Genomic DNA, 57671 nt, shown 5'->3' on the forward strand with positions numbered 1-57671 from the left:
CCGCCAGGCAGCCGGCGAGCCGGGATTTTTGGCCGGCGTGCTGCAGTTCATCCTCGCCCACGAGCCGACGCTCATGCGGTTTGCGGAGGAAACCGGCACGCCGCCGGCTTCCGTCGGCAAGGCGCTGCGGGCGCTGCCGCTTGGCAACGACGATCATGAGCATTCCATATGAGCGACGATCCCGAGACAGCGCGCCAGATCGAGGAACTGGCTGCCGACGACCGGCCGCTGCTGGTGCTCGATGTCGACGATGTCGTGCTCGAATTCATCCGGCCCTTTCCGCATTTTCTCCAGTCGCGCGGCTTCGGCCTGACATTTGCCTCCTTCCGCCTGACCGGCAACATTGCCGAGCAGGCGAGCGGCCGATTGGTCGAACAGGCGGAGGTGACCGCACTTCTGGACGAGTTCTTCGATGCGCAAGCCGACTGGCAAAGCATCACCGACGGCGCCGCCGACGCCCTGGCGACGCTGGGCGAGCGCGCCGAGATCGTCATGCTGACGGCCATGCCGCACAAGCATCGCGCGGTTCGCCGCACTCATCTCGACGCCCTCGGGCTGACCTATCCGCTTTTGACCACCGAGATGGCCAAGGGCCCGGCGGTGGCCAAGCTGCGTGGCAACAAGGGCCGGCCCATCGCTTTCGTCGACGACCAGCCGAACAATCTGGTATCGGCGCGCAACTCGGTTGCCGATGCCCATCTCTTCCATCTGATGGCCGACAATTCGCTGCGCGCCTTCCTGCCGCCGATGCCCGACGACATCGCGGTCGTCGAGGACTGGCGCGAAGCCACGCCGAAGATCGCGGCAGCACTCGGGCTATAACGCGTTTTCCGAGAGTGGATCGACGTCTGGTCGAGGGTCGACAGGATCGGCCGGCTTCAGCATGGCGCCGTTGACCGTCACTGAACCGTCGGCCTTGGTGTTGATGACCCACTCCAACCGGCCATCCGGCAGCGTCTTGCCAAACCCTTTGACTGCCAGCACCACCGGGAAATACTGCGCTGCTTCCGGCTCGGATTTTGCCGCAGTCTGCAGGCTTTCCACGATCTTGTCGTAGCCTGCGATATCGATCGTCACGTTTGCCTCGGGTTTCATGCCGGGGAACGTCATCTCTCCTTCCATCGCGACCTCGATGTCACTGTTCTTCATCGTGCTGTGCCCGATAACGACCTTCGGCGCTTTGGCCATGAAGTCGGCCTTGATCTGATCGCCGAACTCCGCCGGCAGCGGCGGATTCTGATTGAGATCAAAGGCTTCGATCGCCTTTTTTTCGCCATGCTGTCGAGATTGATGTTGGCGCCGCCGAAATTCAGATCGATATCGGTGGGCAACAGCGCCGCACCCCAGGCGGGCACAACATGCTGGGGGATCGTCAATCCCGCAGCCTTGATCGAATAGTTGATCGCCCCGTTTTCAGCGATGCCGTCGGACCCGAAGCTGGTGCCCAGCTCCTTCGCACCGAAATGCCCTACCGGGCTCTCGACAGTGAAATCCTTGAATCCGTAGCTTCCGTCGATCCGCTCCCACAGCGGCAGCGCGGCGAGCAAAAGCGATTTGAGCTGCGCCTGGTTGGCCTTCAGCTTGGCCTCGTCTTCATTGGCGACGGCAAATGCCAGCAGATCGAGAAACGGCTTTGTCCGCATCCCTTTGCCAGTCGCGTTCACCGATAATTCCGGCGACTTGATCGTGAGCGGGAATTTCAGGCCGCTTTTGGGGTCGTCAAAGTCAACCGCCTCGGCAAAATCGGTGACCGTCTGCGTCGCGGTGAAATCCACGCCGCCATTCGCAGCTTTGGTTGCGTTCACGGTGGCAGTGCCTGCGCCGGTGCTCACCTCCGCGCGCTGCATGGCGTCCCGGGATTTCATCGTCATGCCGGCTATCGAGCTCGTAGCGCTGGCGAAAGCCGCCAGCTCGGGATCGTAGACCCCAGCGAACTTGCCGCCCTCGATCGAGAACTGCGTGCTCTGTGGACCCTCCGGGCCGTTAATTTCGAAGGAAGCGCTCGTCGTGAAATCCCCGGAGACATCCCATGTCGCGTCGCTGCGCGGTTTGGCCAACAGGACATAGGGCGCAAAATCGAACTTCAGGAAATTCTGCTTCGGCAGCATCCCGGCAAGCGCCTTGAAGTCGAAGGCGATCTTGTATGCGTCACCTTCCACTGAGACCTTCAGGACACCCTTGTCGATCGCTTGACTACCGACATAGCGGGACAGATTTTCGGAGAGCTGCTTCGCACCCTCGCCATCGACGGTCTGGCTGAAGGCAGGCGCGCCGAGCGCGAGAACAAACACGGCTGGCAGAACGCGGTTCACGCTGACTCTCCGTTGGCCTGAGTGGCAAAATTTGCGCCTTTTCGTAGGAAATTACCATCACAACCGCAAGGCGAGATGAAGGAGGCCAAGCAGCGAAATGGCTCAAAGCACCAATCGCATCAGCGGCCGGCCCGCCTTGCGCTCGACCAGCCTCTCGAAGCCGGCTTTCTCGAACACCCGCGACGAGCCGACGAACAGCCCGATCGAACGCGAATCTTTCGACAGGTCGATCGGACATGCCTCGACCAGCCGCGCCCCATTCTGGCGGGCAAACTCGATGCCGCCCGCGACCAGCCGGTGCGTCACGCCCCTGCCGCGTGCCTTGGTGCGGATGAAGAAGCAGGAGATCGCCCAGACCCCCGGATCCGTGGCGTCGGCGGGATCGACCGGCGCCGACCCCCTGCCCTTGTTGTTCCATTCGGGCACGTCGGCGCGCGGGCCGATCTGCATCCAGCCGACCGCCTTGCCGTCCTCGAATGCCAGCAGCCCGGGCGGCGGCCCGGCCTCGATCCGCGCCTTGATGTGGTCCTTGTTGCGCTCCCGGTTGCTGGCGCGGCGCGCTGCCGGCGACAGCCGGAAATGTGTGCACCAGCAGCCGTAGCAGGCGCCTTGCTTGCCGAAAAGATCTTCGAAATCCGCCCAAAGCTCGGGCACCAGTGGCGCTATGGTCGTATTCATGAACTCTCTCCCGGCCCGCCGCTTGTCGTGGCGTCCGTCCTGACGTACCATTGCATTTGTTCTCTTTATGTTCGCAGTGATGGCGGCTCCTGTCAACAATCCCGATCACGGTTTTTGCCGCGACTGCCTGACCTTCCAGCGCAGCGAAACACGGCGCTGCGAACGCTGCGGCAGTCCACGGCTGGCCCGCCATCCGGAGCTCTACCGGCTGCATCTTGCCCATATCGATTGCGACGCGTTTTACGCGGCAGTCGAAAAGCGCGACAATCCGGCGCTGAAGGACCGGCCGTTGATCATCGGCGGCGGCAAGCGCGGCGTTGTCTCCACCGCATGCTACATCGCCCGCATCCACGGCGTGCGCTCGGCGATGCCGATGTTCAAGGCGCTCGAAGCCTGCCCGGAAGCGGTCGTCCTCCCGCCGGACATGGAAAAATATGCGCGCGTCGGCCGCGAGGTCCGCGCCATGATGCAGGCGCTGACGCCGCTGGTCGAGCCGATCTCGATCGACGAAGCGTTTCTGGACCTTGCCGGCACCGAACGACTGCATGGCTTGCCGCCCGCGGTGGTGCTGGCACGCTTCGCGCTCGGCGTGGAGAAGGAGATCGGCATCACCGTTTCATCAGGCCTTTCCTATTGCAAGTTCCTGGCCAAGGTGGCGTCGGACTTTCGCAAGCCGCGCGGCTTTTCGGTGATCGGCGAGGCCGAAGCGGCCGGCTTCCTGGCGGAGCAGCCGGTGACGCTGATCTGGGGTGTGGGAAAAGCCTTCGCCGCCACGCTTGAACGGGACGGCATCCGCATGATCGGCCAGTTGCAGCGCATGGAGCGCGGCGACCTGATGCGCCGCTACGGCGTGATGGGCGATCGGCTCTACCATCTTTCACGCGGCGAGGACGACCGCCGCGTCCACCCCGACCAGGATGCGAAAAGCGTATCGGCGGAGACTACCTTCGACACCGACATCGCGTCCCTGGATGAATTGGTTTCGGTGCTGAGAGCACTGTCGGAAAAGGTCTCGGCGCGGCTGAAGAAAGCCGGCATTGCCGGGCGCACGGTCGTGCTGAAGCTGAAGACCCGGGACTTCAAGACTCGCACACGCAACCGCCAGCTCGGCGACCCGACCCGGCTGGCCGACCGCATTTTTTCGACCGGGCTCGAGTTGCTGCGCAAGGAGACGGACGGCACGAAATACCGGCTGCTCGGCATCGGCGTCAGCGACCTCTCGAATGACGAAAAGGCCGATCCGCCCGACCTCGTCGATATCCAGTCACGCAAGCGCGCCCTGGCCGAGGGCGCCATCGACACGCTGCGCGACAAGTTCGGCCGCAAGGCGGTGGAAACCGGCTACACTTTCGGCAAGGGCCGCAACGCCCATCCGCCCGAGCCGATCGAGGACTGAGCACGATCCCGAACCGAAGGTCCGCATAGAGCGGCCTTCAGATGCGGCTCAAATCGATTCGGCTGGTCGTCACGCTTTCGCCGGTCTTCGGGTCGACGTCGACAACGGTCAGCCGCATGCCGTCCTCACCGTTCTTCTCGACCGTCATTTGCGCCTTGCGATCGCCGTTGACGTCCTTCGCCCAACGGATGCCGAGATTGATGGCATTGCCCGAACGGCTGCCGCTGAGCTGCGCCGGTCCGGTTCGGGATCCGACATAGGTGCCGGTGTACTTCGTTCCGCTGGACTTCAGATCGGCACTGATGGCGCGCGTCACCACGACAAGGCCGCGGCAGGTGCCGTCCAGCGACAATGAACTCGATGTCGCGTCGGAATTGAAGCGACAGGAGACGTTCACCGTCGGCGCCTCGGTGGTGACCTTGACGGTCCCCTTCCCGGCGAAATTCCCCTGGAACGAGCGCAGAAAATCGGCATCGTCGGCATGAGCCGCGCCAGCCGCAGCCGTCAGGCAGCCGGCAAGTACAAATCGCGCGAATGATTTCATCAAATCTCTCCTCGTTGAGATCGGAAACACGGCACGTCCTGCAAAGTAGGCAAATACTGGGAATCAACGCCTTCCGCGGCGGCAGGTTCCGCCTTCGACATGACGGTTTTGCAACGCGCCGCTTCTGGCCCAGCCGAATGCGTCGACTAGCGGTTGCGATCACAGTCCCGGCTTGCGACATAGCGCGCATGGCACCCTCACCCTCGATCCCCAAGGCCGCGTTCTGGATGGCGCTGTCGGTCGCATCGTTTCTGGCGATGTCGGTCGCCGGCCGCGCCACGACAGCCGAGCTCAACGTCTTCCAAGTGTTGGAGCTGCGCTCGGTGATCGGCTTTTTCATCCTCCTGCCGCTGGTGATGATGTCGGGCGGCTTTGCAGCGATGCGCACCGAGCGCCCCCTGGCCCATATCGCCCGCAATGTCGTCCACTATACCGGTCAGGCGGCGTGGCTCTACGCCTTGACGCTGATCCCGCTGGCCGTGCTGATCTCCATCGAATTCACGACGCCGATCTGGACGGCCATCCTGGCGGTCGGCTTTCTTGGTGAACGACTAAGCCGGCCAAGGCTTGCCGCGATCGTGCTCGGGCTGATCGGCGTGGTGATCATCGTCCGGCCAGGCATCGGCTCCGTCGAGCCGGGACATGTTGTCGTGCTGGGGGCCGCGGTCTGCTTCGGCATATCCGTGGTTCTGGTCAAGTCGTTGACGCGGACGGACAGCGTCGTGCGCATCATCTTCTGGATGCTGGTCATCCAGTCGGTGCTCGGCCTTGCCCCGGCGCTCTACGAATGGCGCAACCCGCCGCTCGACCTGTGGCCGTGGATCCTGCTGATCGCCTTCACCGGCATGTCGTCGCACTTCTGCATGGCCCGGGCGCTCGCTTATGCCGACGCGACCGTCATCTCGCCGATGGACTTCTTGCGCGTGCCGCTGTCGGCGCTGATCGGCTGGCTGCTCTACCAGGAGCAGATCGACGCTTTCACCGCCGGCGGCGCCGTGCTGATCCTGCTCGGCAATCTGCTCAATCTGCAGAAGAAAGCGACCAAGCCTGCGGAAGTGGCAGCGTCCTAGAACATTTTGCAGCCAAGTGGAATCACTTGGCGTCGCAGAAATGCGGCTAAGACAAATAGATAAAGCGGGATGCCCGGTTTAATTTGAACGCATCCTCGCATTCAGTCGCCTTCGTCGGGTATCTCGAGGAGATGCCCGCAGGCCTTGCAGTGGACGGCGTCGGGCTCGTGCCGCTGAAGTCCGCATTGCGGGCAGGGAAAAACACCTTGGCGGGGCGGAAGAGCGCCTGCGCAAGTCTGACGAACAGCGATATGCCGATGATCATGGTGACGATCGCAGTGAGCTTGCCCGATATCCCCGGCAGGACGATGTCGCCGAACCCGGTCGTGGTCACCGTGGCGACGGTGAAATACAGCGCATCGACATAGCCTTCGAGACCGGCCCCGGTGCGGAAGAAGAAGGTGTAGACGAAACCGGTGATGACAAGGAGGAATGTCACGAGATTGATGACCGCATGGCTCGCCTCGCGCCATTTTTTGAGACCGCGCATCTCGAAATGCCGCCACAGGGAGCCGCTGCGCGACAGCGACCACAGCCGCAATATGCGAAGAAAACCCAGATTGGCGAGCGCCGAGGGCATCAGCAGCGTCAGCAGGATGAACGCATCGACCCACGACGTCGGCTGTTTCATTAGGCGCAGCATGTCGTTGGAGGCAAGCAGCCTGGCAATCATGTCGGCGGCGACAAGTGCTGCCACCGAATAGTCAAGCCAAAGGAAGGAGGGCGATTGCTGGATCACCGGTGTGGCGACGAAGAAGGCGATGATGGCAAGGTCGATGACGATTGCGGCCATCTGAAACCGGAAAGCCGCCGGCGTGCGCCCGTGATAAAGCTTGCGCAACGTATCGCGCAGCCGTGCCAAGGCTGAAGGATCCTGCACTCCCTCGCTGTCTGCCGCCTTCATGACCATTGCGATAGCGTTCGCTGCGACGGCCGTCCAGTGGGCAGAGCAGTGGAAGCCGCCGTGGGTTGAGAACAACCGGAGAGTTTCAGACCCGGAAGGCAATCAGACCGGCTTCGCCTCGATGATGCTGATGCGAGATCCGGCTTCGACAATATTCGCGACCTGAAAATCCGACGCCGCAAGCAGTAACCTAAATTCTTCCGCCGTGCGCTCCTGCCCGCCCGGCATGACCAGCATGTTCAGATCGCCGAATTTCGCGCTGGCGCCTTCGTTGGGCGCCGCCAGAATGCTCTCAAGCACCAGCAATTTGCCTTCTGGGCGCATTGCCCGGCGGCAGGTGTTCAGGATCCGGATGTTTGTGTCGTCGTCCCAGTCATGCAGGATCCATTTAAGCACAATCGCATCGGCGCCCTCGGGCGCCGAGACGAAGAAATCGCCGGCGACAATGTCGCATCGATCGGCCACGCCTGCGGCGTCAAAGACCGGGCCGGCCTTCGCCACGACCTGCGGTTGATCGAAAAGAATACCGCGCTGGCCGGGATTTCGGCGGAGGATTTCGGCAAGCAGCGCGCCCTGCCCGCCCGCGACATCCATGACGACAGAGAACGGCCGGAAGTCATAGGCCGTGATCACCGCGGCGGCAACGCCACGCGACATGGCCGTCATCGCCCGGTCGAAGATGACGGACTCTTCCGGATGCTCCGCCCGGTATTCCCAAACGCCCTTGCCATAAGCGTGGCGAAAGGCGTTTTCGCCGGTGCTGACACTGTGCAGCAGATCGCTCCATGCCTGACGGAAATAGGGTCGTCCGGCCAGAATCGCCCACGGCGCGACCGAATGCTGAACATCGGATCGCAACGCGCTGCCAACCGGAGTTAGTGAGAAGAACCGGTCTTCCGCTTCATGGAACACGCCGACAGACGCAAGGGCGCGCAGCAGCCGGTAGAGGGCCTGCGGATGGGTATTGGTCAACGCGGAAAGTTCGCCGCTGGTGCGTTTTCCGTCCTTGAGATGGTCTGCGATGCCCAGCGTGGCGGCGACGCATATCGCCTGAGATACCTGGAACCCATTGACCATCTTCTGGAGTTCGGCAGCGGCTGTCCGCTCGTCCATGACACGCTCCCCGGCCGCCGAAAGACCCAGGGCCGGCAACTGGTATGGCGGGCCGAACTCACAATACCAGCGGCATGGTCACCGGGCAATGCCGCCGGGCTGGCGGACATGGTCGAAACAAACGGACCTTGCTGATCCCGTCAGAGCATTTGCAGCCAAACGTCTTCGTTCGACGAAAATGCGTTGAAAACCAAGAGCTAGAGCGCGGTTTTGGTTCGACCAAAACCGCGCTCTAACTCACACCAGCTCCACTTCCACCACGCCCGGCACCGCGCGCATGGCCGACGCGATCTGTGGCGAGACGCGGTAGCGGTTTGGCAGTTCGATCTCGACCTCGCCCTGCGCCTCTTCCTTGATGACGATAATGCTAACCTGACTGTCACCACGCTGGGTAAGCTGCGATTGAATCGCCGTCGCCGGTTGGTCGGTTCTGACAAAGATGCGCAGGGCCTTCTGGATGCGGCTTGCCTCGTCCTCCAGCGACTGCACGGTCTGGATGCGCAGGTTGACGCCTTCGGGCCTGTCCTCGGCCGAGACGGTGATCACCACCGAACGGCCAGGCTCGAGCAGGTCGCGATACTGCGCCAGCCCCTCGGAAAACAGCACCGCCTCATACTGGCCTGACGTGTCGGAGAACTGCACGACGCCCATCTTGTTGCCGGTACGCGTCTTGCGCTCCTGCTTGGTGGTGACGGTGCCGGCAAGCCGCCCGGCGGCGGCACCGCGCTTGACGGCGGCCGAAAACTCACCCCAGTTCTGCACCCGCATCTTCTGCAGCGCCGCCTTGTATTCGTCCAGCGGATGGGCCGAGAGATAGAAGCCGACCACCTGGAATTCACGGTGCAGGCGGTCGGCGGCAAGCCAGGGGTCGGTCGCCGGCAGGTTGAGCGCCTGCGACTGCGCGCCGAGCGAGGCGCCGAAAATGTCGTGCTGGCCCGACATTGCATTCTGCTGCGCCAGCGATGCCAGTCCCATCATCCGCTCGACACCCGCCATCATCGCGGCGCGGTCATGGCCGAAACAGTCGAGCGCTCCGGCCATGATCAGGCTTTCGAAGACGCGCTTGCCGACGATCTTCGGATCGACTCTTTCGCAGAAATCGGCGAGGCTCTTGAACGGTTTTTCGCCGCGCTTGGCGACGATATGCTCGACCGCCGCGTCGCCGACGCCCTTCAGCGCGGCTAGCGAATAGAAGATCCGGTTCTCGCCGACTTCGAAGGCGCGGAAGCTTGTCATCACCGACGGCGCTACGACGTCGATGCCGAGGCGCAGCGCGTCCTGGCGGAAATCGGCGAGCTTGTCGGTGTTGCCCATGTCGAGCGTCATCGACGCAGCGAGGAATTCGACCGGGTAATGCGCCTTCAGATAGGCCGTCTGGTAGGAGACGACCGCATAGGCGGCGGCATGCGACTTGTTGAAGCCGTAGTCGGCGAACTTTGCCAGCAGGTCGAAGATGAAGTCGGCTTGCGGTTTGCCGACGCCGCGCTCGACCGCGCCCGAAACGAAGCGCTCGCGCTGCTTGTCCATCTCGGCGCGGATCTTCTTGCCCATGGCGCGACGCAGCAGGTCGGCTTCGCCCAGCGAATAGCCGGAGAGCTCCTGCGCGATCTGCATCACCTGTTCCTGGTAGACGATGACGCCTTGCGTCTCCTTCACCAGGTGGTCGATCTTCGGATGGATCGACGCCATCTCCTCCTCGCCATGCTTTCTGGCGTTGTAGGTCGGGATGTTCTCCATCGGTCCCGGCCGGTAAAGCGCGACCAGCGCGATGATGTCCTCGATGCAGTCGGGGCGCATGCCGATCAGCGCCTTGCGCATGCCGGCACTTTCCACCTGGAACACGCCGACCACCTCGCCGCGCGACAGCATGGCGTATGTGTCGGGGTCGTCGAGCGGAATATGAGCGAGATCGATCTCTATGCCGCGGCGGCGGATCAGCTTGACCGCGGTCTCCAGCACCGTCAGCGTCTTCAGGCCGAGGAAGTCGAACTTCACCAGCCCGGCCTGCTCGACATACTTCATGTTGAACTGGGTGACGGGCATGTCGGAACGCGGGTCGCGGTACATCGGCACCAGCTCCCACAGCGGCCGGTCGCCGATGACGATGCCGGCGGCGTGCGTCGAGGCGTGGCGGTAGAGCCCTTCCAGCTTCTGCGCCATGTCGAGCAGCGTCTGGACGATCGGCTCGCGCTCGGCCTCTTCGGCAAAGCGCGGCTCGTTGGCGATGGCGTCGGCGAGCTTGACCGGATTGGCCGGGTTCGACGGCACCATCTTCGAGAGCTTGTCGACCTGGCCATAGGGCATCTGCAGTACGCGGCCGACATCGCGCAGCACCGCGCGAGCCTGCAGCGTACCGAACGTGATGATCTGGCCGACCTGGTCGCGGCCGTATTTCTGCTGGACGTAGCGGATGACCTCCTCGCGCCGGTCCTGGCAGAAATCGATGTCGAAGTCGGGCATCGACACGCGGTCGGGATTGAGGAAGCGTTCGAACAGCAGCGAGAAGCGCAGCGGATCGATGTCGGTGATGGTCGTCGAATACGCGACCAGCGAGCCGGCGCCCGAGCCGCGGCCCGGCCCGACCGGAATACCTTGCGCCTTCGCCCATTTGATGAAGTCGGCGACGATCAGGAAATAGCCGGGGAACTTCATCTTCTCGATGATGCCGAGCTCGAAATCCAGCCTTTCGCGATATTGTTCGACCGTGTAGCCGGAGGTCGGGCCGTGCGCGGCGAGCCGCGCCTCCAGCCCCTCATGCGCCTGCCTTGCCAGCTCCTGCGCCTCCGCCTTCACCGCTGCATCGGCGTCGTCGACATCGCCGCCGGCAAAGCGCGGCAGGATCGGGTTGCGCGTCTTGGGATAGTAGGAACAGCGCAGCGCGATCTCGACGGTGTTGTCGATCGCTTCCGGCAGGTCGGCGAACAGCTGAGCCATATCGGCCTGGCTTCTCAGGAAATTGTCGGGCGACAGGCGGCGGCGATTGTCGGCGGCGACGACCGAACCCTCGGCGATGGCGATCAGCGCGTCATGCGCCTCATAGTCGTCGCGCGAGGAGAAAAACGCCTCGTTGGTGGCGACCAGCGGCAGGTCATGGATATAGGCGAGGTCGACGGACGATTGCTCGATGGCCCGGTCATAACCGGCGACCCGTTCCAGCTCGACATAGAGCCGGTCGCCGAACAGCGCCTTGAGCGCCAAAAGCCGTGTCTCGGCGAGATCGCGGCGGTCCTCCTTCAAGGCGTAGCCGATCGGGCCGCGCGGCCCGCCACTGAGGCAGATCAGGCCGTCGCAATGGCCTTGCAGCATCTCGGTCGTCAGATGCACGGCCTCGCCGGGCGGCGTTTCGAGATAAACCCGGCTGACCAGCCTGACCAGATTGCTGTAGCCGGCCTCGGTCGCCGCGATCAAAACCACCGGCCGCATTTCCGGACCTTGCCGCCTGCGGTCCCGCTGGCTGTCGCTTGCTTCGCCGGAAAAGGCGAGAGAGGTCTGGCAGCCGATGATCGGCTGGATGCCCTCCTTCACCGCCTTCTGCGCGAATTCGAGCGCGCCGAACAGGTTGTTGGTGTCGGTGACGGCGATAGCAGGAGACTCATCCTTGACCGCATGGCCGACAATCGTGCCGAGTTGCAATGCGCCTTCGAGCAGCGAATAGGCAGAATGCACGCGCAGATGGATGAACGGCCGCGCGGGCGCTTCCGGCCGCGATGCCTTCACAAAGGCCTCGCGTCGCAAGGGGTCGCGTGGAAGTGCCTCATTCACCATGGTTTTTAGCGCCGCTTGAAAGGACTCACTCGATGACGATGTATTGTCCAGCACCGGACGATGCGAGTCCAGCAATGGCGCTTCGAGCCCACGGGAGAAACTCAGGTTTTCGCCACCCCCTACGCTGGAATGCAGGCGGGGCAGCGCCAACGTGAAGCCGTTGGCCTCAGGCATATTTGTTCTTGCTTTGTGCCGGCAGTTATGCTAGTAATTATACCATGGTGCTGAGTTGCGCTAATGACCCGCCGCCAAGGCGGGCTTTTTGTTTTCAGCCTCACGCAAACTCCATGATCACCGCATCGACCGCGAGGCTCTCGCCCGGCTTCGCGTTGAGTTTCGACACGGTGAGATCGCGCTCGGCGCGCAGCACGTTTTCCATCTTCATCGCCTCGACGACCGCCAGCGTCTCGCCGGCCTTGACCTCCTGCCCCTCGGCAACGGCGATCGACACAACGAGGCCGGGCATCGGGCAAAGCAGCATCTTCGAGGTGTCCGGCGCCACTTTTTCCGGCATCAGCTTTTCGAGCTCGGCGATGCGTGGCAGCATGGCGCGCGCCGTCACCGACATGCCTTTCCAGGCTATGCGAAGCCCGTTCGGTACCGGCCTGATCTGCGCGGCGATCCTGTGGCCGCCGACCGTACCGCGCCAGATGAGATCGCCCGGCCGCCAGTCGGACGCCATCGTCAGGGCCTTGCCCCCGTCGATCGAAAGATCGAGCTCCATCGGGATGGAGATCATGCCTTCGAGAATTGCGGCCGAAAGGTAATCCTCGCCGATCTTCACCACCCAGTCCCGCTTCAGCACGCCCGAATGCGGCGCCAGCCGCCCACCCAGCCGGTCGAGCCGGTCGCGGCGCAGCAATTCGACAGCGGTGGCGATCGCAGCCAGCACCGCCTTTTCCCCGTCGTTGGGCACGATCGGCGCGAACCCGTCCGGATATTCTTCTGATATGAAGCCGGTCGATATCAGCCCTTCCCGCCAGCGCGGATGCTGCATCAGCGCCGCCAGGAAGGGTATGTTGTGTTCGATACCGTCGACGACGAAGCTGTCGAGCGCCACGGACATGGCGTCTATTGCCGCGAGCCTCGTCGGCGCCCAGGTGCACAACTTGGCGACCATCGGGTCGTAAAACATCGAAATTTCAGAGCCCTCGGTGACGCCGGTATCATTGCGGATGACGACGTCGCCGAACTGCCCCTCCTCCGGCGGCCGGTATCTCGTCAGCCGGCCGATCGACGGCAGGAAATTGCGATACGGGTCCTCGGCGTAGAGGCGGCTCTCTACCGCCCATCCGTTCAGCTTGACGTCACTTTGCTTGATGGCGAGCTTTTCGCCGGCAGCTATTCGGATCATCTGCTCGACCAGATCGATGCCGGTGACGAGCTCGGTCACCGGGTGCTCGACCTGCAATCGCGTATTCATTTCAAGGAAATAGAAGTTCTTTTCGCTGTCGACGATGAACTCCACCGTGCCGGCGCTCTGGTAGTCGACCGCCCTGGCCAGCGCTACCGACTGCTCACCCATGGCTTTGCGGGTCCTGGCGTCGAGGAAGGGCGAAGGCGCTTCTTCGACGACCTTCTGGTTGCGGCGCTGGATCGAGCATTCGCGCTCGCCGAGATAAAGCGCGTTGCCATGCGCGTCGGCAAGCACCTGAATTTCAATGTGGCGCGGGTCGACCACGAACTTCTCGATGAAGACGCGGTCGTCGCCGAACGAGCTCTTGGCCTCCGACCGCGCGCGGTCGAACCCGTCGCGCACCTCGGCCTTGCTCCAGGCGATGCGCATGCCCTTGCCGCCGCCACCGGCCGAGGCCTTGATCATCACGGGATAGCCGATCTCGCCGGCGATTTTTTCGGCATGGTCGGCATTCTCGATGACGCCGAGCCAGCCGGGCACCGTACTGACCTTGGCCGCGTTGGCGAATTTCTTCGATTCGATCTTGTCGCCCATCGCCTGGATGGCCTTGGGCTTCGGGCCGATGAAGACGATGCCTTCCTTCTCCAACGCCTCGCAAAAGGATGCGCGCTCCGACAGAAAACCGTAGCCGGGATGCACTGCCTGCGCGCCGGTTGCCTTGCATGCAGCGATGATCTTCTCCGGTACCAGATAGCTCTGCGCGACCGGCGAAGGCCCGATATGCACGGCCTCGTCGGCCATCTCGACATGCACGGCGTCACGATCGGCGTCCGAATAGACCGCCACGGTGGCGATGCCCATCTTGCGTGCCGTCTTGATAATGCGGCAAGCGATCTCGCCACGATTGGCGATCAGGATTTTTGTGAACATGCGGGTTTTGTTCCCTCGGCTGCCTTTCTTTTATGGGCTTCGCCCGGCCGGTCAAGGCAAGTTGGCGCGTATCCCAGGCGCAAATCGGCGGCGCCGACCAAAACCGGGCCAAAAACTGTCAATTCGTCCCATAGCCCAGAACCTGCTGGTAAGCTAAGGCTCGGCCCCGATTGCAGATTTGACCTAAGAGGAGATGCCCGATGAAAACCCGCGCCGCTGTTGCTGTTGCCGCCGGAAAACCGTTGGAGATCCTGGAGGTCGACCTCGATGGTCCGCGCGAGGGTGAGGTGCTGGTCGAGATCAAGGCGACCGGCATCTGCCACACCGACGAATTCACGCTGTCGGGTGCCGATCCCGAGGGCATCTTTCCGGCGATCCTCGGCCATGAGGGTGCGGGAATCGTCGTCGACGTCGGCAAGGGCGTCACCTCGGTCAAGAAGGGCGACCACGTCATCCCGCTCTACACGCCCGAATGCCGGCAGTGCCCGTCCTGCCTGTCCAGAAAGACCAACCTGTGCACCGCGATCCGCGCCACGCAGGGGCAAGGGCTGATGCCGGACGGCTCGTCGCGCTTCTCGATCGGCAAGGATAAGATCTTCCACTATATGGGCTGCTCGACCTTCTCCAACTTCACCGTGCTGCCCGAGATCGCGGTGGCCAAGGTCAATCCCGACGCGCCCTTCGACAAGATCTGCTACATCGGCTGCGGCGTCACCACCGGCATCGGCGCCGTGATCAACACGGCAAAGGTCGAGATCGGCGCCACGGCCGCCGTCTTCGGCCTTGGCGGCATCGGTCTCAACGTCATCCAGGGGCTGCGCCTGGCCGGCGCCGACATGATCATCGGCGTCGACCTGAACAACGACAAGAAGGAATGGGGCGAGAAATTCGGCATGACGCATTTCGTCAACCCGAAGGAGATCGACGGCGATATCGTGCCCCATCTCGTCAACATGACCAAGCGCGGCGCCGACCAGATCGGCGGCGCCGACTATACGTTCGACTGCACAGGCAACACCAAGGTGATGCGGCAGGCCCTTGAAGCATCGCACCGCGGCTGGGGCAAGTCGGTCGTCATCGGCGTGGCCGGCGCCGGCCAGGAGATCTCGACACGGCCGTTCCAGCTGGTCACCGGACGAACCTGGATGGGCACCGCCTTCGGCGGGGCACGCGGCCGCACCGACGTGCCGAAGATCGTCGACTGGTACATGGACGGAAAGATCGAGATCGACCCGATGATCACCCACACGCTGAAGCTGGAAGACATCAACAAGGGTTTTGACCTGATGCATGAGGGCAAGTCGATCAGGAGCGTCGTGGTTTACTGACGAGGCCACAAGCCGCTGATATCGTGATTTGAATCGCGAAGAAGCAAGGCAATCGCTTCAGGTCGGCGCCGCCCCTCATTGCCCTGCTGGGCATTTCTCCCAGTATAGTGACGGGGAGAAAGACGCCTTCGCAAAGGATTTCGCCAATCTCCTGCGTTGCCGAAAGCGAGCCGATGTTGCGGCCACCACCTTCTCCCCGTCACTATATGAGGGGCGGCGCCGGCGTGAAGTGATTGCCCTGCGCGAAGAGGCCCGGAGCGTTGCAGGGATAGCGACCGCTCGAATATCATCAATGGAGCCTGGCAAAATCGCCCGGCTCCATACGCATTGGAAGGAACGATGCCCGCACCCGCCATTTACGTCGATGCCGACGCCTGCCCGGTAAAGGCCGAGGTCGAGAAAGTCGCCGAGCGCCATGGCGTCGTCGTCACCTTCGTCTCCAATGGCGGCCTGAGGCCGTCGCGCGATCCGATGGTCCGCAACGTCGTCGTGTCCAAGGGCGCCGACGCGGCCGACGACTGGATCGTCGACAATGCCAAGCCCAACGACATCGTGGTGACGGCAGACATCCCGCTTGCCGCCCGCACGGTCGCGCTCGGTGCCCATGTGCTTGGGCCAACCGGACGCCCGTTCACGCCGGAAACCATCGGCATGGCGGTGGCGATGCGCGATCTCAAGCAGCATCTGCGCGAGACCGGCGAAAGCAAGGGCTACAATGCCAGTTTCGCGCCGCAGGACCGCTCGCGGTTTCTCGGCGAACTCGACCGCATCTTGCGGCGTGCGCTGAAGTCCGTCGCAACGGACTAGAATGCGACCTTGAGACCCAGCTTGCCGCTGACGGTTGAACTGTCCTCGGACCATTTGCCGCGAATTTCAGTGCTGACGGTTGTCGATGAAGACATCTTCAGATTGAAGCCGGAGGACAGCGCCACCGAGAAGTCTGCATCCTCGAAATCGCTCTTTTGACCAAAAACGCTTGCTGTGTTCGAATAGCCGAAACGCTGCTGCAGATCCGCGCGCGCATAGGGGCTGATGACCATGCCGTTTCCGAGCTGGTAATCCGCGTAAACCCCAGGGTCGAACTTGATCGCGCCAAACGATAAACGGCTCTTTCCAAATTCAGTGCCGGAGTCGTCCGTGTATGCGTCGCCGGTAAAGGTAACGCCCAACAGCCCGCCACGAAGATCGAAACGCACGCGATCGGTCAAGTTGAAGATGCGGCCGATCGACCCTGTTATCGCGTAGCCTTGCGTGTCGTAGCTGCCGTCATTTCCCTTGACGTCCGTGTTGCCCAGGAACGCCGAGGCGGCCACAAGAGCATAGCTGGTGCCTTTACGATAAAGCCCATAGCCGCCGAACATGCCGCTTTTGTTGGTCGCGTCACCGACACCGAAAACGTCGACATTGACGTCAGCCGAGGCATAACCGCCGAACAGCCCCAGATTCAATCCGTGCTCGCTGTCGAATCCGAAATGCTTTGCCGCGTTGAAGTCGACACTGGCGGCAGCGGAGAATTCATCGACCTCGAAGCTCGGTCCGTCAAAGACGTCGAAATCGTCCGAAACGGTGAAGCCGTCATGCTCCGTGTGGGCCAACTGGCCGGAAGCGAAAACGCCGAACGGTGAAGACTGGGCCGGCGGAGCTGCGTTTGCGGGGCCGACTTCCGCCTGGATGATGTCGTCGGACAATTTGAGAAGCGCATCCAAGGACGTGTCGACAATCGCGCTATTGACGGCCACGCCGACGTAGCAGTCCGTTACCAGAAAGCTGCCCTCACTGTCTTCGATACAGGCGTTTGCTTTCGAAGGCAGGAAAACCAATGCAGCACCAATCGAAATTGAGCTCGCGCACAGGCGCAAACGCCAACTCTTGCCTTTCATTGTCCCCTTCCCCTGCTACTTGTGTCGTCTGGCTTAAATATCAGGACATGCAATGCGCAGTTGAACTATGAAAAACATCACTGACTGCAGTAGATGCGAGTGCAACACTAGGCCAGCGTTGGTGGGAGCATAACAAATTATCTCTGGCGTGGATATGATTTCGTGTGGACCGCTGGCTTCCTGCGGACCGAAATGGCTGCGGCGGCTACCGTCCGGCTGGATCCACGGCATCTCCAGGAAAACCGAGCTCGGCCAGATCGAAGACGGGCCGCGCCCTTACGCTTCCTTTGACATGGGTTCTGGTGTAAAAATCGCGGTGGTCTTCGGAGGAACGAGTTCCGGCGCATGAGCGGAACGGCGCAGGCGGGCGGACACTTCGGCGACTTGAAGATGTCACGCGCCGAAACGAGCCCTTGCCATGAGCTACCGTCTCCTCCTGCGCATTGTTGCGGTCCTGCTGGTTTCACTTGTCGGATCCCTCGGCGTTCAAGCCGCGGTCGAGGAAGGCCCGTCGCCACAGCCAGGTAAGCGGCTCGCGATCGTCATCGGCAATTCCGACTACCGGAGCGCCCGCCTCCCGCATCTGGCCAATGCTGCAAACGACGCCACCAGATTTTCTGAAAGCCTGAAGAGACTGAAATTCGATGTGCTAACGGCAACCAACCTGTCGTCCGACGGGTTCACCAAGCTTTTCGAACAAGCCGAGGGCAAGTTGGCGGACGCCAGCGCTGTCCTCATCTTCTACGCTGGCCACGGCGTGCAACTCGGGGGCGAGAACTATCTTCTGCCGGTCGATACGCCCAATGCCGAGAACCTGCAGGAGTTGATCGCGGGCGCGGTCAAGCTCAACGATGTGATTTCGAGATTTGCCAGCCGTGAAAGGCAGACCTTCGTGTTTCTTGATGCCTGTCGTAACAACCCGATGGGCAAAGGCCCCAGCGCTATGGACGGTCTCGCGCAGATCGAAGTGGGTGAAAACACATTCATTGCCTTTGCAACGCAGCCCGGCAATGTTGCTGTCGACGGCTCGGGAGACAACAGCCCCTTCACCACGGCATTGTTGAAGAACGTCGAGATTCCCGGGCTCAGCATTTCGGACATGATGATCCGCGTGCGCAACGAGACCGAGGCAATCACCATCGGGCGTCAGGTTCCGTGGGATCAGTCGAACCTTCGCGAGCAGTTCTACTTCACCGAGCAGCAAGTGCTCGACCCGGCCCAGCTCAGCGCCAGCCTGTCGCGCATCCTGGCCGATCCTGCCGCCAAGGAGAAGTTGAAGGTCGAGCTCGCTTCCAACGACCTGCAGACAGCCGTGCTGATCGTTGGCCAGGCATTGCGTTCGGTCGAGATTTCGCCCTTACAAGACGCTGCGGCCAAGCCCGCCGGCACCCAGGTCGCCAGCCTCGAGGGGGCCAGGCAGAGCGTCGTCTCCGGACTTGAAACGCTGATCGTCGGTACTTCGGCGACTGAAACGGATTCCCAAAAAGCGACCGATCTCGCGCGCAGCATCCAGACCGAGTTGCGACGTTTGGGCTGCTATCGGATGACAGTGGACGGAAGGTGGGGCAAGGGCTCGGTGCGCGCGCTCACCAATTACTACAAAAAAACCGCGAGAACCGCATCCGCAACCGAGCCCACGGTTGAACTTCTGAGTGATCTGTTCCTGCGCTCCGGGCGGGTTTGCAAGGATCCGGTGGTCGTGCAGAAGATCAAGCCGGCGAAGGTGGCATCAGAGGCGGCTCCGGCGCGCAAGAAGGCGGCCAACCGAAAAGCCGCAAGGTCGCAGCAGCAATCCTCGCGCCCGGCTGCACCTCCGCCCGACATCAGCGGCGGCATTGGGATCGGCGGCGTTTTCTGATGCATGTCGCCCAAAAGTGCGCAGCGGTTTTGGGATAAGGACATGCATAGAAACAAGGACTTAAAGCGCGTCGCCTGAATCCCTTCAGACTCGACGCGCTTTAACGCACGCCGCAGAAGCGCTTCTTGCTTCATCACCTCCGGTTCGGAAAGGATCATGCGCAGATTCCAAAAGTGCTACAGTGTCCTTTCGCGTCTGAAAGGACGCTCGGCACCGTAGAAGACGGACCGCCATCAGAGGCCGGGCCATGACGACCGATACACCCCTGAAGGCCCCATTGCACCGCCACATGCAATTCGCGGTGTCGGCCTGCGTCGGTGTGGTGGCACTGGCGATCGCACTGGTCTTGCGCGCCCCCCTCGCCTATTCGATCGGCGCCAATGCGTTCTTCGCCGCCTATACTGTCCTCGTCGTCGCCCAGATGCCGCTGCTCACCGGCCGCTATCTGAGCAAGAATGCCCGCGCCACCGACCAGCCGGTGCTGGTCATCTTCGCCGTGACCCTGATTGTCGTCGCCGTTGCCATCATCTCGTTGTTCCAGTTGATCAATCGAGGGGGCAGCCCGCATCCCATCGAACTCACCTTCGCGCTGCTGTCGATCCCGCTCGGCTGGTTCACCATCCACGCCATGACGGCGCTGCACTACGCGCATGTCTACTGGATGGACGACGAAGAGACCGACCCCGGCAGCACGTCGAAGCAGAAAAAGCCCGTCGGCGGTCTCGAATTTGCCGGTAAGGAGCGGCCGGACGGCTGGGATTTCCTCTATTTCTCGACCACCGTCGGCATGACCTCACAGACCTCCGATACCGACGTCTCGACCACGCAAATGCGTCGCATCGTGCTTTTGCATTCGATCGTGTCGTTCTTTTTCAATACAGTGATCGTCGCCGCCGCGGTCAACCTCGCCGTCAGTCTTGGAAGCCAGTAGTATCGGGTAGCCTGTAATAATTCCGTGATCGGATGAAACATCGCTTTGGCTGGCAACGTATTGGGAGGAGAACGATCGCAAAGGCCGACTGAGCGGCCGGAAGGACGCAAGAAATGGAATCGGTTGCCAGGAGCCAACCCGCCGCCGGGGTGGACGCTGCCCCTCTGAAAGATGCGACGCTGATCTACCGGCAGTCGCGCTGGACGCGGCTGACGCATTGGCTCTGGGCCATCTCGCTGTTCTTCATGCTGCTTTCCGGCCTGCAGATCTTCAACGCCCGCCCCCAGCTCTACATCGGCAAGGAGTCGGGATTCGCATATAACAACACTGTCTTCGCCATCGGCGCCGAGAACACCGCAAACGGTCCGCGCGGCTACACCGAAATCTTCGGCAAGCGCTTCGACACGACCGGCGTGCTCGGCTGGTCTGGGCCGGCGGGCCAGGAAAGGTCCCGCGCCTTCCCGTCCTGGGCGACGATCCCTTCCTATTACGACCTCGGCACCGCCCGCGTCGTCCATTTCTTTTTCGCCTGGATACTGACCACGACACTGGTCGTCTGGCTCGTCGCCAGCCTGGTCAACGGCCATCTGCGTCGCGATCTTGCCCCGCGCATCGACGATCTCAGGCGCTTGCCACGAGACATCGTCGATCATGCCAAGCTCAAGTTCCATCACACGCGTGAGTACAACACGCTGCAGAAGATGGCCTATGGCGGTGTAATGTTCGTGCTGCTGCCGCTGATGATCATCACTGGCCTTGCGATGTCGCCGAGCATGAATGCGGTGCTGCCATTCCTCAACGACCTGCTCGGTGGCCGGCAGACGGCGCGGACGATCCATTTCATCGTGATGCTGCTGCTCATCGTCTTCTTCATCATCCATATGCTGATGATTTTCGCCGCCGGGCCGATCAACGAGCTGCGTTCCATCATCACCGGCTGGTACCGGACCGATCCGCCGGCGCATGACAGCAAGACACCCGAGAGGAGTGCGTGAGATGGCGAAGTTTGTGATCAGCCGCAGAAAATTCCTGACCTCGGCCAGCCTCGGCGTCTCCGGCATCATGCTGTCGGGTTGCGATGCCTTCGACAGCCAGCTTGGCGTGGGTGACGGCCTGCGCAGCTTCCTCGAAGGCGCCAACGGCCTGACCTGGCGCGCGCAACGCCTGCTCGCCGGCGATTCGCTGGCGCCTGAATTCACCGAGGCCGACATCCGCCAGCCGCAGCGGCCGAACGGCGTCACCGCGCCGGACGACGATGTCTACAAGGACCTGCTCGCCAACAATTTCGCCGACTGGCGGCTCGAGGTTTCCGGCCTTGTCGAAAAGCCGCTGTCGCTGACCCGCGAGCAGCTGATGAACATGCCGAGCCGCACCCAGATCACCCGCCACGACTGCGTCGAAGGCTGGAGCTGCATCGCCAAATGGACCGGCACGCCGCTGTCGCTGGTGCTTGATCAGGCGGTGGTCAAGCCGCAGGCGCGCTACGTGATGTTCCATTGCCTCGACACGATCGACCGCAGCCTGTCCGGCGACATCAAATATTACGGCTCGATCGACCTGATCGATGCCCGTCACCCGCAAACGATCCTTGCCTATGGCGTGAACGGCAAGCCGCTGCCGGTCGAGAACGGCGCACCGTTGCGTGTCCGCGTCGAGCGCCAGATCGGCTACAAGATGCCGAAATATCTCCACAGGATCGAACTGGTCGACGGTTTCGCCACTATCGGCGGCGGCAGGGGCGGCTATTGGGAGGACAATGGCTACGATTGGTACGGCGGCATCTGACCGCAGAGCATGATCCCTAACCGAAGGTCAGCGCAGCAAAAAGTGGGAACCGGTTTTTGCTTCGCTGACCTTCAGTTCGGAAAAGATCATGTTCAAAAGAAAATAGTCGCGACGCTCAGTAACTGTCGTCGCTGTCATCGCCATCGCTGCGCAGGGCCGGGTTCAAATCCGGATTGTCGTCCGGGGTGACAAGCTTGCCCAGCCCGTGCGGTCCCTGATAATTGCCGTGGGTATCGAAGTTGGGATTGCCCTGATTGTCGAATTGCGGCGCGGTCATCGGCGGCGACGCACAGGCGATGGTCGCCACATCGCCAACGCCGCAGATGGCCGCCAGGCTCTATGATGCGAAGTTGACGATGGTGGGCGGCCCGCTGTTGCGGACCCCGGAAGCATTTGCGATGCGGCCGGACGATGTCCGCCTGATCCAATACGTCAACAACTGGATCGGCGCGCGGACCGCCGACGGCACCATCACCGGCATACGCCGCTACTGGTTCGGCGGCTTCAAATGGACGTCGCGGTTCGACACCAGTGCCAAGCCGGAGCCTGCCAAGCAATAGCTTCGACTCTTGGCGGGTCCTGGCCGGGACAATTGTTGCAACCCTAAGCGACCTTGTCGATCAGCGGCCCGGGCGCCGGATGGATTTCCAGCGAGGTTGTTAGCGAAGACTTGTCGGTAAGACGTCGCAGGCAGGTGACAAGGTGTCGTCCACAGGCTATGGATGGCGAGTCGAGGGCTTTTGCGAGCCCTACCTGTTTGCGGGAGAGAGCAGCGAGAGCTGCCGCCGAAGGGGAAATCGCCCGAAATCTCTCAGGCAAAAGAACCGTAGACGGGAAAGACACTCTGGAAAGTCGGGGCTTGCCCCCGCGCCGAAGGTGTAAGCGCTGCCGACAGAGTTCCGGGGCGCAAGTCTCTCAGGCTTCAGACAGAGGGGCACGGACTGGCCGCCATTCGCGGCCGATTGCGTGCGACTCTGGAGATGACATGACGGGCGACGACACCAAACACCTTTCCCTCGAAGATCTGCACGTGGCCGCCGGTGCGCGCTTTGGCGCGTTCGCCGGCTGGTCGATGCCGCTGACCTATCCGGCCGGCGTGATGAAAGAGCACCTTCATACCCGCGAACACGCCGGCCTGTTCGACATCTCGCACATGAAGCTGTTCGAGATCAGTGGCCCGGGCGCTGCAGCGTTGCTCGATCGCGCCTGTCCGTTGGACGCAGGCGCGCTTGATATCTCCCAGTCCAAGTACACGTTCTTTCTGAATGAAGCCGCCGGCATCATCGACGATCTGATCGTCACCAGGCTCGGCCGCGAGCGCTTCATGGTCGTTGCCAATGCCGGCAATGCCGAAGCCGACGAGAAACACCTGCGCGGGCTTGCCCTGGATTTTGATGCAAAGGGGGATTTTGACGCAAAGGGCGGTTTCGATGCCAGGGTTGACGCGCTCGACCGCGTCTTCCTGGCGATCCAGGGCCCCGAAGCCTGGGCCGCCCTGTCCCGCGCCAGCATCGAGACCGGTTCGCTGCTGTTCATGCACGGCTTTGAGCCCCGCGAGAACTGGTTCATGAGCCGGTCGGGCTATACCGGCGAAGACGGTTTCGAGATCGGCCTGCCGGAGGCCGACGCGCGAAATCTCGTCGCCAGACTGCTCGAGGACGATCGCGTGCTGTGGGTCGGGCTGGCCGCCCGCGACAGCCTGCGGCTCGAAGCAGGGCTGTGCCTGCATGGACTGGACATCACGCCTGAGATCGATCCGGCCAGCGCCGGACTGATGTGGGCGATCCCCAAGGAGGTTCGCGCCTCTGGCGCTTTCATCGGCGCCGATGCGTTGCGTGCAATCCTGGAGCGCGGCCCGGCGCAGAAACGCGTCGGCCTGAAGCCGGAGGGCCGCCAGCCGGTGCGCGCCGATGCTGCCCTTTTCGACGCCGACGGCAATCCCGCCGGCCACGTCACCTCCGGCGGCTTCGGCCCCTCGGCCGCCCATCCGGTCGCCATGGGCTATGTCCAGACGTTGCTGGCCAAGCCTGGCACAAAACTCTTCGCCGACGTTCGCGGGACGAAAATCCCGATCAATATCAATCCCCTGCCCTTCACACCGCATCGCTACCGCAAAGGATGATTCTCTCATGGCAAAGACCTATTTCACCGAAGATCACGAATGGCTCCGCGTCGAAGGCGGCATCGCCACCGTTGGCATCACCGACTACGCGCAGGAGCAGCTCGGCGATCTCGTTTTCGTCGAATTGCCGGAGCTTGGGAGAAAGCTGGCCAAGGGCGATACGGCCGTCGTGGTCGAATCCGTCAAGGCGGCATCGGACGTCTATGCACCGGTCGACGGCGAGATCACCGAGGCCAACACCTCGCTCTCGTCGGACCCGTCTTTGGTCAATTCGGCGGCGACCGGCGACGGCTGGCTGTGGAAGATGAAGCTGGCCGACGAAAACCAACTCGAAGGCCTTCTGGATGAAGCCGCGTACAAAGCCCATATCGGTTGATAGCAGGACCAGGAAGATGACCGCAGCACCCTACCCCTTCTCGGCCCGCCATATCGGCCCGGGCCTCGACGAAACCCGTGCCATGCTGGCGACGATCGGCGTTCCCTCGGTCGAGACGCTGATCAGCCAGGCGGTGCCGAAATCGATCAGGCTCGATCGGCCGCTGGCCTTGCCGGCCCCGGCAAGCGAAGCGGAGGCGCTGGCCGAGCTTTCAGCGACAATGGCGAAAAATACGGTGCTGAAGAGCTTTATCGGCACCGGCTACCACGGCGTCCACGTGCCGCCGGTCATTCAGCGCAATCTGTTCGAGAACCCGGCCTGGTATACGGCCTACACCCCCTACCAGGCCGAGATCAGCCAGGGCCGGCTCGAAATGCTGTTCAATTTCCAGACCCTGGTCGCCGAACTGACCGGCCTGCCGGTGGCGTCCGCCTCGCTGCTCGACGAAGCGACGGCGGTGGCTGAGGCGGTCGGCATTGCGTTACGCCATCATCGCGACAAGCGGACCAAGGTGGCGCTGGCCGGCACGCCGCATCCGCAGACGCTCGACGTCGTGCGCACCCGCGCCGAGCCGCTCGGCACCGAGGTCGACGGCGAGACGATCGACGACAACACCGCCGCCTTGCTCGTCTCTTGGCCCGATACGTTTGGTGTCTACGGCGACCACAGGGCGGCAATCGAGAAAGCCCGCGCCACCGGTGCGCTCGTCGTCTTCATTGCCGATCCGCTCGGCCTGACGCTGACCGACACGCCGGCAAGGCTTGGCGCCGACATCGCCGTCGGTTCGATGCAGCGCTTCGGCGTGCCGATGGGCTTTGGCGGGCCGCACGCCGCCTACTGCGCCGTTTCCGACCGGCTGACGCGATTGATGCCCGGCCGGCTCGTCGGCCAGTCCACCGACAGCAAGGGCCGCCCCGGCTACCGCCTCGCCTTGCAGACGCGCGAGCAGCACATCCGCCGCGACAAGGCGACCTCCAACATCTGCACCGCGCAGGCGCTGCTCGCCAACATGGCGACGGCGTATGCGATCTGGCATGGCCCTGCCGGCCTGCAGGCGATTGCGGGGCGCATCCATGAATTGGCCAACCGCCTGGCTGCCGGCCTCACGGCATCAGGTGTTTCGGTGCTTGGCGCAAGCCGCTTCGACACGGTAACGGTGGAAGTGAGGGGCAAAGCCAGCGCGATCGCCGCCGCCGCCGAAAAGACCGGCCGGCTGCTGCGCCTGATCGACGCCGACCATATCGGCGTCAGCTTTGACGAGACCTCCACCGATGCCGACCTGGACGCGATCGCGGCGCTGTTCGGTGCCAAGGCGGGCGTCGCCGCCGGCACCATGCCCGGACAGCCGCGCGGCCAGGAGTTTCTGACGCAGCCTGTCTTCCACGAAAACCGCTCGGAAACCGACATGATGCGCTTCCTGCGCCGGCTGGCCGACAAGGACCTGGCGCTCGACCGCGCCATGATCCCGCTCGGCTCCTGCACCATGAAGCTCAACGCCGCCGCCGAGATGATGCCGGTAAGCTGGCCTGATGTCGCCAACCTGCACCCCTTCGCGCCGGCCAGCCATTCGGCCGGCTACCGCGCGATGACCGACGAGCTGGAAGGCTGGCTGGCGGAGATCACCGGCTTCGACGCGGTGACCCTGCAGCCCAATGCCGGCAGCCAGGGCGAATATGCCGGGCTGCTCGCCATTCGCGGCTACCACCGCTCGCGCGGCGAAAGCCACCGCACTGTCTGCCTGATCCCGTCTTCCGCGCACGGCACCAATCCGGCGAGCGCGGCGATGGCCGGCATGAGTGTCGTCGTCGTGCGCTGCACCGAAGACGGCAACATCGACATTGATGACCTGAAAGCCAAGGCGGCCCAGCATGCGCAAAATCTCGCGGCGCTGATGTTCACCTATCCCTCGACGCACGGCGTGTTCGAGGAAGGCGCGCGCGACCTCTGCGCCCTCATCCACAGCCATGGCGGCCAGGTCTATTTCGATGGCGCCAACCTCAACGCGCTGGTCGGTCTCGCCCGCCCGGGCGACATCGGCGCCGATGTCTGCCACATGAACCTGCACAAGACGTTCTGCATCCCGCATGGTGGCGGCGGTCCCGGCGTCGGCCCGATCGGCGTCAAGGCGCATCTGAAGCCCTATCTGCCCGGCCACGTCAACGAAGGCTCGGGCCATGCCGTGTCGGCCGCACCGTTCGGCAGCGCTTCGATCCTGCCGATCACCTGGATGTATATCCGCATGATGGGCGCTTCGGGCCTGAAGCAGGCGACCGAGACGGCGATCATCTCCGCCAACTACGTGGCGACACGGCTCGAAGCGCATTTCCCGGTGCTCTACAAGGGCAGGCACGGGCGTGTCGCGCATGAATGCATCCTTGACACCCGCGTGCTCAAGGACAGTGCCGGCATCAGCGTCGACGACGTCGCCAAGCGACTGATCGACTATGGTTTCCATGCGCCGACCATGTCGTTTCCGGTGGCCGGCACGCTGATGGTCGAGCCGACCGAGTCCGAGCCCAAGAGCGAACTCGATCGCTTCTGCGACGCGATGATCGCGATATCAGGCGAGGCAGCCAAGGTGGCGAAAGGCGAATGGCCGCTGGCAGACAATCCGCTGGTCAATGCGCCGCATACCGCCGCCGAGGCGCTGGCCGGCCAGTGGACCCACCCCTACTCGCGCCTGGAAGCGGCCTACCCCGCCGGCGATGCCGACACCGCAGCCAAATACTGGCCGCCGGTGTCGCGCATCGACAATGTCGCCGGCGACCGCAATCTCGTCTGCTCCTGCCCGCCGCTGTCGGAGTATCTGGGCGCTGCGGAATAGCTATCAGGTGAACGCAAGGCCGGCCCCTCGGCCTTGCGAGGCCCTTGCTGGAGTTTAGGTCAGCGGCAGTCCGTGGATTTCCGCTAACCTCCCGACACAAGTCTCCGACGAGGTTTGCAAAGCGTCGACGCTTCGTCCATGTCCATACGTCGTGCGGAACCTCTTGAAGCATCCGCCCGTGGACCCATTTCCGCCGCTTGGTTGTCGAATGGTTTTGCGGTAAGAGGGCTCTATCCTCGAACGTAACAGGAACCTCCGTCGCCTGCCCGCAAAAAGCGTGGCAGTATCGGGTGGTGATTCGCAGCATCGGAATCCAGGACCGGCATGGACGACAACAACGATCTTTTCGGCACTATGGACAAGCAGCCGCAACCGGTTCGCGCGACCGCGCGACCGGCCGACCCGCTCGTGCAGGCGGCAAAGCGCCCGGCATCCCGCGACGGCAGCGAGAGCTACAGTGCCGCCGACATCGAGGTTCTGGAAGGGCTGGAGCCGGTGCGACGCCGCCCCGGCATGTATATCGGCGGCACCGACGACAAGGCGATGCACCATCTGTTTGCCGAGGTCATCGACAATTCGATGGACGAGGCGGTCGCCGGTCACGCGACTTTCATCGATGTCGAGCTTTCCGCCGACGGGTATCTGGCCGTCACCGACAATGGCCGCGGCATTCCGGTCGATCCGCACCCGAAATTCAAGAAGCCCGCGCTCGAAGTCATCATGACGACGCTGCATTCGGGCGGCAAGTTCGACAGCAAGGTCTACGAGACCTCGGGCGGCCTGCACGGCGTCGGCGTCTCCGTGGTCAACGCGCTGTCGGACCATCTCGAGGTCGAGGTTGCGCGGGGACGGCAACTTTACCGGCAAAAATTCTCACGCGGCGTTCCGGTGACTGGCCTGGAGCCGCTCGGCGAGGTGCATAACCGCCGCGGCACCAAGATCCGCTTCCATCCTGACGAGCAGATCTTCGGCAAGGGTGCGGCTTTCGAGCCGGCGCGGCTCTATCGCATGACGCGCTCGAAGGCCTATCTGTTCGGTGGCGTCGAGATCCGCTGGACCTGCGATCCCTCGCTGATCAAGGAGAAGGACACGACGCCGGCCAAGGCCGAGTTCCATTTCCCGGGCGGCCTCAAGGACTATCTGAAAGCCTCGCTCGGCGACGAATTCCAGGTCACCCGCGAAATCTTCGCCGGCAAAAGCGACAGGCAAGGTGGCCACGGTTCGCTCGAATGGGCCGTGACCTGGTTCGGTGGCGACGGATTTCTCAATTCCTACTGCAACACCATCCCGACCGGCGAAGGCGGCACGCACGAGGCCGGCTTCCGCAACGTCTTGACGCGCGGCTTGCGCGCCTACGCCGATCTGGTCGGCAACAAGCGCGCTTCGATCGTCACGTCCGAGGACGTCATGATCTCGGCGGCGGGCATGCTGTCGGTGTTCATCCGCGAGCCGGAATTCGTCGGCCAGACCAAGGACAGGCTGGCGACGATCGAGGCGATCAGGATTGTCGAGACCGCCATCCGCGATCCCTTCGATCACTGGCTGGCCGACAATCCGCAGGAAGCCTCGAAACTGCTCGAATGGGTGATCGCGCGCGCCGACGAGCGGGTGCGGCGGCGCCAGGAAAAGGAAGTGTCGCGCAAGAGCGCGGTGCGCAAGCTGCGGCTGCCCGGCAAGCTCGCCGACTGCACGCAGAATGCCGCGGCCGGTGCCGAGCTCTTCATCGTCGAGGGCGATTCGGCCGGCGGCTCCGCGAAACAGGCGCGCGATCGTGCCAGCCAGGCGGTGCTGCCGCTGCGTGGAAAAATCCTCAACGTCGCCAGCGCCGGAAACGACAAACTTGCCGGCAACCAGCAGATATCGGACCTGATTCAAGCGCTCGGCTGTGGCACGCGATCAAAGTACCGCGACGAGGACCTGCGCTACGACCGGGTCATCATCATGACCGACGCCGATGTCGACGGCGCCCACATCGCTTCGCTGCTGATCACCTTCTTCTATCAGGAGATGCCGAGCCTGATCCACGGCGGCCATCTCTATCTGGCGGTGCCGCCGCTCTACTCGATCCGGCAAGGCGGCAAGGTCGCCTATGCCCGCGACGATGCGCACAAGGACGAACTTCTGCGCACCGAATTCACCGGACGCGGCAAGGTCGAGATCGGCCGCTTCAAGGGGCTGGGCGAAATGATGGCGGCCCAGCTCAAGGAAACGACCATGGACCAGAGGAAGCGCACGCTGCTCAGGGTCGACGTGATCGACGCCGAGGCGGCGACCAAGGATGCGGTCGACGCGCTGATGGGCACCAAGCCGGAAGCCCGCTTCCGCTTCATCCAGGAACGCGCTGAGTTTGCCGAGACAGAAGTGCTGGATATCTGAACGTCTTCTGCTCGGCGAGCCGCAGACGGCGACACTGTTGCAAGGCAGTATAAGGACAAGACCTAGGCGGCAGCGATCGCCAAGGCATGTCCGCGCGCGTTTTCGCGCAGCGCATCGAGATGGATCGATTTGACTAGTCCGGCGAGATCGCCTTCCGCCGACTGCCCGCCCAATTCCTTCAGCATCAGCCAACTGACTTCCTGGACGCCGGCGAGGCGCTTGCCATTGGCGACCTCGCGCCAGATTTTCAGGGCACGCAGGATGATCGCGTGCGTGGCCGTGGCAAGGCCGGCACTGCGGAACAGCGCCTGCAGCGCCACGTCATGCCCGCCGGCCAGCAGCGCCCTCACCCGTTGCTCGGATTGCTGGCTGAGCGCGACCAGCGCCGAGCCGAAGAAATCGACCTTGCCGTGCGCGACGGTACGGATGATGAAGCTTGCGGTCAGGTCGCCGCGCAAGCGCAGATGCTCGATCAGTGCGGCATGTTCCTCCTGGCGCGTGCCTTCGATCAACGTCACGGAAGCCTTGATGCAGGCGTCACGCATGACGCGCTCGGCTCTGGCGCGGCCCATCAGCGCCAGCACCAGCGGCGAACCTTTGAGCGTCTCACCAAGTTTTATCAGCAGCATATGCCGGCAGTCGGCGGGCAGGCGTGCGTCGGCGATCAGCGCTTCGCGCACCAGAGGCAGATGGCCATGGCGTTCGGCGATACGGCGGAAGCTGAGCGAAGCGATGACGGCACCGCTGTTGGCGAGCAGCGTGGCGCAGGCTTCCGGCTCACCGATTTCGGCGATCGCCGCGGCGACCGCCATCGAGACACGCGGACGGTCGGCGATCAATTTCTGCGTCGCCTTGTGGCCGCCGGCAACGCGGTCGATCAGATCGGCATCGGTGAGCAGCGGCGACCGCGCCAGCACCAGGCTTGCCACTTCCGGCTGGTCGGACGCCAGCGCGCTGATGATCTGCAGCGGCGCGTGATGGCTCATCGACAGCGCCTCTGCCATCGCCAGCCGCACCTTCGACGAGGCGTCGTCGAGCAGCAGCGTCAGCGCCGCCTCCGCTGCGCAGCGGTCCTCGAAAGGCAGATCGGCATTGATGTAGGCGCGGGCCAGCGCGCTTGCCGCAGCGGCGCGCTCCGAGACCCTCGCCGTGTATATCCATTTCAGGAAATGCGAAACAACCATACTGCCCGCCACGCCCCTGGCCCGAGTCCGTTCCCGCCCTAGGGAAGACCCTAGGCAGAAATGGTTTACGAACGGTTCACCATGTTTGTTAACTGGCTTGCGAGCGCGGTATGCAGCGCCTATCAACCCTTAAGCAGCGGAGGAGATCGACCATGGCCGGGCTTTATCTGGAAGAGTTCGTCGTCGGCCGCGTCTTCCGGCACACGCTGCGGAAAACCGTCACCGAAAGCGACAACATGCTGTTTTCGGTGATGACGCTGAACCCGCAGCCGCTGCACATCGATTTCGACTTCGCCGCCAAGAGCGAATGGGGCAAGCCGCTGGTCAATTCGCTGTTCACGCTGGGCCTGATGATAGGCATTTCGGTGAACGACATCACCGTCGGCACCACCATCGCCAATCTCGGCATGAAGGAGACAGTGTTTCCGCATCCGGTCTTCCACGGCGACACGATCCGCGTCGAGACCACGGTGGTGTCGGTGCGCGAGTCCAAATCGAAGCCGGATCGCGGCATCGTCGAGTTCGAGCACCGCGCCTACAATCAGAATGACGTGCTCGTCGCCAAATGCACAAGGCAGGCGATGATGAAGAAGGCAGCGTAGCTCATGCGTTCATTGCTGTTCGTTCCCGGCGATTCCCAGAAAAAGCTGGAAAAGGCGTTTGGCGCCGGCGCCGACGTGGTCATCGTCGACCTAGAGGATTCGATCGCGCCACAAAACAAGGCATTGGCGCGCGACACCGCGGCGCGCTTCATCACCGAGCAATGGCATCAAACCAAGTCCGCTATCTATGTGCGGGTCAACGATCTCTCGACCGGCCTGACGGATGACGATCTGGCGGCACTCGTTCCGGCCGGACCCGACGGCATCATGCTGCCGAAGTCGAACAGCGGCCAGGACGTCCAGCATCTCTCGGCCAAGCTCAGGGTCCACGAGGCCGAAAACGACCTGCCGGATGGTGCGATAAAAATCCTGCCGATCATCACCGAAACAGCTGCCGGCGTGCTGGCGGCTGCGACTTATGCCAACGTCGGCGCGCGGCTTGTCGGCGTCACCTGGGGCGCGGAAGACCTCTCGGCGGCGGTCGGCGCGCGTGCTGCGCGCGACGAGAACGGCCGCTATACCGATGTGTTCCGTTTCGCCCGCACCATGACCGTCCTCGCCGCGGGTGCCGCGGAAGTCGCGGCAATCGACACGATTTTCCCGAATTTTCGTGACATGGCCGCCTTCGAGGCCGAATGCGCCGAGGCTGAACGCGACGGGTTCACCGGTAAGATGGCGATCCATCCGACGCAAGTGCCGGTCATCAACACCGCCTTCACACCGTCGACCGAGGCGGTGAAACACTCCGCCGCCCTGGTTGCGGCATTCGAGGCGGCTGGAAATCCCGGCGTGGTCGGCATCGACGGCAAGATGTACGACCGGCCGCATTTGCGGCTGGCCGAGCGGCTGCTGGCCCGCGCCAGGGCGGCCGGGATTTCCACCTGATCTTTCCCCAGCCCTAGTCCTTTTCCCAACGAGGCCGGCGCATCGAAAAGATCTCGTTGACACTGGCATAGTCCATATAGCCGAGACGGCCGACGTTGCCCGCCTTGACGATATCGAACATGCCGTCCTTCAGGAACGCATCGTCGATATGCACACCAACGACTTCGCCGGCAACGACGACGGCGCTCGTCGATGTCCCGTCCAACGCCTTTGGCCGCAGGATTTCCGTCACCCGGCATTCGAGCGCCGCGGGCGCCGCCGCCACGCGCGGCGGCGCAACAAGACGCGACGGCGCCATGGTGAGATCGGCATAGACGAACTCGCTGACGCCGCGCGGCGCATCGACCGCGGTGCGGTTCATTTTCTCGGCAAGATCGCGGCTGACGAGATTGGCGACGAACTCGCCGGTCTCTTCGGCGAAGGTCGCGCTGTCCTTCTCGCCTTCGGACGAAAACCAGACGATGAAGGGTCGTGTCGAAAGGGCGTTGAAGAAGGAATAGGGGGCGAGGTTGATCTTGCCGGCCTTGTTCACTGTCGAGATCCAGCCGATCGGCCGTGGCGCCACGATCGCCTTGGAAGGGTCATGCGGCAGCCCGTGCCCCTTGGATGGCTCGTAGAACATTCAGCCTACCCACGGCCCGGCATAGTCGGCATAGAGCTTTGCCGGATCAGGGCGCGGCCGTTCCGGCGCCGGCCCCTGATAGGAGCCGATATGGACGAAGCCGACGACCCGCTCATGCGGCGCCAGCCCCAGGATCGCCCTGCCCTCCGGCACGTCGGAATACCAGTTGCTGATCATGTTGGTGCCATAGCCCAGCGCATTGGCTGATATCATCAGGTTCATCGCCGCCATGCCGCCGGACAGGAACATTTCCCATTGCGGGATCTTTGGGTTTTCCTTCGGGCTCGACACCACGCCGATCACCAGCGGCGCGCGTGAAAAGCGCGCCAGTTCCTGGTTGCGGCGGCCCTCAGGCAACGGCCCTTCGCGCTGTTCGGCAAGAGCCGCCAGCTTCTTGCCGATCTCGACGCGTGCCTCGCCCCGGTAGAGGATGAAGCGCCAGGGCTCGAGCCGGCCGTGGTCCGGTACGCGCGAGGCGGCGGCAATCATCGTCGCGATGTCAGCATCGCTGGGCGCTGGGTCCTTCAGCTCCGGGATCGGCGCGGAGTTTCGGGTCAGCAGAAAGTCGATGATTGGCGACGCCATGGGCGCAAGTCTCCTTGGAATTTGAGCTGAAGCGCGCCATTGGGGCACCGGCGGCTTGGGCATTGGCGCGGCGCGCCGGACAGAAGAGCTCATAACAGAACTGGTCCGGACTCTTAAGCCTTGAAATTGCCACCGCCTTGGGCTTCAACGCAAGGCATGTTTGAGGGGATCCCGCGTCTTTTCCCGATCTGGCTTGGCGCCGCACTGTTCATGGTGCCGGTCTCGTCCGCCGTCGCGCAGGATGCGGACGGCCTCAGTGACCTGAAACTTCCTGGGATTTCGAGCTTTGCGACTCCGAACAGCGAGACATCGCTGGCATTGGGGAGCAGCGGGGCGATCACGCTGTCGGCGCAGTTGACGGACAAGGGCGCCGACATCACGCGCGGCATCGTCTGGCGCGTCTTCAAGCCTGAACCGACCGGCGACGGCAAACTGCCGTTGGTCGCTTCCGCCCATGGCGGCAGCGCGGTGTTTCAGCTCGAGCCCGGTAGCTATCTGGTGCATGCCTCCTACGGCCGGGCGGGCGCCACCAAGCGCATCACCGTAGGCAAGGATGCCAAGCGCGAAAGTCTCGTCCTCGATGCCGGCGGCCTCAAGCTCGATGCCGTGCTGTCGGGCGGGGTGCGCATACCGCCGAAGAAACTGCGCTTTTCGATCTATGAGGGCCAAGCCGAAGCCAACCACGATCGCGCCCTGATCATACCCGACGTCGAGCCGAACAGCGTGGTGCGGCTGAACGCGGGCGTCTACCACGTCGTCTCGACCTACGGCTCGGTGAATGCGGTCATCCGCTCCGACATCCGCGTCGAGGCCGGCAAGCTGACCGAAGCGGCCGTCGAGCATCATGCGGCGGAGATGACCATGAAGCTGGTACGCGAGTCGGGCGGAGAGGCGATCGCCGACACCTCCTGGTCGTTGCTCAACGAATCCGGCGATCCCATCCAGGAAACCGTCGGCGCCTTTGCTTCGATGGTGCTTGCCGAGGGCGACTACACCATTATCGCCAAGAACCGCGACCGCATCTACCAGAAGGATTTTACGGTCGTGGCCGGGCAGAACAAGGAAATCGAGGTTCTCGCCACGGAAGCCTCGGCGATAAATCCTGAGGAAGGCGCGGACTAAACCGTCCGGACAGTGCCGTACAGGATTCGGGTCCGGCGCATGACTTGCCGATCAGGCCGCCTTGCGCATGCGTCGCGGCAGGAACTGGCCGCGGCCGCGCGGTTCGACCGGCGCCAGATCGAAAACGCCGCGATAGAGGCGGTCGAGCAAAGCCTTGCGGTCGCGCAGCGGCTCCAGTTCGTCCCACCCCAGCACGTCGCCGACGCGTACGTCGATCGATTTGCCGGACAGCCGCGCGAATTCGTGGATGAGCAGGGAAATGCGCAGCGTCAGGGAAGCCCTGCCGACGAACTTCGCCACACGACCGTCACGCTCGGCCATGTTCATCGGCCCGCTGACCAGGTGGAACAGCCGGCCGTTCTGACCGGAAAAATGCATTGGGACGACCGACGCCTTGGCATCCTGAACCAGACGGGCCGGAAACATCTTCCACGGCAGATCGCGCGCCCGGCCAAAACCTTTCGGCGCGGTGGCGACGCCGCCCGCGGGGAAGACGACGATGGTGACGCCCTCTTTCAGCAGCCGCACCGCCTCGTGGCGGATCGCCATGTTGTTCTTCAACGCGTCCTTGGTCTCTGAAAAGTCGATCGGCAGCGAATAGGGCTCCATCTCGCGGATCTTGAGCAGATCCTTGTGGATCATGACGCGAAACGGGCGCTGAAGCTGCTCGGCCAGCGAGAGCACCGCAATGCCGTCGCCGATGCCGAACGGATGGTTGGCGACGATCACCAGCGGCGTGTCAGGCAACTTTGCCGGCGGCCATTGGCCGGCGACCTGCACCTGGACATCGATCAACTCCAGCATACGGCTGAACACGCGCTCGCCGGTCGGCGCCACATGGCGACGCCAGAAATCATAGAGCGCCGCGAAACGATCGCGGCCGGACAGGCCCTCGATGGAATGGATGAACCAGCGCGTCAATGCCGGCTGATGCGGACTGGCGTAGGAAAGCTCGGGAAACGGTCTTTCGCGCATCTTCAGCTTGAGCATGAGGGCTCGTTACAAGGCTGGCGTGACAAGCATGTGAAAATGGCGGGCATGTGAAAATGGCGGGCACGTGAAAATGGCGGGCACGTGAAAATGGCGGGGCACGTGAAAATGGCGGGGCACGTAAAAACGGCGGTGGATCGCCCCACCGCCGTTCGTTGACAATCTGGCTGAACTCAGGCCGCTCGTTTGCGCTTGCGGTCGGGCGTCACCGCCTCTTCGGCAAGCATCGCCACTGCCTGGCCAAGGCCAAGCGACTCCTGGTCGCGCGAGCCGAGCCGGCGGATGTTGACAGTCTCCTCCTCCGCCTCGCGCTTGCCGCAGACGAGGATGACCGGGACCTTGGCCAGGCTGTGCTCGCGGACCTTGTAGTTGATCTTCTCGTTGCGAAGATCGGCTTCCGCCAACAGTCCGGCCGCCTTCAGCTGCGCGACGACCTTATGCGCATAATCGTCGGCATCGGAGGTGATCGTCGCCACCACCACCTGCAGCGGTGCGAACCACAGCGGGAAATGGCCGGAATAGTTTTCGATCAGAATGCCGAGGAAGCGCTCCATCGAGCCGCAGATGGCGCGATGCACCATCACCGGCTGCTTCTTTTCCGAATCGGAGCCGATGTAGAAGGCGCCAAAACGCTCGGGCAGATTGAAGTCGACCTGCGTGGTCCCGCACTGCCATTCGCGGCCGATGGCGTCCTTCAGCACATATTCGAACTTCGGCCCGTAGAAGGCGCCCTCGCCCGGATTGATCGAGGTCTTGATGCGATTGCCCGACCGCGTCCGGATCGTCTCCAGCACGTCGCCCATGATTGCTTCGGCATGATCCCACGCTTCGTCGGTGCCAACGCGCTTGTCCGGACGCGTTGACAGCTTGACGCTGATCTCGTCGAAACCGAAATCGGCATAGGTCGACAGGATCAGATCGTTGATGCGCAGGCACTCCGAGGCAAGCTGCTCCTCTGTGCAGAAGATATGCGCGTCGTCCTGCGTGAAGCCGCGAACGCGCATCAGCCCATGCAGCGCCCCGGATGGCTCGTAGCGATGCACATTGCCGAATTCCGCGAGCTTCACCGGCAGATCGCGGTAGGACTTCAGCCCGTGCTTGAATATCTGGACGTGGCCGGGGCAGTTCATCGGCTTCAGCGCAAAGACCCGGTCGTCGTCGGTATCGTCGCCGGCGACCGTGACCTTGAACATGGCGTCGCGGTACCAGCCCCAGTGGCCCGACGTCTCCCACAGGCTCTTGTCGAGCACCTGCGGCGCGTTGACCTCCTGATAGCCCTGCTCGTCGAGGCGGCGGCGCATGTAGTTGACCAGGTTCTGGAACATCCTCCAGCCCTTGGCGTGCCAGAAGACGACGCCCGGCCCCTCTTCCTGGAAATGGAACAGGTCCATCTCGCGACCGAGTTTCCTGTGGTCGCGCTTTTCGGCTTCCTCCAGCATGGTCTGGTAAGCGTCGAGTTGCGCCTGGTCGGCCCAGGCTGTGCCGTAGATGCGCGTCAGCATCGGGTTGTTGCTGTCGCCGCGCCAATAGGCGCCGGCCACCTTCATCAGCTTGAAGGCGCTGCCGATCTGCCCGGTCGAGGCCATATGCGGGCCGCGGCAGAGGTCGAACCAATCGCCCTGCGCGTAAATCTTGAGGTCCTGATCGTCGGGAATCGCATCGATCAGTTCCAGCTTGTAGCGCTCGCCCTTGTCGGCGAAGATTTTTTTCGCCTTCTCGCGCGACCAGACCTGCTTGGTGAACGGCTTGTTGCGCGCGATGATCTCGCGCATCTTCTTCTCGATCACCGGGAAATCGTCGGGCGTGAACGGCTCGTTGCGGGCGAAATCATAGTAGAACCCGTTCTCGATCACCGGCCCGATGGTCACCTGCGTTCCCGGCCACAGTTCCTGCACGGCTTCAGCCAGCACGTGCGCTGCGTCGTGGCGGATGAGTTCCAGCGCGCGCGGGTCTTCGCGGGTGATGATCTCGACCTTGCCGGACTTGCCGAGCGGGTCGGAAAGATCGCGCACGACGCCGTCGATGCTGTAGGCAACGGCCTTCTTGGCCAGCGACTTCGAGATCGATTCCGCCAGGCCGGCGCCAGTCATCGCCGCTTCGTAGTCGCGGACGGAGCCATCGGGAAATGTCAGGGAAACGGAATTCAGCATAGAGTTCTCCTATCCAGTCCCGCAAACGAGCGCGGGTGGTGAAATGCATGTCGCCCAAAAGCGCGAAGCGGTTTTTGGGTTATGACATCCATAAAGCAAAAGCCGGATGCGTCCGGCGGCGAGCGGTCTTTTATGGGCAGATGCCGGCGCCGTAAAGCCAGATGTAGTTCACCTGACGAGATTCGGCAGGTCCTTCAGGAACATCGTCCGTGCCTTGGGTCCCTTGGGCGTGTCCGACCGTTTCGTATCGACCACAAGGCGGGCAAAGACGATCTTGCGATCATCCCTTTGCGCCCAGCCGACAAACCAGCCAAGCGAGCGGTTGACCTTGTCGGCGCCGTTGCCAAGCCTGGTGGTCCCGGTCTTGCCCTGCACCGTCCAGCCTCCTGCCTGGAAAGACGGCAGGATCGCCTCGGTCATCACGTGGGCCTTGTCCGAAACCGGCAGCTGGCCGGCAAGCAGGCGGCGCAGGAAATTCACCTGCTCGACTGGGGATATCTTGAGGGAAGAATTCACCCAGGACCGGGTGAGCCCATCATCCTTGCCGGCATTGCCGGAGACATCCGCGTTGCCGTAGTCGAACTTCGAGACATAGCCGGCGAACCGCTCGCTGCCGAGCCGCCGGGTGATTTCCCGCGAAAACCACAGGACCGAATCCCTTTCCCAGATCGTCGGGTCGACGGTCTTCTGGTCCCGCTTCACCGCCTTGAACTCCGGCTTGTAGTCCCATGCCGGCGTGTGCTCATCGCTCAGGATTCCGGCGTCGTAGCCAATCAGCGACAAGGGAACCTTGAACGTCGAAGCGGGGCTGAAGCGCTGGTCGCAAACCCCGTCCCGGTACAGCGTTTCGCCGCTTGCAGCATCCAGGATCAACGTGCATTCGACGTCCTTCAGCGGCGCGGATTGAGCGCGGATCGGAAAACCCAGCATCCACGCCAGAAGGTAGAGAACCAAGGCGAAAACGAATGGACGGCGATCTATCTGGCGCATTTGGCAATCTCTCCTGAGGCAGTCAGGAGCGGCTTAGCGAGGCGTCTTGTCTCGATTTTGTCTTAAATGCGCAAGATGCGGTTAACCCTAGCAAATCGTAAAGATTTGCGCCCCCTGCCGGCATCAGCTTTCCCGGCCACTGCGCTTTTTTCCGATCCGCCAATACCGCCAAGGCGTGAACCAGACATAGCGACCGGCCAGCACCTCCGGCACGCGGTCGATGCCATGGGTTCCGAACGGTCCGCAGCGCAGCACCCGGAAAAGCCCCATCCAGCCGCCGGCCCACAGCCCGTGGCGGGCGATCGCCTCATGCGCGTATTCGGAACAGGTCGGCAGATGCCGGCAGGAATTGCCGACAAAGCCGGACAGCGTCAGCTGGTAGAAGCGCACGAGCGACGTGCCGAGTATTCGGCCGGGCGTCTTGCGCCACGGACCGGGCCAGTTGCGCCCGCGCTGGAGCGGCCTGGCGACATGCGCATGCCCATGTTGATCGCGCACCGCGTTCTCCGCATCGCGTTTTCCCGAGGGATAGATGTGGACTTCGGGCAGAGAACGCAATCCCCTTCTGCCTGCCGCCCTGTGATCCGCTTCAGGATCTTGAACGGCGAACAGGATACCGATCCTTCGAGGGCGGCCAGCGAGCGGTGCCGGCCTGCCTTTCTTCGCTGCGCCCGGCATGGGGCCTGTCACGCCATTGAAATGTCGCGATCCGCATGACGTCGCCAAAAATGCTCAGGAACTGGATCATGGCCGCATCTCCTCTAGGTGCCGATTAGACCGCTGCTGGCCTTCGTCCTCAAACGAGTATAATTTCCGCCTCGGATAACTAGAGATTATGCGAATGAAGCGCGGCCGCCTTCCCCTGACGGCATTGAGGAGTTTCGAAGCGGCCGGCAGGCACCTGAGCTTCAGCCGGGCTGCCGAAGAGCTTTTTGTCTCCCAAGCAGCAATCAGCCGCCAGGTTCGCGAGCTCGAGCTGTTCCTGCGCCAGCCTCTGTTCCACCGCCACCATCGCCGCGTCGAGCTTACCGACACCGGCCAGCGCCTGCTGGAACAACTCGTCAGAAGTTTCGACGACATTGACGGGAGGCTTTCGGAATTGGTGGCAACGCCGGCCCAGTCGGTGGTCTGCATCAGCGTCGAACCTTCGCTTGCCGCGTCCTGGCTGGTGCCGCGGCTCAATCGATTCCGCGAGCTGCGGCCAGATATCGACATTTCCCTCGATGTCGACCCGCGCCTGATCGAGTTCCGCAGCGATCAGGCCGAACTCGCTCTGCGCTTCAGCGCCCACAGCACGTCATGGCCGCGCAGCGAGGCGGAACGCCTGGCGCCGGTCATCGATTCGCCTGTGTTGTCGCCAGCGCTGTCCGCATCGGGCCTTGCCCTGGAAAGCCCGGCCGACCTGCGTCGCTACACCTTGCTGCACGAAGAAAATCGCCAGGGCTGGGCACGGTGGTTCGAGGCTGCGGGCGTGTCCGATGATGCGATACCGGAGCGTGGCCCACTGCTGGCGGACGCCTCGCTCTCGAAACAGGCGGCCATGCTGGGGCACGGCGTGGCGCTGGGCGACCTTCTGCTGGTCAAGGAGGAGCTGGCGACCGGTGCGTTGATCAAGCCATTCGATATCAACGTAGTGTGCGGGGCCTATTGGCTGGTGGCCAGGAGCCTGCGCAACCTGTCCGAACCGGCCGCGGCGTTCGCCGATTGGATCCGGACCGAATTTGCCGAAAGCAGGCGTTTTCTGGAAGGTGTTTAGGCCGCCTGTTCGGCGCGCTTCTTCTCGATCTGACCGATCGCGTCGACCACCGCGTCGAAGGTCAGCATGGTCGAGGCATGGCGTGCCTTGTAGTCGCGCACCGGTTCGAGATATCTGAGATCGGCGAAGCGGCCTTCCGGCGGCGCGCCATTTTCCTTCAGCATCTTCAGCATCGTCTCGCGAACGCTGCGCAATTCATCCGCGCTGGCGCCGATGACATGTTGCGCCATGATCGAGGACGACGCCTGGCCCAGCGCGCAGGCTTTGACGTCATGGGCGAAATCGGTGACGACGCCGTCATCCATCTTCAGATCGACGGTCACGGTCGAGCCGCAGAGCTTGGAATGCGCGCGCGCGGTTGCGTCGGGGTGGTCGAGCCGGCCGATCCGCGCGATATTCCCGGCAAATCCCAGAATTTTCGCATTGTAGACATCGTCGATCATATTTTTCCAATCCGTCGCCGCTGAGCGAACAGCGATTGCCGCTGGCGGTCTTCCTTTCGCTCGGCACGATCATATATAATGCTGGTAGTCGGGTATGGACAAGGTAACCAACGACCTCGTCTTGCTCAAATCAGTTCACGCCGCTTACGGGCTGGAAACAGGGCACGTTTCTAACACCCGAAAGGTCGTGGTCCGTTCAACTCGTTCCTCCTGAGAGGGGAACTACGGGAGACGCCTTTATGGATGCCGTCATCAAGAAATTCATGCCCCCCTCCGCCTATCTGGAAAAGCCGGTCACCGATCGGCCGAGCGAAGCCGAAGCCGAGGCCGCGGTTCGCACGCTGTTGCGCTGGGCCGGCGACAATCCGGACCGGGAGGGCCTGGTCGATACGCCAAAGCGCGTGGTCAAGGCCTATAGCGAAATGTTCGGCGGCTATGACAAGTGCCCGGCCGAGGAACTCGGCCGCACTTTCGAGGAAGTCGCCGGCTATGACGACCTCGTCCTCGTCAAGGATATAACGTTCCATTCGCATTGCGAGCACCACATGGTGCCGATCATCGGCAAGGCGCATGTCGGCTATTTGCCGGACGGCAAGGTTGTCGGCCTGTCCAAAATCGCGCGCGTCGTCGATATCTTCGCCCAGCGCCTGCAGACCCAGGAAGCCATGACCGCACAGATCGCCGGCGTCATCCAGGATGTGCTCAATCCGCGCGGCGTCGCCGTCATGCTCGAAGCCGAGCACATGTGCATGGCCATGCGCGGCATCCGCAAGGAGGGGTCCACGACGCTGACCTCGACCTTCACCGGCGTCTTCAAGGACACGCCCGAGGAACAGGTCCGTTTCGTCACCATGGTGCGCGGCGGCAGGGGCTGAACGACCCTCGCCGGTCGCCAGCCATGATCCCGAAAAGTGGGAACCGGTTTTCGGACAAGATCATGGCCAAACAAGAAGACAGAGCCTCACCCATTCCGATTCTATCGGAATGGGTGAGGCTCTGAACAAGGACCGGCGATGTCGGCACTGGAATTTCCGAAAGCTCCATCAGACAAGAAGGCACTGGAAGAAGGCGCGGTCTTTTCGCCGCGTTTCGATGCCAGCGGTCTCGTCACCGTGGTCGTCACCGACGCCGAAGACGGCATGTTGCTGATGGTCGCGCACATGAACGCCGAAGCGCTGGCGCTGACGCTCGAAACCGGCATCGCTCACTACTGGTCGCGCTCGCGCAACGCTCTGTGGAAGAAGGGCGAGACGTCCGGGAATGTCCAGAACGTCGTCGAGATGCTCACGGATTGTGACCAGGACGCCATATGGTTGCGCGTCAAAGTGATGGGCCACGACGCAACCTGCCACACCGGCCGGCGTTCTTGCTTTTATCGGACGGTGGGGCTGATCGACGGCAAGGGGACGCTTGCCAGCGACGGCAGCAAGCCACTGTTCGATGCGGAAGAAACGTATCGAAAGCCTCATGAACCATCCATATGAATGAACCACATAAACCATCCATATGAATGAACCCTTCGCCGAACTGCAGCCACGTATATTCATGATTTCGATACGGCCATCCTGTATATTGGCCGTGGGACAAGGGAGATTGTGATGCTCGAATGGGCGTCATTGCGCAACAGAGTGGATGTTCGGGAAGCCAACGGCCTCTCCTCGTCCGCCGGCGCAGCTGAAGTGAAACCGGAGAAGAAAACAGGCATTTCGCTGGCACTGGGCGGCGGCTGCGCGCGCGGCTGGGCCCATATCGGCGTGCTGCGCGCGCTCGACGAAGCCGGCATAGAAGTGTCGATGATCGCCGGCACCTCAATCGGCGCGCTGGTCGGCGGTTGCTATCTTGCCGGCAAGCTGGATGAGCTGGAAGAATTCGCCAGAAGCCTGACCAAGCGGCGCATCTTTGGTCTTCTCGACCTCAATCTGCGCGGCAGCGGCCTGTTCGGCGGCATGAAGCTGGACGCACGGCTGCGCGAACACATGGCCGGCATTCGTTTCGAGGATCTGCCCAAGCCTTTCGTCTGCGTCACTTCGGAGATCCGCACCGGCCATGAAATCTGGCTGTCCGGCGGCTCGCTGATCACCGCCATGCGCGCCTCCTATGCACTGCCCGGCGTTTTCGAACCGGTCACCTGCAACGGGCGCGTGCTGGTCGACGGCGCGCTGGTCAATCCGGTGCCGGTCTCGGTCTGCCGCGCCTACGAGCAGCCGCTCGTGGTCGCGATCAACCTCCACTATGACCTGTTCGGTCGCGCCGCCGTCATCAAGCACACTGCCGGCGAGATGATCGCCGAGAAGGACGCACCATCGGTCGGCCAGGTCGACGCCGAACGCCAGTCCCGCGAAGTGCGACTCGGCATCACCGGCGTCATGGTCGAAGCCTTCAACATCATCCAGGACCGCATTTCGCGTGCGCGGCTTGCCGGCGACCCGCCTGACATGTCGCTGCAGCCGAAGCTCGGCCATATCGGCCTGACCGAATTCCACCGCGCCGACGAGGCGATCCGCATCGGCTACCAGACAACCATGGCCCAGATCGGCGAGTTGACGCGGCTGCAGACGGTTCTGGCCTAAATGATGATCCCGGGAGCCTGTTCTCAGGCCCGTGCGGCATCGACGATGCGAAACTGCACCGTGCGGTTGCCGTTCCAGTGATTGCCCGACAGCGAGCCGGCGACATGCACCGGCTTGCCCCTGTTCTTGAACAGGAATTCGCCGAGCGCCGTATCGACGGCGCGAAAGGCGATCGCCTGGATGCGGCCACCGCTTTCCGACTGCAACTCGGCGCGGATATGGTTGGTGCCGACCGGCCTTGCGTCGGTAAGCCGATGGCGCGGCAGCGCGAAGACCGGCGCGACGTGTCCGGCGCCGAACGGGCCGGCCTTCTCCAGCGCATCGAGCAGACCGAGCGTCGCGCCCTCTGCGGCCAGCGCACCGTCGATCGCCAGGCTTTCCTCGCCTTGCAGCCGAAACACGTCGGCCGCCGCTCGTTCTTCGAAGAAAGCCCTGAGCGCGCCGAGTTTCGCCCGCTCCACCGTGATACCCGCCGCCATGCCATGACCGCCGCCCTTGACGATCAGCCCGGCATCGGCGGCCTCGCGCACCAGCCGGCCAAGGTCGAAACCCGACACCGAACGGCCTGAACCCGTACCGACGCCATTGGGATTGAAGGCGATGGCGAAGGCGGGCCGGCGCGCATGGTCCTTGAGCCGCGAGGCCAGCAGGCCGACGATGCCCGGATGCCAGTTGGAGCTGGCGGTGACGACGATGGCCGGCCCATTGCCGCCGGCAAGCTCGGCATCGGCCTCCACGCGTGCCGCGGCCAGCATTTCCAGTTCCATCTGCTGCCGCTCCTGATTGAGACGATCCAGCGTCTCGGCGATGGTGCGGGCCTCGACGGGATCGTCGGTGGCGAGCAGCCGGCTGCCGAGTGCCGCATCGCCGATCCGCCCGCCGGCATTGATGCGCGGACCGATCAGATAGGCCAGATGGAAGGTGCTGACCGGCTCGCCGATGCGCGAGACCCGCGCCAGCGCGGCCAGGCCTTCGTTCCTCTGCTGGCGCGCCATCTGCAGCCCCTTGACCACGAAGGCGCGGTTGACGCCGGTCAGCGGCACCACGTCGCAGACGGTCGCCAGAGCCACGAGGTCGAGCAAGCCAAGCAGATCCGGCGGTGCGGCATCCGGCAATCGACCGCGCAGGATCTTTGCCGTCTGCACCAGAGCCAGGAAGACGACGCCGGCAGCGCAAAGATGGCCCTGCCCCGAAAGGTCGTCCTCGCGATTGGGATTGACGACCGCTTCCGCCGCCGGCAACGGGCCGCCGACCTGGTGATGGTCGAGCACCACGACATCGGCGCCCGCCGCCTTTGCCGCATCGATGGAAGCGGCGCTGTTGGTGCCGCAGTCGACGGTGACGATCAGCGTTGCGCCGCGCGAGACGAGTTCGCGCATGGCCTCCGGATTGGGGCCGTACCCCTCGAAGATGCGGTCCGGTATGTAAATCTCCGAAGGCACCGAGAAATGCGTGAGAAACCGCTTGAGCAGTGCCGAAGAGGCCGCGCCGTCAACATCGTAGTCGCCGAAGATCGCCACCTTTTCCCTGGCAATGACTGCCCCGGCGATACGGGCGGCGGCCTTGTCCATGTCGGTCAGCGATGCCGGGTCCGGCAGCAGGTCGCGAATGGTCGGATCGAGAAACCGCTCGGTCTGCTCGGCGCTCACGCCGCGCCCGGCAAGGACGCGCGCGACGATGTCGGGCACGCCATGGCCCTGCGCGATGGCGAGTGCGGTCATGTCCTGCCGCTCGGTCAGCCGGTGTTCCCACGAAACACCGGTGGCCGATTGCCTGACATCGAGGAAAAAACGTCTTTCGCCCGTCATATGACGCGCCGTCTGCAAAATTGTCATTTCTCACAATATGCGACGGCTAGCCGAGTCGGTATCAAAACTTTTCCAGATCCTGGTGGCGCGCCTTGATCTCGCGCACGGTGCGTGACGACGAGCGCAGCACGATCGTGTGCGTGGTGATGGAGTTGCGACCGAACTTGACGCCGGCCAGCATGTTGCCGTCGGTCACGCCGGTTGCCGCAAACAGCACGTCGCCGCGCGCCATGTCCTGCGTGCGATAAACCCGCTTCGGGTCGGAAATGCCCATCTTGGCCGCGCGCTCCACTTTTTGCGGCGTGTCGAGGATCAGTCTTCCCTGCATCTGGCCGCCGGTGCAGCGCAACGCAGCCGCTGCCAGCACGCCCTCCGGCGCACCGCCGGTACCGAGATAGATGTCGATGCCGGTCTCGTCCGGATCGGTGGTGTCGATGACGCCGGCGACATCGCCGTCGCCGATCAGCCGGATCGCAGCGCCGGTAGCTCGCACGGCTTCGATCAGCTTGCCATGGCGCGGCCGGTCGAGGATGCAGGTGGTGATCTCCGACACTGGAACGCCCTTGGCCCTGGCCAGGCTGGCGATGTTTTCGGCCGGCGAGGCATCGATGTCGATGACACCGTCCGCATAGCCGGGACCGACGGCGATCTTGTCCATATAGACGTCGGGCGCGAACAGGAGGCTGCCCTTTTCCGCAATGGCGATGACCGCGAGCGCATTGGGCAGGTTCTTGGCGCAGATCGTCGTGCCTTCGAGCGGGTCGAGCGCGATATCGACCGCCGGGCCTTTGCCGGAGCCGACCTCCTCGCCGATATAGAGCATCGGCGCCTCGTCGCGCTCGCCCTCGCCGATCACCACCGTGCCCTTGATGGCGAGGCGGTTGAGCTCCTCGCGCATGGCGTCGACCGCGGCCTGGTCGGCGGCCTTCTCATCACCGCGTCCGCGCAGCCTGGCTGCCGCCACCGCGGCACGTTCGGTGACGCGCACCAGTTCCATGGCGAGTATCCGGTCGAGGCCGGCGACGATGTTCTGGGCCACGTTCATCGATGGACAATCCTCGTTGGCGCATCGCCCCCCACCGGAGGCGCGCTCCTTGTGTCAAAGCTCCATGACAACAGCAAGACCTTGGCAAGCGTTTTTTGAAAACGCAACGATATCAATCGATTGAATGGTAAAGACTACCCTCTACCCTGCCCGCTCTATGCGGATGACCTGCGGCTTGTCGGTCAAATGGCCGTCCTTGGTGATCCCCTCGACGGCCTTGCGCACCGCCGCTTCCGTCGTCTCATGGGTGACGAGGATGACCGTTTTCTGCAAAGCGGTTTCCGGCCCGGCGGCATGCTGCACGATCGATTCCAGCGAAATGTCGCTGTCGGCCATGCGCTTGGCAATGGCGGCAAAGACGCCGATCCGGTCATGCACCGTCAACCGGATGAAATAGCCGCCGGCGTGGCTGCGCATCTGCGCCTTCTTGTAGGGTCGCAATTCCTTCGCCGGCAGGCCGAAGACCGGACCGTGCTGGAAACCCGGCCGGCTCTTGGCGATGTCGGCAATGTCGCCGACCACCGCCGATGCGGTGGCGTTGCCGCCGGCGCCGGGACCGGAGAGCAAAAGCTCGCCAAGGATGTCGGTTTCGATGGCAACCGCATTGGTCACGCCGTGCACCTGTGCGATGACCGAGGCCGTCGGCACCATGGTCGGATGCACGCGCTGTTCGATGCCGCTTTCCGTGCGCTGGGCGACGCCGAGCAGTTTTATCCGGTAACCGAGATCGGCAGCCGCGCGGATGTCGGCCTGGCTGATGTTGGAAATCCCTTCCATGTAGATGTCGTTGGCGGCGATCCTCGTGCCAAAGGCAAGGCTGGTCAGGATCGACAGCTTGTGCGCGGTGTCGTGGCCCTCGATGTCGAAGGTCGGGTCGGCCTCCGCATAGCCCAGCCGCTGCGCGTCCTTCAGGCAGGCGTCGAACGACAGGCCCTCGGCCTCCATCCGGGTCAGGATATAGTTGCAGGTGCCGTTGAGGATGCCGAAGACACGGGTCACCGAATTGCCGGCCATCGCCTCGCGCATCGTCTTGATGACCGGGATGCCGCCGGCCACCGCCGCCTCGTAGTTGAGCAGCACGCCCTTCTTCTCGGCGATCTCGGCCAGCGCCACGCCGTGTTTGGCGAGCAGCGCCTTGTTGGCGGTGACGACATGGCGGCCGGCTTCAAGTGCTGCTTTCACGGATGATCGCGACGGCCCCTCGTCGCCGCCGATCAGTTCGACGAAGACATCGATGTCGGCGGTCTGCGCCATTCCCACCGGATCGTCGAACCACTTGGCCGCGCTGAGATCGACGCCGCGGTCGCGTTTGCGATCGCGGGCCGAAACGGCTGACACGACGATCTCGCGGCCGCATTGCCGCGTCAGTTCAGCCGCCTTGTCCCGCAGCACGCGCGCCACCGACGCGCCGACGGTGCCGAGACCGGCAATTCCAACACGCAACGCTTCAGCCATGTCCGGCGACGCCCCTCAAGGATTTGGTCGATGTGATATCGGGCAACTCAACGATGCGCGGCGAGCGGCACCACATTGTTGGGCTGCTTGGCGCTGGACGCCAGGAAGCGCTTGATGTTGCGCGCCGCCTGCCGGATCCGGTGCTCGTTCTCGACCAGCGCGATGCGCACATGATCGTCGCCATGCTCGCCAAAGCCGACGCCCGGCGCCACCGCCACGTCGGCGTGCTCGATCAGAAGCTTGGAGAATTCGAGCGAACCGAGATGCTTGAAGGGCTCCGGTATCGGCGCCCAGGCAAACATCGATGCCGCGGGCGCAGGAATCGCCCAGCCGGCGCGGCTGAAAGCATCGACCATGACGTCGCGGCGCTTATGATAGATGTCGCGCACTTCGGCGATATCGGCGCCGTCGCCGTTGAGTGCATGCGCGGCCGCCACCTGGATCGGTGTGAAGGCACCATAGTCGAGGTAGGATTTGACCCTAGTCAGCGCCGAGATCAGCCGCTCGTTGCCGACGGCGAACCCCATGCGCCAGCCGGGCATGGAAAAGGTCTTCGACATCGAGGTGAACTCGACCGTCACGTCGATGGCGCCCGGCACCTGCAGCACCGAGGGCGGCGGATTGCCGTCGAAATAGATCTCCGAATAGGCAAGGTCCGACAGGATGATAATGTCGTTCTTCCTGGCGAAGGCCACCACGTCCTTATAAAAGTCGAGCGAGGCAACCAGCGCCGTCGGGTTCGACGGATAGTTGAGGATCAGCGCCAGCGGCTTCGGGATCGAATGGCGGATGCCGCGCTCCAGCGCCGGAATGAAGCCGTCATCCGGCTCGACCTGCAACGAACGGATGACGCCGCCCGACATGATAAAGCCGAAGGCGTGGATCGGATAGGTCGGATTGGGGCACAGGATCACGTCGCCGGGGGCGGTGATCGCCTGCGCCATATTGGCGAAGCCTTCCTTCGAGCCCAGCGTCGCCACCACCTGCGTGTCCGGGTCGAGTTTTACGCCGAAACGGCGGGCATAGTAATTGGCCTGGGCGCGGCGCAGGCCCGGAATGCCGCGCGACGACGAATAGCGATGCGTGCGCGGATCGCGCACCACCTCGCACAATTTATCGACGATAGCCTTGGGCGTCGGCAAGTCCGGGTTGCCCATACCAAGATCGATGATGTCGGCGCCGCGCGAACGGGCACTGGCCTTCAGCCGGTTGACCTGCTCGAAGACATAAGGCGGAAGCCGGCGGACCTTGTGAAATTCTTCCATATCAATTCCAGAGGTGGTCAGTTCCAGAGGTGGTTTTCGGTCGCGCGATATAACCCTATTTGCAGGCAGGGTCGAGGGCGGGATCGCAATTGGTCTCGATCTGCTTCAGCGCATCGGCGCCGTGCTTCCTTGCCAGCGTGTTCAGCGCCGCCGTGTTCGCGACCCTGACCGCGCCGCCCCTGGAGCCCTGCGCCTGCCCGTCGGCCTTCAACTGGGCGAGCTTGGCGTTCTTCTCCTCCTCGGTGAACTGCTCCGCCGCCACTTGCGGCGGGATGTTCAGGTTCGGATAGGCGCCGGTGTCCTTTGGCCCTTCGACGAGGCTGGCGGCGGGTGCTGTACCCTCGGTGTTGGTGCTCGAACAGCCGGCGATAGCCAGCAGGACGACCGCCACGCCCATGCGGCAAAAACGACCAGGGCCGGAAAAAACAGTTTCGCCAATATTAATCGTCATATTGTTTCCTTAGGCAGCCGAGGTAGACCGCGTTGGACCCTGTCGGATGTCCCATGATAATATGTCAAGAAAACGCTTCGGGAGGAACCCCGCGAACCATGTCCAAAAGACCCGATTCGGGCAAAGCGGAAGATGACCAGCCTTCGACCGTCGAGCAATATCTGGTGAAGGACCCGGAGCGCTTCGCCTTGAACATGGCACGCATGATCGAGCAGGCCGGCAAGGCGGCTTCCGCATGGGCCGAGCCGCGCGAAAAAGGCGAGGTGCGCGATCATGTCGCCGAGCCGGTCATCGACATGGTGAAAACCTTCTCCAAGCTCAGCGAATACTGGCTTTCCGATCCGCAGCGCGCGCTGGAGGCGCAGACGCGGCTGTTTTCCGGCTACATGACCGTCTGGGCCAATGCCATCCAGCGCATCGGCGCCGGCGGCGAAGGTACCGACGACGCGGTCAAGCCTGAGGGCGGCGACAAGCGTTTCCAGGATCCGGAATGGGGCCGCAACGCTTTCTTTGATTTCCTCAAGCAGGCCTATCTCGTCACCTCGCGCTGGGCGGCCGAGCTGGTCGAGCACGCCGATGGCCTGGACGAGCACACCCGCCACAAGGCCAGCTTTTACGTCAAGCAGGTGTCCAACGCCATCTCGCCGTCAAACTTCATCCTGACCAACCCGGAGCTGTTTCGCGAGACCATCGCCTCGAATGGCGAAAACCTGGTGCGCGGCATGAAGATGCTGGCCGAGGACATCGCTGCCGGCAAGGGCGACCTGAAACTTCGGCAGGCCGATTACTCGCCCTTCGAGATCGGCAAGAACCTGGCCACGACACCCGGCAAGGTGGTGGGCCGCAGCGATGTCGCCGAGATCCTGCAGTACGAACCGTCGACCGAGACCGTGCTCAAGCGGCCGCTGCTGATCTGCCCGCCGTGGATCAACAAATTCTACATTCTCGATCTCAACCCGCAAAAATCCTTCATCCGCTGGGCCGTCGAGCAGGGCCACACCGTCTTCGTCATCTCCTGGATCAACCCGGACAAGCGGCACGGCACCAAGGGTTGGGAGGCCTATATCAGGGAGGGCCTGCAATATGGCCTGGACACGATCGAAAAGGCCACCGGCGAAAAGGAGGTCAACGCCATCGGCTATTGCGTTGGCGGCACGCTTCTGGCGGCGGCCCTGGCGTTGATGGCGCAGGAAGGCGACCACCGCATCAAATCGGCCACCTTCTTCACCACGCAGGTCGACTTCACCTATGCCGGTGACCTGAAAGTGTTCGTCGATGAGGAGCAGGTCGCGGCCGTCGAAAAGGCGATGAACGAGAAAGGCTATCTCGACGGCACCAAGATGGCGACCGCCTTCAACATGTTGCGCTCTGGCGACCTGATCTGGCCCTATGTCGTCAACAACTACATGCGCGGCAAGGACCCCCTGCCCTTCGACCTGCTCTACTGGAACGCCGATTCGACCCGCATGGGCGCGGCCAACCATTCTTTCTACCTGCGCAATTGCTATCTCGAGAACAGACTTTCGAAAGGCATGATGGAGCTGGCCGGCCGCATGGTGTCGCTCGGTGACATCACCATCCCGGTTTACAACCTCGCCTCGAAGGAAGACCATATCGCGCCGGCGCTCTCGGTTTTCCTCGGCTCGAAATATTTCGGCGGCGAGGTCGAGTACGTGATGGCCGGCTCCGGCCACATCGCCGGTGTCGTCAACCCGCCGGCGGCGCAGAAGTATCATTACTGGACCGGCGGCAAGCCAACGGGCGACTTCGATCAATGGGTCGCCAACGCCACGAACCATCCCGGTTCCTGGTGGCCGCACTGGCAACGCTGGATCGAGGCCAGGGACAATACCCGCGTGCCGGCCCGCAAACCGGGCAAGCACATGAAAACCTTGGGTGATGCGCCAGGCACCTATGTCAAGGTGCGTGTGTAACGTCCTGTAATGTGTGGTGAGTTGACGTGCCTGCCAAAGAGGGCGAAATGGTGTCGTCAACCCTTAGGTAGCCTCGATTCACCTCTAGCCATCGAATTACTTTGAGGCTTGCCTTTTTGATACAGGTCTCGTTTCCGGTTCGGGGACAAGGATTATTTCGGCGGGACGTTTCAACGCCACGCCAATGACGTACCGGCCGGACATCGAGGGGGAATTTTGTTTTGAAATCAGCGGGATCGCGCTTCGCGAAGGGAGAACGCCGCGCCATTGCGGCAGCGCTTTTCTCCGTGCTCCTGGCGTCCTGCACCTCGGCTGGCGACCCGACAATGTCCGTCGGCATGCCTGGCTACAATGCCTCGTCCATGGACAATAGCACGGCCGCGGGCACGCAACAGGTCGCCGCTGATTCGTCATCGCAGATCACGACTTCACAGATGACGATGACCGCCGAGGGCGACGCAGCCCTTCCCGAGCAGGTCGCTTATGTACCAGTGGCGAAGCCAGGAGCCCAGGGTGGAGCCAGGTCCGATGCCGGCTTCCCCGTCACGGCTCCTGCGGGCGCCGAGGCGACTGCGGGCCAGACGCCGCAGCCACAGGAACAGCCCGCGCAGACGGTGGAACAGGCCGACGCTGCCACGCAGAAGACAGAAACGGCCGATGCCGGCACGGCCGCGCCGAAGAAGGCCGAAGCCGCCGCGCCGGCGATGAACAATCCGGTCTACGTAACCGCCGGAGAGCCGCAGCCGCAAGCCTATGCGCCAAAGAAGAAGGGGTTCCTCGCCTCTTTGTTCAGCGCCACGCCCGCCTCGGCGGCACCTGCTCCGCAGGCCAACAGCAGGTCGGGCGAGCAACCGACGACCGCCCAGCCCAAGGCGGCGGCGGCAAAGCCGACCGTCACTCTGGCCTCGGCCAAATCGGCTGAAAAGCCGGTGCAACTGGCTTCGCTAGGCGATACCAGCCATTTCACCGACGACGCGCTGCCCGGCGTACGCAAGACCGCACTCTTCGAGATCAAGCGCAAATCCGGCCTCGACGACGAGAGCGACGTCGATCTCAACGAGGATGAGGGCGGCGCCTATCAGGTGGCATCCGCCGCCGGCCTTGCCCGGCTGGCGCCCAACGGTCTCCTCAGGCAGACCGAGAATGTCGACGTCGCCTGCCTCAAGCCTTCGCTGGTCCGGGTGCTGAAGACGATCGAGGGCCACTACGGCAAGAAGATGATCGTCACCTCCGGCTATCGTGACCCGGCCCGCAACCGCCGCGCCAACGGCGCCAAGAATTCGCTGCACATGTATTGCGCCGCCGCCGACATCCAGGTTCCAGGCGTCTCGAAATCGCAACTGGCAAGTTATATCCGCAGCATGCCCGGGCGCGGCGGCGTCGGCACCTACTGCCACACCGAATCCGTTCACATCGACGTCGGTCCCGAGCGCGACTGGAACTGGCGCTGCCGCCGCCGGCGGTAACGACTGGTCTTCCTCTCGTTTACGAAAACCTCCGCTGTGTGCTGTCTGGAGCGGCATGCAACGCACCGCCGAACCGTTTGAATCGCCAAAAAAGCACGGTTTTGCAGCCATTGAAAAAAGTTGTCGCAGGCAGCAGCAGACGGGTTGCCGGTTTGGCGCGACGCAACTATAAGCGCTCAATCTGAGCGCGCCCATCGTCTAGCGGTCAGGACACCGCCCTTTCACGGCGGTAACAGGGGTTCGATTCCCCTTGGGCGTACCAGACTTTTCAAGTACTTAGCTTAAATCTCCCTTTTCCTGTCCAACGTTTGGCCAATTTCCTTTTTCGGCCTTGTCGATTCGTCGTCGTTCGCCAACTTTGATTTTCCGGGGTTTCCTGCGACTATCGGCAGGTCCGGGCATGGGGGAACGGCAATGGGCGCAATCGAAAACTTGCTTGAACTTGTGGTCGCAATCGTCGCACTGATCGTTTCAGTGTTGGCCTTCGGCTTTTCCGTCTTCTTCTGGCGACGCCAGTTTCGCCCGATTGTAACAGCTTCGGTCAAAACTCACAGCGGCGGGAACAATGGGATCGCCTACAACCTCGTAGTGCCAAACTCTGGATCAATTCCGGCGAAAAATATCCGCCTAATTGTACACGACCAGGCTGGGCTCGAAGCGGCGCTCGGCGTCGGTGTCAACGAGGATGATAAAAAGCGATGGCTGGCGTGTTTCGATCAGTCGACGGTAATTTCGCTTCTCCAAAACGGCGATAAGACGTCGTGCTCTTTTGGGATGACGCATAGGAATCCGCGGCAAAGCTTTTGGAAACCGCAGGCCGTGTTTCCAATCCGCATTGAGTATGAGGGGTGGTTCGGCGACAAGTAGGATTCGGACCCACCTAACATTTTGCAGATCGCGGACTCCGACAGCTTCACTGGAGGGATGTGGGCGCCGGTGAAAAAATAGAGAAGCCCGCCACCGTGAGGCGGCGGGCAGAGTCGGCAGCCGGGCGCAGCGGGCCGACGAAAGTGGCGATATGTGCTGAGCGCTAAGAGGTTTTGAACGAGATCCCAAGGCGCGGCGAGGTCGGCGCTACTGACGCGCGCCTGTTCCCGAGCGCGTTGGCTTCAGCCAACCTAGCCAGTGCTTGCTCGACTTTCTGTGCCGAAGCGTCCGTGCGCTTGATGTGCCGCATCATTTGCTGCCTCAGCAGCGCGAGCCTTTCGGCGCGATATACGTCGCCGTATCTCGCAGTTTCAAGATGGAGGGTCGCAAGTCTCATGGGCGCGATTCCCCATTATCTAGCAGTAGAATTCGCAAATCCGTCTTTCGTTCCGACGTCCGCCTTACGCCGTCGCAAAGGGCCCGAGGGCGCCGCGAATGAGAACCGAACCACGAATATCGTGGAATCCGGTTAGGAATTCTTATCGCCGTTTGGGTTTGGCGCCGGTGCCTCTCGCACATCTCGCGGTGGCGGATCGACATGTTCAGGCTCTGGCGATGCTTCCTTGTCGGGGCGACGAACAGGTGTCTTCTTTTTCGGGTCGGGCCTCGGTGGTGGTTGTTTGATTTTGTTTGCCATATCCAGTTTCCTCCATCTTCCTGAAACCGGATCGCCTCTCTTGTTCCTATGCGCCATTAAAAGGCCCGCCACCGTGAGGCAGCGGGCTTCAACTGGAGGGGCATCTTGCGGGCGAAGTTTCAAAGTTGCATCAAGGCTGGGCGGCTGCTCGTGCCTTGGCAGGGCAGTAGGGACAGGGAACGCCATACGGTAGGGGGGTGCAATTGAAACAAGCGCTAGTACTTTGTGCGCTGGCAATTACAATGCCATTGTGCGGGTGCACAACTAGGCCCGGGCAGTTGATGGTGGGGCACAAGCCCTACTACGGATCTGATCCTGGCCCTGTTGCGCTGCGTCGGATGGGTGACGCTGGATATATTCCGCGTTCAATTTCATGCTTCATGCCTCGATCTGGCCCTGCTGCAAAATCGCCCAAAGGTTCAACCTTGAAGCTTGAGTGGGCTAAAGCTCCCAAGCCCTATCCGACTTGGACAATAATATCGGCTCCGCGTTCGGTGCTTGGGAAGGAGCGGGCAGTTGCAGCAAAAGCAGGTATGCACAAGGTGTCTGGAAGTCACTTCTTTCAGGAGATAGCCGGCGAAGAATTCTACTGCGAGATCTGGCGAGTCGGGTAGCCTGCCGGCTTCAATTTCGGCCGCCGAACGTTATTGGCCGGCCAGCCGCGGCGTAAGGGTCCTCAGCAACAAAAAAGCCCGCTACCAGAAGCAGCGGGCCATTCAATGGACGCCTGCTTCTTTGAGTGGTGCCGGGAACCGATGCAGAGAAGGCAGATCAAGAGGCTGAGAAAAAGTCGTCGCCGGAGCGCTCGTGGAGGGAACGATCCAGTCCGCCATGAGTTAGCAAATCATGATGGACACCATGGAACCCCTCGGACACGCGATGGCCAATGCCAGGGAGCGCATTAACCGGACCGAGCTCGCGCTTGAACGCACAGAAGAAATGCTGGCCGAGAATATCGCGCTGTGCAGCAGGCTACGCGCGCAACGGTGTCTGGTTGAGGCCGCATACCGCTTGGCGGAAATCGATCCCCCCAGCAATGAAGGTGTCGCCGGCAGTCATGAAGCGCCACCGGCATCGAGAACGCCGCCGATTTCTTCATAAAGCCGATAGGCGCGTCCATAGTTCGTGTCGTTGTTGTCGAGACTGGCATTCTCACCGACAAGGCCGTCAAGCCATTCATGCCATTTTCGGAGATTGGTGATTTGTGCGCCGGCTTGAACGAGCGCTCGACCATTGCCAGAAGGGCGCCGACGCTTGTCGCGTTCACCCTCCTTGCCCCTTTTCCAGGGCGCTTCCGTCGATGACGCCGTTTCTACGGGATGTATTAAAACCGTTTCACGGGATCTATTATAGGTTTCACCTAATATATTTACACCAGCATCCTCTTGAACAGAAGGCTTTCAAAGAGTCGGCCCTTTCACGGCGGTAACAGGTGTTCGATTCCCCTTGGGCGTACCAGATTTTTCGAGCACGGCCGAAAACTCCCTTCCCTATCCGATGTTTGGCCAATTTCCGCACAGAAACCGGCGAGATTGCTTGGTGGGGCTTTGGTGCACTCGGCAGGGATCGAACCTGCATCTGCCCGAGGCTTCGGTGGTGGCTCTATCCTGGTTGAGCTACGAGCGCGAACATTTTGGCAGGCTAAAAGAGCAGGTGTCGTTTTATCAACTCGGAGATTGGGGGTAACCGGCACCTGCAATGGAAGTAAGGCCGCGCAGGTCGCATCACCATTACTAAATTAGCAATCATGCATGAGTGGCCTATAGTGTTAACAGCCGGCGCCGCCCCTCCTCAAAGCCCCGCCGGTTAGGCTCGGCGGCCCCTCGATCATTCGGCTGTCGAGCCGCCCGAACTTGCTAGCCGCCTTCATGATCCGGATTAGAACCAACAACCGGCACCAGAGTCTCCGATCACCATTGGCCGATTAAGAGATCCAAAAAGCCCCGCCGCTCCATTTTGCGAAGCGGCGGGGCCCCCCACTCGCCCCCGCTGCTGACCACGCAATTGCGATGCCAGACGTGTTGACCCATTACGGAGCACCTTTAGGACGGCCTGTTCACAGTCGCGGGGGCTGTATCAAGCGGATCGATTGGATGTCGACTTTGCCGTAAAAAGTCTTTGGGCCGGAACGCTTGCTCGTCTCGAGGGTTGGGGTGCAGGAGATGCAGGCGTGGCCAAGAAGACGTCTATCGCCGAAACACTGCGACGAACCTCTAACCAACTGAAGAGGATCCGGAAACACGTCGCCAACGGCGGTCACATGGACCAGATGCAAGAGGTCGACGCCCTGGTAGGCCTCGCCAAAGAAATGGCCGACCGGCAACTGGCCGGGTTAGAAACCCCGGCAGACGAAAGCGATGGCTCTGCGCAAGACGGTGACAATGCAAAGGATTGAGCGTCGCCTCCCGGCATTCCGCGATCACGGAATTACTTTGATCGCCAAGCTCGGTACTCTCCAACGGCAGCGGACCCCAAACCGCCTGGCCGGCGCCCGTCAGGCCCCCCGCCAACTGTTGGTGCCGGCCATCCTCTGTTCAAATCTGGATAGGCGCGCCCTTCTTGCAACGCTCGAGTGCCTCCATCTGCCAGCTGGCCACCGGTACTCACTCGTTTGGGCAAGGATTCGACTCCAGGCTCATCCATTTGGCGGCCACGCGAATGGAACATGACCATTTTACTAAATTAGCGACGATACATGAAGGACCTATAGTTCGCCCCAGCCGGCGACCGCCCCCCGTACCGCCAGCCGGTCAGGCCCGGCGGCCCGCTGTTGGTCACCCCAACGGGGAGCTGCTGGGCCGCCTCAATTCGTTCTACGGATGGCGCGGGCCTTAGCTCACGGTCCACAACAGGGAGATCGGGGGAGTAGAAAGACGCCTTCTTTGCCCGCCTTAGGGTTTCCTGCTTCTGGCATGGTCTCCCGCAAAAGCGGATGATCGATTTATCCGGGGAAATGTCTTGCCGCGGCTTCACAAGGCACTTCGGCCCCGCCGGCAGGCTCGCACTCATAGCTGGTAGCTGACGGTTGGGGATCCGTATCGCATATCATGGAGCCGGTTGGGGCCAGCGCTGCAACGCGGCATGGCCAACGTCGGTAAGCGCATAGACGCCGCGCTCGGCCCTGGCGAACCATCCGTAGACATTGTGAAGCAGGATCTTGGCGGCGCGCGGTGAAACGGTTTTCAGATCGCGTGGGCGCTTCGGGCCGTCCGCCATGGCAGCGGCGCAGGCCAGC

The 57671-nt window shown here is 62.7% G+C and carries 50 protein-coding genes, 2 tRNA genes, 1 pseudogene and 1 riboswitch (1 of these 54 only partly in view); of the genes and pseudogenes, 28 read left to right on the forward strand and 25 right to left on the reverse strand.

Going from position 1 to position 57671, the window contains the following annotated elements:
* Together E5X88_RS00045 and E5X88_RS00050 are read left to right on the forward strand one after the other, a co-directional pair.
* The coding region (locus tag E5X88_RS00045; RefSeq protein WP_292157608.1) for a DUF3572 family protein at nt 1-172 on the forward strand (172 nt) is incomplete at its 5' end.
* On the forward strand, nt 169-822 hold the full coding sequence (locus E5X88_RS00050; protein ID WP_292156992.1) for a hypothetical protein: 654 nt from the start codon (nt 169-171) through the stop codon (nt 820-822). The genes E5X88_RS00045 and E5X88_RS00050, both read left to right, overlap by 4 nt.
* On the opposite strand, the gene E5X88_RS00055 is transcribed toward E5X88_RS00050, so the two are convergent.
* The 3 genes from E5X88_RS00055 to E5X88_RS00065 form a co-directional block, all read right to left on the reverse strand.
* On the reverse strand, nt 817-1149 hold the full coding sequence (locus E5X88_RS00055; protein ID WP_292156994.1) for a hypothetical protein: 333 nt from the start codon (nt 1147-1149) through the stop codon (nt 817-819). The two genes, E5X88_RS00050 and E5X88_RS00055, sit on opposite strands and share 6 nt — an antisense overlap.
* Nucleotides 1146-2057, reverse strand: coding sequence for a hypothetical protein (locus tag E5X88_RS00060; protein WP_292156996.1), 912 nt, complete (start codon nt 2055-2057; stop codon nt 1146-1148). Before E5X88_RS00060 ends, E5X88_RS00055 begins: the two co-directional genes overlap by 4 nt.
* Before the next feature lie 357 nt (nt 2058-2414).
* Entirely contained in the window at nt 2415-2990 is a 576-nt protein-coding gene (locus E5X88_RS00065; RefSeq protein WP_292156998.1) for a GNAT family N-acetyltransferase, read from the reverse strand.
* A 67-nt stretch (nt 2991-3057) separates the two neighbouring features.
* Here E5X88_RS00065 and E5X88_RS00070 point away from each other — a divergent pair, with 67 nt between their 5' ends.
* On the forward strand, nt 3058-4386 hold the full coding sequence (locus tag E5X88_RS00070; RefSeq protein WP_292157000.1) for a DNA polymerase IV: 1329 nt from the start codon (nt 3058-3060) through the stop codon (nt 4384-4386).
* 37 nt (nt 4387-4423) lie between these two features.
* Here the strand turns inward: E5X88_RS00070 and E5X88_RS00075 are convergent, their stop codons facing one another.
* Nucleotides 4424-4930, reverse strand: coding sequence for a hypothetical protein (locus E5X88_RS00075; RefSeq protein WP_292157002.1), 507 nt, complete (start codon nt 4928-4930; stop codon nt 4424-4426).
* Nucleotides 4931-5118: 188 nt separating this feature from the next.
* On the opposite strand from E5X88_RS00075, the gene E5X88_RS00080 reads away from it, so the two are divergent.
* Nucleotides 5119-6000, forward strand: a complete 882-nt coding sequence (locus E5X88_RS00080; RefSeq protein WP_292157004.1) for a DMT family transporter — start codon at nt 5119-5121, stop codon at nt 5998-6000.
* Nucleotides 6001-6101: 101 nt separating this feature from the next.
* Here the strand turns inward: E5X88_RS00080 and E5X88_RS00085 are convergent.
* The 4 genes and pseudogenes from E5X88_RS00085 to E5X88_RS00100 form a co-directional block, all read right to left on the reverse strand.
* A pseudogene (locus E5X88_RS00085) lies at nt 6102-6904 on the reverse strand (ion channel).
* Between the two features lie 102 nt (nt 6905-7006).
* Nucleotides 7007-8017, reverse strand: coding sequence for a methyltransferase (locus tag E5X88_RS00090; RefSeq protein WP_292157005.1), 1011 nt, complete (start codon nt 8015-8017; stop codon nt 7007-7009).
* A gap of 237 nt (nt 8018-8254) precedes the next feature.
* Nucleotides 8255-11782, reverse strand: coding sequence for a DNA polymerase III subunit alpha (dnaE, locus tag E5X88_RS00095; protein WP_292157611.1), 3528 nt, complete (start codon nt 11780-11782; stop codon nt 8255-8257).
* Nucleotides 11783-12056: 274 nt separating this feature from the next.
* Complete coding sequence (locus E5X88_RS00100) at nt 12057-14069, reverse strand: acetyl/propionyl/methylcrotonyl-CoA carboxylase subunit alpha (RefSeq protein WP_292157008.1); 2013 nt, start codon at nt 14067-14069, stop codon at nt 12057-12059.
* 200 nt (nt 14070-14269) lie between these two features.
* Here E5X88_RS00100 and E5X88_RS00105 point away from each other — a divergent pair, with 200 nt between their 5' ends.
* Nucleotides 14270-15397 (forward strand): S-(hydroxymethyl)glutathione dehydrogenase/class III alcohol dehydrogenase, encoded by a 1128-nt coding sequence (locus E5X88_RS00105; protein ID WP_292157010.1) that lies wholly within the window; start codon nt 14270-14272, stop codon nt 15395-15397.
* Nucleotides 15398-15736: 339 nt separating this feature from the next.
* Entirely contained in the window at nt 15737-16204 is a 468-nt protein-coding gene (locus tag E5X88_RS00110; protein WP_292157012.1) for a YaiI/YqxD family protein, read from the forward strand.
* Here the strand turns inward: E5X88_RS00110 and E5X88_RS00115 are convergent.
* Nucleotides 16201-17277, reverse strand: coding sequence for an autotransporter outer membrane beta-barrel domain-containing protein (locus E5X88_RS00115; protein ID WP_292157014.1), 1077 nt, complete (start codon nt 17275-17277; stop codon nt 16201-16203). The genes E5X88_RS00110 and E5X88_RS00115 overlap by 4 nt on opposite strands.
* A 418-nt stretch (nt 17278-17695) precedes the next feature.
* Between E5X88_RS00115 and E5X88_RS00120 the strand changes: the two genes are divergently transcribed.
* From E5X88_RS00120 to E5X88_RS00135, 4 genes are all read left to right on the forward strand, one after another.
* Entirely contained in the window at nt 17696-19135 is a 1440-nt protein-coding gene (locus E5X88_RS00120; RefSeq protein ID WP_292157016.1) for a caspase family protein, read from the forward strand.
* Between the two features lie 247 nt (nt 19136-19382).
* Complete coding sequence (locus tag E5X88_RS00125; RefSeq protein ID WP_292157018.1) at nt 19383-20066, forward strand: DUF1345 domain-containing protein; 684 nt, start codon at nt 19383-19385, stop codon at nt 20064-20066.
* A 113-nt stretch (nt 20067-20179) separates the two neighbouring features.
* The gene (locus E5X88_RS00130) at nt 20180-21061 is read left to right on the forward strand and encodes a cytochrome b/b6 domain-containing protein (protein WP_292157020.1); all 882 of its coding nucleotides are present in this window, start codon (nt 20180-20182) and stop codon (nt 21059-21061) included.
* Between the two features lies 1 nt (nt 21062).
* Nucleotides 21063-21851 carry a molybdopterin-binding protein gene (locus tag E5X88_RS00135; RefSeq protein ID WP_292157021.1) on the forward strand — a complete coding sequence of 263 codons (789 nt, stop codon included), beginning with the start codon at nt 21063-21065 and terminating at the stop codon, nt 21849-21851.
* Between the two features lie 115 nt (nt 21852-21966).
* Here the strand turns inward: E5X88_RS00135 and E5X88_RS00140 are convergent, their stop codons facing one another.
* Nucleotides 21967-22158: a hypothetical protein gene (locus E5X88_RS00140; protein ID WP_292157023.1), complete on the reverse strand. Its 192-nt coding sequence runs from the start codon at nt 22156-22158 to the stop codon at nt 21967-21969.
* Between the two features lie 16 nt (nt 22159-22174).
* On the opposite strand from E5X88_RS00140, the gene E5X88_RS00145 reads away from it, so the two are divergent.
* From E5X88_RS00145 to parE, 5 genes are all read left to right on the forward strand, one after another.
* On the forward strand, nt 22175-22411 hold the full coding sequence (locus E5X88_RS00145; RefSeq protein ID WP_292157025.1) for a transporter substrate-binding domain-containing protein: 237 nt from the start codon (nt 22175-22177) through the stop codon (nt 22409-22411).
* Between the two features lie 190 nt (nt 22412-22601).
* Nucleotides 22602-22688: riboswitch (glycine riboswitch) on the forward strand.
* A 148-nt stretch (nt 22689-22836) separates the two neighbouring features.
* Nucleotides 22837-23973 (forward strand): glycine cleavage system aminomethyltransferase GcvT, encoded by a 1137-nt coding sequence (gcvT, locus tag E5X88_RS00150; protein WP_292157027.1) that lies wholly within the window; start codon nt 22837-22839, stop codon nt 23971-23973.
* Nucleotides 23974-23980: 7 nt separating this feature from the next.
* Nucleotides 23981-24349 carry a glycine cleavage system protein GcvH gene (gene gcvH, locus E5X88_RS00155; RefSeq protein WP_292157029.1) on the forward strand — a complete coding sequence of 123 codons (369 nt, stop codon included), beginning with the start codon at nt 23981-23983 and terminating at the stop codon, nt 24347-24349.
* Between the two features lie 16 nt (nt 24350-24365).
* The gene (gene gcvP / locus E5X88_RS00160) at nt 24366-27173 is read left to right on the forward strand and encodes an aminomethyl-transferring glycine dehydrogenase (RefSeq protein WP_292157031.1); all 2808 of its coding nucleotides are present in this window, start codon (nt 24366-24368) and stop codon (nt 27171-27173) included.
* Nucleotides 27174-27497: 324 nt separating this feature from the next.
* The gene (gene parE, locus E5X88_RS00165) at nt 27498-29549 is read left to right on the forward strand and encodes a DNA topoisomerase IV subunit B (RefSeq protein WP_292157032.1); all 2052 of its coding nucleotides are present in this window, start codon (nt 27498-27500) and stop codon (nt 29547-29549) included.
* Nucleotides 29550-29611: 62 nt separating this feature from the next.
* On the opposite strand, the gene E5X88_RS00170 is transcribed toward parE, so the two are convergent.
* The gene (locus E5X88_RS00170) at nt 29612-30733 is read right to left on the reverse strand and encodes a DUF2336 domain-containing protein (RefSeq protein ID WP_292157613.1); all 1122 of its coding nucleotides are present in this window, start codon (nt 30731-30733) and stop codon (nt 29612-29614) included.
* Between the two features lie 110 nt (nt 30734-30843).
* Here E5X88_RS00170 and E5X88_RS00175 point away from each other — a divergent pair, with 110 nt between their 5' ends.
* On the forward strand, nt 30844-31335 hold the full coding sequence (locus E5X88_RS00175) for a MaoC family dehydratase (protein ID WP_366664793.1): 492 nt from the start codon (nt 30844-30846) through the stop codon (nt 31333-31335).
* 3 nt (nt 31336-31338) lie between these two features.
* The gene (locus tag E5X88_RS00180) at nt 31339-32220 is read left to right on the forward strand and encodes a CoA ester lyase (protein WP_292157036.1); all 882 of its coding nucleotides are present in this window, start codon (nt 31339-31341) and stop codon (nt 32218-32220) included.
* A gap of 13 nt (nt 32221-32233) precedes the next feature.
* Here E5X88_RS00180 and E5X88_RS00185 read toward each other — a convergent pair whose 3' ends face one another.
* Together E5X88_RS00185 and E5X88_RS00190 are read right to left on the reverse strand one after the other, a co-directional pair.
* Nucleotides 32234-32842, reverse strand: coding sequence for a flavin reductase family protein (locus E5X88_RS00185; protein WP_292157037.1), 609 nt, complete (start codon nt 32840-32842; stop codon nt 32234-32236).
* Nucleotides 32843-33427, reverse strand: a complete 585-nt coding sequence (locus E5X88_RS00190) for a nitroreductase (RefSeq protein WP_292157039.1) — start codon at nt 33425-33427, stop codon at nt 32843-32845.
* Nucleotides 33428-33583: 156 nt separating this feature from the next.
* On the opposite strand from E5X88_RS00190, the gene E5X88_RS00195 reads away from it, so the two are divergent.
* The gene (locus E5X88_RS00195) at nt 33584-34549 is read left to right on the forward strand and encodes a hypothetical protein (RefSeq protein WP_292157041.1); all 966 of its coding nucleotides are present in this window, start codon (nt 33584-33586) and stop codon (nt 34547-34549) included.
* 51 nt (nt 34550-34600) lie between these two features.
* Here the strand turns inward: E5X88_RS00195 and E5X88_RS00200 are convergent, their stop codons facing one another.
* The 4 genes from E5X88_RS00200 to yidD all read right to left on the reverse strand — a co-directional run bounded on the left by E5X88_RS00200 (nt 34601) and on the right by yidD (nt 39177).
* Entirely contained in the window at nt 34601-35539 is a 939-nt protein-coding gene (locus E5X88_RS00200; protein ID WP_292157043.1) for a lysophospholipid acyltransferase family protein, read from the reverse strand.
* A gap of 173 nt (nt 35540-35712) precedes the next feature.
* Nucleotides 35713-37689, reverse strand: coding sequence for a threonine--tRNA ligase (gene thrS / locus E5X88_RS00205; protein ID WP_292157045.1), 1977 nt, complete (start codon nt 37687-37689; stop codon nt 35713-35715).
* A gap of 168 nt (nt 37690-37857) precedes the next feature.
* On the reverse strand, nt 37858-38679 hold the full coding sequence (gene blaOXA, locus E5X88_RS00210) for a class D beta-lactamase (RefSeq protein WP_292157047.1): 822 nt from the start codon (nt 38677-38679) through the stop codon (nt 37858-37860).
* A gap of 123 nt (nt 38680-38802) precedes the next feature.
* The gene (gene yidD / locus E5X88_RS00215) at nt 38803-39177 is read right to left on the reverse strand and encodes a membrane protein insertion efficiency factor YidD (protein ID WP_292157049.1); all 375 of its coding nucleotides are present in this window, start codon (nt 39175-39177) and stop codon (nt 38803-38805) included.
* Nucleotides 39178-39520: 343 nt separating this feature from the next.
* Here yidD and E5X88_RS00220 point away from each other — a divergent pair, with 343 nt between their 5' ends.
* Nucleotides 39521-40435 (forward strand): LysR substrate-binding domain-containing protein, encoded by a 915-nt coding sequence (locus tag E5X88_RS00220; protein WP_292157051.1) that lies wholly within the window; start codon nt 39521-39523, stop codon nt 40433-40435.
* Here the strand turns inward: E5X88_RS00220 and E5X88_RS00225 are convergent.
* Nucleotides 40432-40878 (reverse strand): iron-sulfur cluster assembly scaffold protein, encoded by a 447-nt coding sequence (locus E5X88_RS00225; RefSeq protein ID WP_065009453.1) that lies wholly within the window; start codon nt 40876-40878, stop codon nt 40432-40434. The two genes, E5X88_RS00220 and E5X88_RS00225, sit on opposite strands and share 4 nt — an antisense overlap.
* Nucleotides 40879-41117: 239 nt before the next feature.
* Between E5X88_RS00225 and folE the strand changes: the two genes are divergently transcribed.
* The 3 genes from folE (at nt 41118) to E5X88_RS00240 (ending at nt 43448) form a co-directional block, all read left to right on the forward strand.
* On the forward strand, nt 41118-41753 hold the full coding sequence (gene folE / locus E5X88_RS00230; protein ID WP_292157053.1) for a GTP cyclohydrolase I FolE: 636 nt from the start codon (nt 41118-41120) through the stop codon (nt 41751-41753).
* Nucleotides 41754-41891: 138 nt separating this feature from the next.
* Complete coding sequence (gene hisI / locus E5X88_RS00235; RefSeq protein WP_292157055.1) at nt 41892-42362, forward strand: phosphoribosyl-AMP cyclohydrolase; 471 nt, start codon at nt 41892-41894, stop codon at nt 42360-42362.
* 114 nt (nt 42363-42476) lie between these two features.
* On the forward strand, nt 42477-43448 hold the full coding sequence (locus tag E5X88_RS00240) for a patatin family protein (RefSeq protein WP_292157058.1): 972 nt from the start codon (nt 42477-42479) through the stop codon (nt 43446-43448).
* A 23-nt stretch (nt 43449-43471) separates the two neighbouring features.
* Here E5X88_RS00240 and recJ read toward each other — a convergent pair whose 3' ends face one another.
* From recJ to E5X88_RS00265, 5 genes are all read right to left on the reverse strand, one after another.
* On the reverse strand, nt 43472-45256 hold the full coding sequence (gene recJ, locus E5X88_RS00245) for a single-stranded-DNA-specific exonuclease RecJ (protein ID WP_292157060.1): 1785 nt from the start codon (nt 45254-45256) through the stop codon (nt 43472-43474).
* Between the two features lie 61 nt (nt 45257-45317).
* On the reverse strand, nt 45318-46301 hold the full coding sequence (gene glpX / locus E5X88_RS00250) for a class II fructose-bisphosphatase (RefSeq protein WP_292157062.1): 984 nt from the start codon (nt 46299-46301) through the stop codon (nt 45318-45320).
* A 141-nt stretch (nt 46302-46442) separates the two neighbouring features.
* Nucleotides 46443-47756 carry a homoserine dehydrogenase gene (locus E5X88_RS00255; RefSeq protein ID WP_292157064.1) on the reverse strand — a complete coding sequence of 438 codons (1314 nt, stop codon included), beginning with the start codon at nt 47754-47756 and terminating at the stop codon, nt 46443-46445.
* Nucleotides 47757-47803: 47 nt separating this feature from the next.
* A complete protein-coding gene (locus E5X88_RS00260) occupies nt 47804-49021 on the reverse strand; it encodes an LL-diaminopimelate aminotransferase (RefSeq protein WP_292157066.1) in 1218 nt (405 codons plus the stop codon).
* A 55-nt stretch (nt 49022-49076) separates the two neighbouring features.
* A complete protein-coding gene (locus tag E5X88_RS00265; protein ID WP_292157068.1) occupies nt 49077-49472 on the reverse strand; it encodes a hypothetical protein in 396 nt (131 codons plus the stop codon).
* A 98-nt stretch (nt 49473-49570) separates the two neighbouring features.
* On the opposite strand from E5X88_RS00265, the gene phaC reads away from it, so the two are divergent.
* From phaC to E5X88_RS00290, 5 genes are all read left to right on the forward strand, one after another.
* On the forward strand, nt 49571-51406 hold the full coding sequence (gene phaC, locus E5X88_RS00270; protein ID WP_292157070.1) for a class I poly(R)-hydroxyalkanoic acid synthase: 1836 nt from the start codon (nt 49571-49573) through the stop codon (nt 51404-51406).
* 326 nt (nt 51407-51732) lie between these two features.
* The gene (locus tag E5X88_RS00275) at nt 51733-52872 is read left to right on the forward strand and encodes a YcbK family protein (RefSeq protein WP_292157615.1); all 1140 of its coding nucleotides are present in this window, start codon (nt 51733-51735) and stop codon (nt 52870-52872) included.
* A gap of 187 nt (nt 52873-53059) precedes the next feature.
* Nucleotides 53060-53134 (forward strand) — tRNA-Glu (locus tag E5X88_RS00280).
* A 152-nt stretch (nt 53135-53286) separates the two neighbouring features.
* Complete coding sequence (locus E5X88_RS00285; RefSeq protein ID WP_292157072.1) at nt 53287-53739, forward strand: hypothetical protein; 453 nt, start codon at nt 53287-53289, stop codon at nt 53737-53739.
* A 1543-nt stretch (nt 53740-55282) separates the two neighbouring features.
* Nucleotides 55283-55537 (forward strand): hypothetical protein, encoded by a 255-nt coding sequence (locus E5X88_RS00290; RefSeq protein WP_292157074.1) that lies wholly within the window; start codon nt 55283-55285, stop codon nt 55535-55537.
* Between the two features lie 447 nt (nt 55538-55984).
* Here E5X88_RS00290 and E5X88_RS00295 read toward each other — a convergent pair.
* Nucleotides 55985-56062 (reverse strand) — tRNA-OTHER (locus E5X88_RS00295).
* Nucleotides 56063-56606: 544 nt separating this feature from the next.
* On the opposite strand from E5X88_RS00295, the gene E5X88_RS00300 reads away from it, so the two are divergent.
* Nucleotides 56607-56831 carry a hypothetical protein gene (locus E5X88_RS00300; RefSeq protein WP_292157076.1) on the forward strand — a complete coding sequence of 75 codons (225 nt, stop codon included), beginning with the start codon at nt 56607-56609 and terminating at the stop codon, nt 56829-56831.
* A gap of 650 nt (nt 56832-57481) precedes the next feature.
* Here E5X88_RS00300 and E5X88_RS00305 read toward each other — a convergent pair.
* Nucleotides 57482-57671, reverse strand: the end of a protein-coding gene (locus tag E5X88_RS00305) for a DUF2161 domain-containing phosphodiesterase (RefSeq protein ID WP_292157078.1). Its footprint extends 470 nt past the window's final position; only the last 190 of its 660 coding nucleotides appear in the window; its start codon lies off the right edge, out of view — the gene reads right to left on this strand; it ends in the stop codon at nt 57482-57484.

Source organism: Mesorhizobium sp. (genome assembly GCF_004962245.1).
In the GTDB taxonomy this organism is placed as follows: Bacteria; Pseudomonadota; Alphaproteobacteria; order Rhizobiales; family Rhizobiaceae; genus Mesorhizobium.

Coding starts and splice junctions, on each gene's coding strand:
- glpX (WP_292157062.1), bottom strand. CDS start 46,301: ATGAACGTGGCCCAGAACATCGTCGCCGGCCTCGACCGGATACTCGCC.
- blaOXA (WP_292157047.1), bottom strand. CDS start 38,679: ATGCGCCAGATAGATCGCCGTCCATTCGTTTTCGCCTTGGTTCTCTAC.
- E5X88_RS00115 (WP_292157014.1), bottom strand. CDS start 17,277: ATGAAAGGCAAGAGTTGGCGTTTGCGCCTGTGCGCGAGCTCAATTTCG.
- E5X88_RS00225 (WP_065009453.1), bottom strand. CDS start 40,878: ATGATCGACGATGTCTACAATGCGAAAATTCTGGGATTTGCCGGGAAT.
- E5X88_RS00190 (WP_292157039.1), bottom strand. CDS start 33,427: ATGGCGTCGCCAATCATCGACTTTCTGCTGACCCGAAACTCCGCGCCG.
- E5X88_RS00255 (WP_292157064.1), bottom strand. CDS start 47,756: ATGGCTGAAGCGTTGCGTGTTGGAATTGCCGGTCTCGGCACCGTCGGC.
- gcvP (WP_292157031.1), top strand. CDS start 24,366: ATGACCGCAGCACCCTACCCCTTCTCGGCCCGCCATATCGGCCCGGGC.
- E5X88_RS00125 (WP_292157018.1), top strand. CDS start 19,383: ATGACGACCGATACACCCCTGAAGGCCCCATTGCACCGCCACATGCAA.
- E5X88_RS00050 (WP_292156992.1), top strand. CDS start 169: ATGAGCGACGATCCCGAGACAGCGCGCCAGATCGAGGAACTGGCTGCC.
- E5X88_RS00175 (WP_366664793.1), top strand. CDS start 30,844: ATGCAGCGCCTATCAACCCTTAAGCAGCGGAGGAGATCGACCATGGCC.
- E5X88_RS00105 (WP_292157010.1), top strand. CDS start 14,270: ATGAAAACCCGCGCCGCTGTTGCTGTTGCCGCCGGAAAACCGTTGGAG.
- E5X88_RS00070 (WP_292157000.1), top strand. CDS start 3,058: ATGTTCGCAGTGATGGCGGCTCCTGTCAACAATCCCGATCACGGTTTT.
- E5X88_RS00100 (WP_292157008.1), bottom strand. CDS start 14,069: ATGTTCACAAAAATCCTGATCGCCAATCGTGGCGAGATCGCTTGCCGC.
- folE (WP_292157053.1), top strand. CDS start 41,118: ATGGATGCCGTCATCAAGAAATTCATGCCCCCCTCCGCCTATCTGGAA.
- E5X88_RS00130 (WP_292157020.1), top strand. CDS start 20,180: ATGGAATCGGTTGCCAGGAGCCAACCCGCCGCCGGGGTGGACGCTGCC.
- gcvH (WP_292157029.1), top strand. CDS start 23,981: ATGGCAAAGACCTATTTCACCGAAGATCACGAATGGCTCCGCGTCGAA.
- E5X88_RS00285 (WP_292157072.1), top strand. CDS start 53,287: ATGGGCGCAATCGAAAACTTGCTTGAACTTGTGGTCGCAATCGTCGCA.
- E5X88_RS00065 (WP_292156998.1), bottom strand. CDS start 2,990: ATGAATACGACCATAGCGCCACTGGTGCCCGAGCTTTGGGCGGATTTC.
- hisI (WP_292157055.1), top strand. CDS start 41,892: ATGTCGGCACTGGAATTTCCGAAAGCTCCATCAGACAAGAAGGCACTG.
- E5X88_RS00135 (WP_292157021.1), top strand. CDS start 21,063: ATGGCGAAGTTTGTGATCAGCCGCAGAAAATTCCTGACCTCGGCCAGC.
- dnaE (WP_292157611.1), bottom strand. CDS start 11,782: ATGGTGAATGAGGCACTTCCACGCGACCCCTTGCGACGCGAGGCCTTT.
- parE (WP_292157032.1), top strand. CDS start 27,498: ATGGACGACAACAACGATCTTTTCGGCACTATGGACAAGCAGCCGCAA.
- E5X88_RS00275 (WP_292157615.1), top strand. CDS start 51,733: ATGTCCGTCGGCATGCCTGGCTACAATGCCTCGTCCATGGACAATAGC.
- E5X88_RS00290 (WP_292157074.1), top strand. CDS start 55,283: ATGATGGACACCATGGAACCCCTCGGACACGCGATGGCCAATGCCAGG.
- E5X88_RS00090 (WP_292157005.1), bottom strand. CDS start 8,017: ATGGACGAGCGGACAGCCGCTGCCGAACTCCAGAAGATGGTCAATGGG.
- gcvT (WP_292157027.1), top strand. CDS start 22,837: ATGACGGGCGACGACACCAAACACCTTTCCCTCGAAGATCTGCACGTG.
- E5X88_RS00170 (WP_292157613.1), bottom strand. CDS start 30,733: ATGGTTGTTTCGCATTTCCTGAAATGGATATACACGGCGAGGGTCTCG.
- thrS (WP_292157045.1), bottom strand. CDS start 37,689: ATGCTGAATTCCGTTTCCCTGACATTTCCCGATGGCTCCGTCCGCGAC.
- E5X88_RS00240 (WP_292157058.1), top strand. CDS start 42,477: ATGCTCGAATGGGCGTCATTGCGCAACAGAGTGGATGTTCGGGAAGCC.
- phaC (WP_292157070.1), top strand. CDS start 49,571: ATGTCCAAAAGACCCGATTCGGGCAAAGCGGAAGATGACCAGCCTTCG.
- recJ (WP_292157060.1), bottom strand. CDS start 45,256: ATGACGGGCGAAAGACGTTTTTTCCTCGATGTCAGGCAATCGGCCACC.
- E5X88_RS00120 (WP_292157016.1), top strand. CDS start 17,696: ATGAGCTACCGTCTCCTCCTGCGCATTGTTGCGGTCCTGCTGGTTTCA.
- E5X88_RS00180 (WP_292157036.1), top strand. CDS start 31,339: ATGCGTTCATTGCTGTTCGTTCCCGGCGATTCCCAGAAAAAGCTGGAA.
- E5X88_RS00220 (WP_292157051.1), top strand. CDS start 39,521: ATGAAGCGCGGCCGCCTTCCCCTGACGGCATTGAGGAGTTTCGAAGCG.
- E5X88_RS00265 (WP_292157068.1), bottom strand. CDS start 49,472: ATGACGATTAATATTGGCGAAACTGTTTTTTCCGGCCCTGGTCGTTTT.
- E5X88_RS00080 (WP_292157004.1), top strand. CDS start 5,119: ATGGCACCCTCACCCTCGATCCCCAAGGCCGCGTTCTGGATGGCGCTG.
- E5X88_RS00110 (WP_292157012.1), top strand. CDS start 15,737: ATGCCCGCACCCGCCATTTACGTCGATGCCGACGCCTGCCCGGTAAAG.
- E5X88_RS00260 (WP_292157066.1), bottom strand. CDS start 49,021: ATGGAAGAATTTCACAAGGTCCGCCGGCTTCCGCCTTATGTCTTCGAG.
- E5X88_RS00075 (WP_292157002.1), bottom strand. CDS start 4,930: ATGAAATCATTCGCGCGATTTGTACTTGCCGGCTGCCTGACGGCTGCG.
- E5X88_RS00185 (WP_292157037.1), bottom strand. CDS start 32,842: ATGTTCTACGAGCCATCCAAGGGGCACGGGCTGCCGCATGACCCTTCC.
- E5X88_RS00195 (WP_292157041.1), top strand. CDS start 33,584: ATGTTTGAGGGGATCCCGCGTCTTTTCCCGATCTGGCTTGGCGCCGCA.
- E5X88_RS00055 (WP_292156994.1), bottom strand. CDS start 1,149: ATGAAGAACAGTGACATCGAGGTCGCGATGGAAGGAGAGATGACGTTC.
- E5X88_RS00200 (WP_292157043.1), bottom strand. CDS start 35,539: ATGCTCAAGCTGAAGATGCGCGAAAGACCGTTTCCCGAGCTTTCCTAC.
- E5X88_RS00145 (WP_292157025.1), top strand. CDS start 22,175: ATGGCCGCCAGGCTCTATGATGCGAAGTTGACGATGGTGGGCGGCCCG.